The sequence below is a fragment of the Psychrobacter sp. CAL346-MNA-CIBAN-0220 genome (assembly GCF_040309805.1).
Classification (GTDB): domain Bacteria; phylum Pseudomonadota; class Gammaproteobacteria; order Pseudomonadales; family Moraxellaceae; genus Psychrobacter.
In genome coordinates this window covers 57,672-115,342 of sequence record NZ_JBEOPF010000004.1, presented here as the reverse complement: position 1 = coordinate 115,342, position 57,671 = coordinate 57,672, and the positions used below count along the sequence as shown (strand labels likewise).

Annotated in this window: 47 protein-coding genes (1 of these 47 only partly in view); 33 read left to right on the top strand and 14 right to left on the bottom strand. The window is 42.4% G+C overall.

Annotation, left to right across the window (positions count from 1 at the left end):
• Window positions 1-185: 185 nt before the first annotated feature.
• The 8 genes from erpA to AAEY88_RS09395 all read left to right on the top strand — a co-directional run bounded on the left by erpA (window position 186) and on the right by AAEY88_RS09395 (window position 8,906).
• Window positions 186-566: an iron-sulfur cluster insertion protein ErpA gene (gene erpA, locus AAEY88_RS09430; RefSeq protein WP_350561758.1), complete on the top strand. Its 381-nt coding sequence runs from the start codon at window positions 186-188 to the stop codon at window positions 564-566.
• A 548-nt stretch (window positions 567-1,114) separates the two neighbouring features.
• Window positions 1,115-2,689, top strand: a complete 1,575-nt coding sequence (gene gshA, locus AAEY88_RS09425; RefSeq protein WP_350561756.1) for a glutamate--cysteine ligase — start codon at window positions 1,115-1,117, stop codon at window positions 2,687-2,689.
• A 56-nt stretch (window positions 2,690-2,745) separates the two neighbouring features.
• Entirely contained in the window at window positions 2,746-3,258 is a 513-nt protein-coding gene (locus tag AAEY88_RS09420) for a disulfide bond formation protein B (protein ID WP_350561754.1), read from the top strand.
• 411 nt (window positions 3,259-3,669) lie between these two features.
• Window positions 3,670-4,263, top strand: coding sequence for a copper resistance protein NlpE N-terminal domain-containing protein (locus tag AAEY88_RS09415; protein ID WP_350561752.1), 594 nt, complete (start codon window positions 3,670-3,672; stop codon window positions 4,261-4,263).
• 248 nt (window positions 4,264-4,511) lie between these two features.
• Window positions 4,512-6,050, top strand: coding sequence for a UDP-N-acetylmuramate:L-alanyl-gamma-D-glutamyl-meso-diaminopimelate ligase (mpl, locus tag AAEY88_RS09410; protein ID WP_350561750.1), 1,539 nt, complete (start codon window positions 4,512-4,514; stop codon window positions 6,048-6,050).
• Between the two features lie 406 nt (window positions 6,051-6,456).
• Complete coding sequence (locus tag AAEY88_RS09405) at window positions 6,457-6,711, top strand: GlsB/YeaQ/YmgE family stress response membrane protein (RefSeq protein ID WP_350561748.1); 255 nt, start codon at window positions 6,457-6,459, stop codon at window positions 6,709-6,711.
• Window positions 6,712-7,089: 378 nt separating this feature from the next.
• On the top strand, window positions 7,090-7,632 hold the full coding sequence (gene def, locus AAEY88_RS09400) for a peptide deformylase (RefSeq protein WP_350561746.1): 543 nt from the start codon (window positions 7,090-7,092) through the stop codon (window positions 7,630-7,632).
• Between the two features lie 98 nt (window positions 7,633-7,730).
• The gene (locus AAEY88_RS09395) at window positions 7,731-8,906 is read left to right on the top strand and encodes a type III PLP-dependent enzyme (RefSeq protein ID WP_350562059.1); all 1,176 of its coding nucleotides are present in this window, start codon (window positions 7,731-7,733) and stop codon (window positions 8,904-8,906) included.
• A 454-nt stretch (window positions 8,907-9,360) separates the two neighbouring features.
• On the opposite strand, the gene dapB is transcribed toward AAEY88_RS09395, so the two are convergent.
• Together dapB and dnaJ are read right to left on the bottom strand one after the other, a co-directional pair.
• A complete protein-coding gene (gene dapB, locus AAEY88_RS09390; protein WP_350561744.1) occupies window positions 9,361-10,191 on the bottom strand; it encodes a 4-hydroxy-tetrahydrodipicolinate reductase in 831 nt (276 codons plus the stop codon).
• A 302-nt stretch (window positions 10,192-10,493) separates the two neighbouring features.
• Entirely contained in the window at window positions 10,494-11,633 is a 1,140-nt protein-coding gene (gene dnaJ, locus AAEY88_RS09385) for a molecular chaperone DnaJ (RefSeq protein ID WP_350561742.1), read from the bottom strand.
• A gap of 519 nt (window positions 11,634-12,152) precedes the next feature.
• Here dnaJ and AAEY88_RS09380 point away from each other — a divergent pair.
• Window positions 12,153-12,812 (top strand): DUF2939 domain-containing protein, encoded by a 660-nt coding sequence (locus AAEY88_RS09380; protein WP_350561740.1) that lies wholly within the window; start codon window positions 12,153-12,155, stop codon window positions 12,810-12,812.
• Between the two features lie 246 nt (window positions 12,813-13,058).
• Here AAEY88_RS09380 and AAEY88_RS09375 read toward each other — a convergent pair whose 3' ends face one another.
• Together AAEY88_RS09375 and AAEY88_RS09370 are read right to left on the bottom strand one after the other, a co-directional pair.
• Window positions 13,059-14,138, bottom strand: a complete 1,080-nt coding sequence (locus AAEY88_RS09375; protein ID WP_350561738.1) for a disulfide isomerase DsbC N-terminal domain-containing protein — start codon at window positions 14,136-14,138, stop codon at window positions 13,059-13,061.
• A 290-nt stretch (window positions 14,139-14,428) separates the two neighbouring features.
• Entirely contained in the window at window positions 14,429-15,133 is a 705-nt protein-coding gene (locus tag AAEY88_RS09370) for a 16S rRNA pseudouridine(516) synthase (protein ID WP_350561736.1), read from the bottom strand.
• Window positions 15,134-15,378: 245 nt separating this feature from the next.
• Between AAEY88_RS09370 and AAEY88_RS09365 the strand changes: the two genes are divergently transcribed.
• The 4 genes from AAEY88_RS09365 (at window position 15,379) to AAEY88_RS09350 (ending at window position 18,415) form a co-directional block, all read left to right on the top strand.
• Window positions 15,379-15,978: a YigZ family protein gene (locus AAEY88_RS09365; protein ID WP_350561734.1), complete on the top strand. Its 600-nt coding sequence runs from the start codon at window positions 15,379-15,381 to the stop codon at window positions 15,976-15,978.
• Between the two features lie 287 nt (window positions 15,979-16,265).
• Window positions 16,266-17,240, top strand: coding sequence for an alpha/beta fold hydrolase (locus tag AAEY88_RS09360; RefSeq protein ID WP_350561732.1), 975 nt, complete (start codon window positions 16,266-16,268; stop codon window positions 17,238-17,240).
• Window positions 17,241-17,330: 90 nt separating this feature from the next.
• On the top strand, window positions 17,331-17,873 hold the full coding sequence (locus tag AAEY88_RS09355) for an acyl-CoA thioesterase (protein WP_350561730.1): 543 nt from the start codon (window positions 17,331-17,333) through the stop codon (window positions 17,871-17,873).
• 167 nt (window positions 17,874-18,040) lie between these two features.
• Window positions 18,041-18,415, top strand: a complete 375-nt coding sequence (locus AAEY88_RS09350) for a DsrE family protein (RefSeq protein ID WP_350561728.1) — start codon at window positions 18,041-18,043, stop codon at window positions 18,413-18,415.
• A 139-nt stretch (window positions 18,416-18,554) separates the two neighbouring features.
• On the opposite strand, the gene AAEY88_RS09345 is transcribed toward AAEY88_RS09350, so the two are convergent.
• Window positions 18,555-19,502 carry an alpha/beta hydrolase gene (locus AAEY88_RS09345; RefSeq protein WP_350561726.1) on the bottom strand — a complete coding sequence of 316 codons (948 nt, stop codon included), beginning with the start codon at window positions 19,500-19,502 and terminating at the stop codon, window positions 18,555-18,557.
• A 243-nt stretch (window positions 19,503-19,745) separates the two neighbouring features.
• Here AAEY88_RS09345 and AAEY88_RS09340 point away from each other — a divergent pair, with 243 nt between their 5' ends.
• Complete coding sequence (locus tag AAEY88_RS09340) at window positions 19,746-20,792, top strand: nitronate monooxygenase (protein WP_350561724.1); 1,047 nt, start codon at window positions 19,746-19,748, stop codon at window positions 20,790-20,792.
• 30 nt (window positions 20,793-20,822) lie between these two features.
• Here the strand turns inward: AAEY88_RS09340 and AAEY88_RS09335 are convergent, their stop codons facing one another.
• Complete coding sequence (locus tag AAEY88_RS09335; RefSeq protein WP_350561722.1) at window positions 20,823-21,548, bottom strand: aspartate/glutamate racemase family protein; 726 nt, start codon at window positions 21,546-21,548, stop codon at window positions 20,823-20,825.
• Window positions 21,549-21,587: 39 nt separating this feature from the next.
• Between AAEY88_RS09335 and AAEY88_RS09330 the strand changes: the two genes are divergently transcribed.
• The 7 genes from AAEY88_RS09330 to AAEY88_RS09300 all read left to right on the top strand — a co-directional run bounded on the left by AAEY88_RS09330 (window position 21,588) and on the right by AAEY88_RS09300 (window position 28,448).
• Entirely contained in the window at window positions 21,588-21,935 is a 348-nt protein-coding gene (locus tag AAEY88_RS09330; RefSeq protein WP_350561720.1) for a DUF2798 domain-containing protein, read from the top strand.
• 183 nt (window positions 21,936-22,118) lie between these two features.
• The gene (locus AAEY88_RS09325) at window positions 22,119-23,189 is read left to right on the top strand and encodes a DUF2157 domain-containing protein (RefSeq protein WP_350561718.1); all 1,071 of its coding nucleotides are present in this window, start codon (window positions 22,119-22,121) and stop codon (window positions 23,187-23,189) included.
• Window positions 23,182-24,387 carry a DUF4401 domain-containing protein gene (locus AAEY88_RS09320; RefSeq protein ID WP_350561716.1) on the top strand — a complete coding sequence of 402 codons (1,206 nt, stop codon included), beginning with the start codon at window positions 23,182-23,184 and terminating at the stop codon, window positions 24,385-24,387. Before AAEY88_RS09325 ends, AAEY88_RS09320 begins: the two co-directional genes overlap by 8 nt.
• Window positions 24,384-25,091, top strand: coding sequence for a GDYXXLXY domain-containing protein (locus AAEY88_RS09315; protein WP_350561714.1), 708 nt, complete (start codon window positions 24,384-24,386; stop codon window positions 25,089-25,091). Before AAEY88_RS09320 ends, AAEY88_RS09315 begins: the two co-directional genes overlap by 4 nt.
• Window positions 25,092-25,300: 209 nt before the next feature.
• Window positions 25,301-26,278, top strand: coding sequence for a zinc-binding dehydrogenase (locus tag AAEY88_RS09310; protein WP_350561712.1), 978 nt, complete (start codon window positions 25,301-25,303; stop codon window positions 26,276-26,278).
• Window positions 26,279-26,387: 109 nt separating this feature from the next.
• On the top strand, window positions 26,388-27,392 hold the full coding sequence (locus tag AAEY88_RS09305; protein WP_350561710.1) for an oxidoreductase: 1,005 nt from the start codon (window positions 26,388-26,390) through the stop codon (window positions 27,390-27,392).
• Between the two features lie 282 nt (window positions 27,393-27,674).
• Window positions 27,675-28,448 carry a hypothetical protein gene (locus AAEY88_RS09300; RefSeq protein WP_350561708.1) on the top strand — a complete coding sequence of 258 codons (774 nt, stop codon included), beginning with the start codon at window positions 27,675-27,677 and terminating at the stop codon, window positions 28,446-28,448.
• 241 nt (window positions 28,449-28,689) lie between these two features.
• Here AAEY88_RS09300 and guaA read toward each other — a convergent pair whose 3' ends face one another.
• From guaA to AAEY88_RS09285, 3 genes are all read right to left on the bottom strand, one after another.
• The gene (gene guaA, locus AAEY88_RS09295) at window positions 28,690-30,297 is read right to left on the bottom strand and encodes a glutamine-hydrolyzing GMP synthase (protein ID WP_350561706.1); all 1,608 of its coding nucleotides are present in this window, start codon (window positions 30,295-30,297) and stop codon (window positions 28,690-28,692) included.
• A gap of 189 nt (window positions 30,298-30,486) precedes the next feature.
• Window positions 30,487-33,186 (bottom strand): cation-translocating P-type ATPase, encoded by a 2,700-nt coding sequence (locus tag AAEY88_RS09290; RefSeq protein WP_350561704.1) that lies wholly within the window; start codon window positions 33,184-33,186, stop codon window positions 30,487-30,489.
• Between the two features lie 203 nt (window positions 33,187-33,389).
• Window positions 33,390-34,178, bottom strand: a complete 789-nt coding sequence (locus AAEY88_RS09285) for a crotonase/enoyl-CoA hydratase family protein (protein WP_350561702.1) — start codon at window positions 34,176-34,178, stop codon at window positions 33,390-33,392.
• A gap of 204 nt (window positions 34,179-34,382) precedes the next feature.
• On the opposite strand from AAEY88_RS09285, the gene rlmF reads away from it, so the two are divergent.
• Window positions 34,383-35,414, top strand: coding sequence for a 23S rRNA (adenine(1618)-N(6))-methyltransferase RlmF (gene rlmF / locus AAEY88_RS09280; protein WP_350561700.1), 1,032 nt, complete (start codon window positions 34,383-34,385; stop codon window positions 35,412-35,414).
• 115 nt (window positions 35,415-35,529) lie between these two features.
• Here rlmF and gyrB read toward each other — a convergent pair whose 3' ends face one another.
• From gyrB to dnaA, 4 genes are all read right to left on the bottom strand, one after another.
• Entirely contained in the window at window positions 35,530-38,151 is a 2,622-nt protein-coding gene (gyrB, locus tag AAEY88_RS09275; RefSeq protein WP_407074449.1) for a DNA topoisomerase (ATP-hydrolyzing) subunit B, read from the bottom strand.
• Window positions 38,152-38,824: 673 nt separating this feature from the next.
• Window positions 38,825-40,123 (bottom strand): DNA replication/repair protein RecF, encoded by a 1,299-nt coding sequence (gene recF, locus AAEY88_RS09270; RefSeq protein WP_350561696.1) that lies wholly within the window; start codon window positions 40,121-40,123, stop codon window positions 38,825-38,827.
• 165 nt (window positions 40,124-40,288) lie between these two features.
• Window positions 40,289-41,464, bottom strand: a complete 1,176-nt coding sequence (gene dnaN / locus AAEY88_RS09265) for a DNA polymerase III subunit beta (protein WP_350561694.1) — start codon at window positions 41,462-41,464, stop codon at window positions 40,289-40,291.
• A 278-nt stretch (window positions 41,465-41,742) separates the two neighbouring features.
• Window positions 41,743-43,212 (bottom strand): chromosomal replication initiator protein DnaA, encoded by a 1,470-nt coding sequence (dnaA, locus tag AAEY88_RS09260; RefSeq protein ID WP_350561692.1) that lies wholly within the window; start codon window positions 43,210-43,212, stop codon window positions 41,743-41,745.
• Window positions 43,213-43,841: 629 nt separating this feature from the next.
• Here dnaA and rpmH point away from each other — a divergent pair.
• From rpmH to AAEY88_RS09220, 8 genes are all read left to right on the top strand, one after another.
• Entirely contained in the window at window positions 43,842-43,976 is a 135-nt protein-coding gene (gene rpmH / locus AAEY88_RS09255) for a 50S ribosomal protein L34 (protein ID WP_007394757.1), read from the top strand.
• Window positions 43,977-44,196: 220 nt separating this feature from the next.
• On the top strand, window positions 44,197-44,559 hold the full coding sequence (gene rnpA, locus AAEY88_RS09250; RefSeq protein ID WP_350561690.1) for a ribonuclease P protein component: 363 nt from the start codon (window positions 44,197-44,199) through the stop codon (window positions 44,557-44,559).
• Between the two features lies 1 nt (window position 44,560).
• Window positions 44,561-44,935, top strand: coding sequence for a membrane protein insertion efficiency factor YidD (gene yidD, locus AAEY88_RS09245; protein ID WP_350561688.1), 375 nt, complete (start codon window positions 44,561-44,563; stop codon window positions 44,933-44,935).
• A gap of 189 nt (window positions 44,936-45,124) precedes the next feature.
• Window positions 45,125-46,816, top strand: a complete 1,692-nt coding sequence (yidC, locus tag AAEY88_RS09240) for a membrane protein insertase YidC (RefSeq protein ID WP_350561685.1) — start codon at window positions 45,125-45,127, stop codon at window positions 46,814-46,816.
• Window positions 46,817-47,026: 210 nt separating this feature from the next.
• The gene (mnmE, locus tag AAEY88_RS09235; protein ID WP_350562057.1) at window positions 47,027-48,460 is read left to right on the top strand and encodes a tRNA uridine-5-carboxymethylaminomethyl(34) synthesis GTPase MnmE; all 1,434 of its coding nucleotides are present in this window, start codon (window positions 47,027-47,029) and stop codon (window positions 48,458-48,460) included.
• An 86-nt stretch (window positions 48,461-48,546) separates the two neighbouring features.
• A complete protein-coding gene (gene nrdR / locus AAEY88_RS09230) occupies window positions 48,547-49,011 on the top strand; it encodes a transcriptional regulator NrdR (protein ID WP_350561683.1) in 465 nt (154 codons plus the stop codon).
• Window positions 49,012-49,120: 109 nt separating this feature from the next.
• The gene (gene ribD / locus AAEY88_RS09225) at window positions 49,121-50,176 is read left to right on the top strand and encodes a bifunctional diaminohydroxyphosphoribosylaminopyrimidine deaminase/5-amino-6-(5-phosphoribosylamino)uracil reductase RibD (protein ID WP_350561681.1); all 1,056 of its coding nucleotides are present in this window, start codon (window positions 49,121-49,123) and stop codon (window positions 50,174-50,176) included.
• A 588-nt stretch (window positions 50,177-50,764) separates the two neighbouring features.
• On the top strand, window positions 50,765-51,448 hold the full coding sequence (locus AAEY88_RS09220; protein ID WP_350561679.1) for a riboflavin synthase: 684 nt from the start codon (window positions 50,765-50,767) through the stop codon (window positions 51,446-51,448).
• Between the two features lie 60 nt (window positions 51,449-51,508).
• Here AAEY88_RS09220 and AAEY88_RS09215 read toward each other — a convergent pair whose 3' ends face one another.
• Window positions 51,509-54,394 carry a response regulator gene (locus tag AAEY88_RS09215; RefSeq protein WP_350561677.1) on the bottom strand — a complete coding sequence of 962 codons (2,886 nt, stop codon included), beginning with the start codon at window positions 54,392-54,394 and terminating at the stop codon, window positions 51,509-51,511.
• A gap of 431 nt (window positions 54,395-54,825) precedes the next feature.
• On the opposite strand from AAEY88_RS09215, the gene fmt reads away from it, so the two are divergent.
• The 3 genes in view from fmt to thrC are tightly spaced (at most 57 nt apart) and all read left to right on the top strand, a layout consistent with a single transcriptional unit that may run on beyond the window.
• Entirely contained in the window at window positions 54,826-55,917 is a 1,092-nt protein-coding gene (fmt, locus tag AAEY88_RS09210; RefSeq protein ID WP_350561675.1) for a methionyl-tRNA formyltransferase, read from the top strand.
• Window positions 55,918-55,974: 57 nt separating this feature from the next.
• Complete coding sequence (locus AAEY88_RS09205) at window positions 55,975-57,570, top strand: transcription antitermination factor NusB (protein ID WP_350561673.1); 1,596 nt, start codon at window positions 55,975-55,977, stop codon at window positions 57,568-57,570.
• A gap of 57 nt (window positions 57,571-57,627) precedes the next feature.
• Window positions 57,628-57,671 carry the start of a threonine synthase gene (gene thrC / locus AAEY88_RS09200; RefSeq protein WP_350561671.1) on the top strand. The gene runs 1,378 nt beyond the window's last position, so only the first 44 of its 1,422 coding nucleotides appear in the window; its start codon is at window positions 57,628-57,630; the stop codon falls past the right edge of the window.

The following is a 57,671-nucleotide window of genomic DNA, read 5'->3' as shown; positions in this document are numbered from 1 at the left end:
TGTCAAGATACTATTGACATCAGGCAGTTAAGCGCTAGCAGCCTTAGTCTTAGCCTAACTGTCTTACCATAATGACGACCGTCCCCAATCAAATCAACCACGCCGCCATGTCCTACTATCTAATATAACGCCCGTCAGGCATCGGTAGACAACGACAGTATTTGATTTTAGCAACTGAGGTAGATATGACCGACACAACCAATCAATACAATCCAAGTGCCAGCCAACCTGTAGATCCCACTATCTTAAATCTTACCGATAGTGCGGCCCAAAAGGTACGCAGACTACGTGAAGAAGAAGGGGATAGCAATCTTATGCTGCGCGTTTATGTGACTGGCGGCGGCTGCTCAGGCTTCTCGTATGGCTTTAACTTTGCCAATGAACTCAATGAAGATGATGCCAACTTTGACAATGGCGATGTGACTTTAGTTATTGACTCGCTTAGCTATCAATATTTGCAAGGCTCTACCGTTGACTATACTGAAGGGCTTGAGGGTGCGCGTTTTGTGGTAACCAACCCCAATGCCACCACGACTTGTGGCTGTGGCTCATCGTTTTCTATTTAAGCTGAGGTTACTGATAAGACAGCTGTCGTTCAAGCATTAACTAATTTATTCTTATAATGTACAATCCGCTATGAATAATAAATTAATTGCAGGTCTGTATTATTTGGTATCACAAGCGCATCACAAGATAGAAAGTAAGAGACAGTTCAATATTCAAGATTCAGTTTGATACCGATAAATTAGCTAAAAAATGGGCTGCTGATACTCTTATATATTGTTTATAGATAAAAAGGTATCTACCTGCTGAGTGGATACCTTTTTTGGTTTAAACTTATAGTGTGATTGGTATAATATTACAAGGGCAGACCGTTTTTTATGGCTTTAAAAATGGCTGTTATTAATATTCTTGGTGTCGGCGCTACTAATTATAGTTAACTATGTAAGTAACCCAAACCATTAAGCTGGACTTAAGAAAAGGTTACTGAATTTGTAATCGTACATAGTTTTTAATACCGCTTTGGGCTAAACTGACCTCATTATTGACCCCAATTTTAAGCAGCCGCCGCTAGGCTTTCCTCTGCAATAATAAATAACAATAGATGACTAATATGAGTAATTTTGCAAGTAGCTTTGTCGATTTTAACACCCCAAGCTGGTTTGACAGTCAGCATTTGACAGGCATGTTACGTGGTATTGAAAAAGAAGGTTTGCGAGTCAAGGCTGATGGTTATTTAGCACAGACGCCACATCCAGAGAAACTTGGGTCGAAATTGACGCATCCCTTTATCACCACTGACTACTCAGAGAGCTTACTTGAGCTGATCACCGATCCAAAAAGCACACCGAAAGATACGCTTGGAATGTTACGCCAGCTGCATGTTTTAGTCTACAAAGCGCTTCCTGAAGAAGAGCTAATGTGGCCACTGTCGATGCCATGTATGCTCTCATCTGATGATGCGGATATCCCACTGGCAGATTATGGTAGCTCCAACACCGGTAAGCTAAAAACTCTTTATCGTAGCGGCCTTGGTATACGTTATGGGCGGCGGATGCAGACCATTGCAGGCTTGCATTACAATTTATCATTTGGTGATGGGCTTTTTGAATCATGGCAAGCCCAAATGCCCCAAAATCAGGCGCAAACACTGACAGAGTTTAAGAATGATAAATACCTGGGCCTCATTCGCAACTTTAAGCGTCTGACCAGTCTGGTTCTATACTTACTGGGAGCCAGTCCCAGTGTTTGCCCTTGCTTTTTAGCAGGACGTGAGCATGACTTGGAGCTGCTCAACGACTCGACCTATTATAAACCTGCCGCGACCAGCTTACGTATGGGCAAGCTTGGCTACACCAATAGTGTCCAAGAACATCTCGATATTCGTTATAACAATCTTCCTGAATATGTTGAAGGCTTACGCCGTGCGATTCAAACCCCGCATGAAAGCTTTCAGAAATTAGGCCTAAACGATGCTGATGGCAACCCCATTCAAATCAATGATCATATTCTACAAATAGAAAATGAATATTACAGCCCTATCCGCCCCAAACAAATCGCCGCACGCGGTGAAACCCCAACGGAAGCACTTGAACGCCGTGGTATTGCCTATGTCGAGTTCCGCGCTATTGATTTAGATCCTTATAGTGATATTGGGATTCGGCTGTCGAGCGCCTGTTTCTTAGAAGTGATGGCGCTATATTGTTTACTCAATGATTCCCCTGAGCTGATGCCAGAAGAAGAAGAAGAGCTGGCTATCAACCTTGAGCGCGTGGTCAATGAAGGTCGCCGTGATAATTTACATATCGTCAATAATGGTGTGGAGCAATCGCTAGAGAGCTGGATGCTTACTCACTTAAATAGTATGCGCCCATTAGCAGCGTTACTGGATGCTCATTATGGTGGCAATGACTACCGCGCCGCTGTGGCATTGATGCAAGGTAAAGCGGGACATTCTGAATCGACCATATCTGCACAAGTGAACGCGGACAGCAAGCGTCTCGGTAGTTTATGGCAACTGGGCTTTACCTTAGCTCAGCAGCACCGTGCGTCTTTATTACAACAGACTTTAAGTCCCAATAATCAAGCTAAATATGAAGTACTGGCCGAGAAGTCAATATTACAACAGGCTGAAATTGAAGAGATAGAAACTGAAGACTTTATGGAGTTCCTTCAGCAGTATCGCTAATACCTTGCTGATCATTGCCGTTCATAGATAAACTATTCCATAAGAGTAACTGCCAGATGCAACGACTGACTACTTACCGCAATCTACAAGTGCTTTTAGTACTAATGACCGTCATAGGCATGAGTTTTGCGCTGTTTTTTTTACAACGTTATATGGGTTTTTCACCTTGTCCGCTGTGTATTTTTCAGCGTATTGGACTGATGTTAATGGGTGGCTTTGCACTAATTGCGGCCTTATTTAACCCCAAGTCAATGATTATCAAGCTATTATTATGGTTTGGTAGTCTGGTAGGTATTGTCTGGGCAACTGGCGTGGCGGCGCGTCATGTCTGGCTCCAGCATCTACCAGCGGATCAAGTGCCTTCATGCGGCCCTGGCCTCGATTATTGGTTAGATACTCTACCGATGCAGCAAGTATTAAATGAGGTATTGGCGGGCTCTGGTGAATGCGCCTCTGTTGAATGGCGGTTTTTGGGATTGAGTATCCCTGAGCAGTCATTAATATTCTTTAGCGTGCTGTTATTAGTCCAAGTTCTAGTGTTATGGCGTATCTTGCGACCTAAACTATAAGTGTTCACAGCGTAGTGGTTGATCAAGGCTATATATAACCATCCTCCTTTAAGTCCTGTTGGGTACTTTTTAGCTGCTGTCAGTAAGTCATGTGATAGGCCATATCACCCTTGTATTTCCATCTCATTATGACTGCCTTTTTTACTGCAGACGACTGTTCTCATAACAAAAAGTCCACATAAGCATTGATAAGCTTTGTTATCTTAGAACAGCTTATTAGACTTATCGGCATGTGGACTTACCTTATTCATCTGCCGACCTAAATACTACCGATCATTCGAGTTATAACCTTAGTCATTAATACTGGGTAGCTCTTTTAATGTTCAAAGTTAAATATCCTCTAAAGTCTAATATATAAAGCCACTATTTAAAAAACGTTTGCTTGTTGTTGGTATGATTATGATATATTTTGTGTCTATTTTGCCCTCTATTATTACCGTTACAAACCATTTTAGACGCGTACTATTAGCATTGCCTGTTGTTATGTTGATGGGTTGTAATAATCAGTCCTCTCCAGCTGCTAGCGTTGATACTATGCAAGTTGCGCCTGCTAGCGCTATGCAAAATACTGATCAGCAAGATCTAGATAAATCTTTGGATGCTAGTAATAAAGATCATCTGGGCGACCTCAAGGAAGGTCAATCAGAGGATGGAACCCGAATACAACATACGCCGATGATCTCAGAGATGAGCGGTGATAGCACCTTACAGGCAACGTTGATGGGGGATTATGGCGGTAATCTCGCCTGCTCATTTTGCGCAGGTATTGGTATTACGCTTAACTTATTCGCTGATGGATCGGTGCTTAAGACCAGTGTCTACAACAATCCAAAGACCCCGCATGTGCCGCTAATTGAATCCGGTATTTATCGTCAAGATAACAATACCATTACCATTGTTTATGATAAAAAGAAGATCGAAATTTTTCGCATCCAAGACAATCATTTAGTCATGCTGGATGAAAATAAAAAACTTAATGACGATTATGTCTTGTCACGCAAATAACTGATTGCGTAAAGCTTATCGTGCAGAAAAATGATTTTATAACTTATTTTATTTATGAAAAACTATTTATACTGGCTCATAGCCTATATTAATAATGCTATTAAATAAGTCAAATTGATGAGCTGATTTGCGCCTACTTGTTAGGCGTTTTTTATTGGTCATCTACCCGTGTTTACTTTACAATGAACGCGACTTATTTTTACTTTACATCTCTCTTTTACTTAGCTCTTATCTGGCACGGAACGTCTATGCATATTCATATCCTTGGTATTTGTGGCACTTTTATGGGTTCGCTGGCCTTGCTGGCACGAGCGCTGGGACATACGGTAACCGGCTCAGATAGCAATGTTTATCCACCGATGTCCACCCAACTTGAGCATGCTGGCGTCACTATTCAAGAAGGCTATTTGGTGCAGCATTTGCAACCTACACCAGATTTGGTGGTGGTCGGTAATGCGATGAAACGCGGTATGCCTGTGGTTGAATATATGTTGGATCAGGGTTTACCTTATACCTCAGGACCACAGTTTTTATCTGAGCAAGTATTACAGTCGCGGCATGTGCTAGCAGTTGCTGGTACTCATGGTAAGACGACCACCACCACTATGCTGGCTTGGATACTGCATTATGCGGGTATCGATGCTGGATTTTTAATTGGTGGCGTCCCCTTAGTGAATACCAGTGATGAGCATTTAAAACAAATCTTTTCCCATAGCAGCTATTTAGGCGCAGATAAAACAGAAAGCGATATGGCAGGGTCACTAATTTCCGGTTATTTTGTGATTGAAGCCGATGAATACGATTCCGCATTTTTTGATAAGCGCTCAAAGTTCGTTCATTACCGTCCGCGTACCGCAATCTTAAACAATCTTGAATTCGATCATGCTGATATTTTTGCAGATCTTGATGCCATTCAAACCCAGTTTCATCATATGGTGCGTATGATTCCCAGTACCGGTAAGATTATTATGCCAGCCGCGACTATTAGTTTAGAAGATACTTTAGCTAAAGGAGTCTGGACACCCATTTGGCGTACGGCGGTGACTGATACTCAATTAGCTCAACAACACTCTATTAGCGATCAATCATCTAATGAAAAAGAAGGTATTAAAAAGACCAATAGTAGTGACTGGCAAGCTGAATTGATCACAGAAGATGGTGGTCAGTTTAAAGTCAGATTTAATGAAGATACTGATGCTAATAATAGTACTGAGGCGACAGCAACTGTCGACTGGTCTATGAGCGGTATTCATAATGTCAATAATGCCCTAGTAGCAGTCGCTGCTGCTTATAACATAGGTGTCACTGTCGATATTGCCTGCGCGGCGCTATCCACCTTTGCGGGTATTAAACGGCGGATGGAGCTTATTGGTGATGTTAATGATATTTTAGTGTTTGATGACTTTGCCCACCATCCTACTGCCATCACCACTACTTTAGATGGCGCCAAAAAGAAACTGGCAGGCAGACGTCTATGGGCCATTATTGAACCGCGTAGTAATACCATGAAGATGGGAGTTCATCAAGACAGCTTAGCTCAGTCAGCAGCACTGGCCGACTATACATTATGGTATGAGCCTGCTGGTCTTGAATGGGGCCTAAAAGAAGTCATTGACCGTGCCAATGCGACCAACAGCCATATCGGTAATCAGAAAGTCATTCCTAGCGTCGATGCTATTATTGAGCACATTAGCACTCATGCACAGGCAGGCGACGCCATTATTATCATGTCTAATGGTGGATTTGAAGGTATTCATGAACGCTTGCTTACTGCCCTAAGTAAGTAACAAACAACAGATTAAGTTTATACGCAATTAACATCTGTTACCAATCGAATATTTCACTATAAATAGCGCCTTCTTTTAATGATAGAACGGCGCTATTTTTATAGCTCGATGTTATATCGCAAGGCCTTAAATACTCTATTCAAGACTCGCTGTAATAGAAAAAATATTTTAAGTTGTCCTCCTGACTACTTCTGTAACCTTTCATTTACCTGAGTTACCTGCACAATAGCAAATGAACATTTTTCCTCACATAGCCCCTACACTAGTAACATTTTGCGCTTACTTTTCATGCCAGCGAGTGTTTACAATGTGGTTGTCAACATTAGCTAGACGCAGTTTTAGAAAAACCCCATTAGAAATATATTATTATTAATAATATCGAATATAATAATTTAGGAGAGTAACAATGAGCTTTATTTGGATGATTATCGTAGGTTTAGTCGCTGGTCTGTTAGCACGTGCTATTAAACCAGGAACCGATTCGATGGGTTGGATTATGACCATCGTACTGGGTATTGTCGGTGCAATGTTAGGCGGTTTTGTTGCCGGTTTGGTTGGTATCAATGCAGACGGCGGCTTTACAGGTCTAATATTCTCAGTAATCGGTGCGATTATCTTATTATTCTTATATGAGATGATTGTGAACAAACGCCGTGTATAACTGGCTTGAATACTACTTCTTGTTAAGAAATAATGTTTTTTATCGATTAAAGTAGTATCTAACAATAGACATAAACTTATTAGATCAAGCAAACTAATTGACTGACTCTTGCTATAGATAGAGTATTGAACAGAAGAGGCTTTACGCGATGTAAAGTCTTTTTTATTTGCTATATTAACAGTTTTATAATGAATGGCGCTTAATCGAGAGTCGTAAAAGTATCCGCACTGATAGTGCGCCTTTATTAGTAGCATTTATGGTAATGTGACATGCTAGTACATTAATTTGCATTGATTCGTATTGATTAATGTCACTTCTGCCCTCATTTAATTTATAATAAACCGCCAATTCTAACCGCTATTATCGAGGTGAGCCGCAATGGCATTACTCCCTATCTTAAGCTATCCTGATCCACGCTTGCGCACGATTGCCAAGCCAATAAAAGAGGTCAATGATAAGATTCAAACCTTAATCACTGATATGATTGAGACTATGTATGATGCTGAAGGTATTGGGCTTGCAGCCTCACAAGTCGACCAGCATATTCAGCTGATTGTCATGGATTTATCCGAAAATAAAGACACGCCTATGGTGTTTATTAATCCAAAAGTAACGCCTCTGGTAGAAGAAAAGCAACCATATGAGGAAGGCTGTCTGTCTGTCCCTGATGTCTACGATAAGGTTGAGCGTCCTAATAAAGTGCGTATCGAGGCCCTAGACCAAGAGGGTGAAGTCATTGATAAAGAAGTAGAAGGCCTACTGGCAGTGTGTATTCAACATGAAATGGATCACTTGAACGGCATTATTTTTGTGGATTATTTATCGCACCTTAAACAGACCCGTGCGCGTGATAAAGTCCGTAAAGTACTTAAAATACGTGAAAAACAAGCAGAAAAAGAGCCTCAGCCTACTAACGCTTAACGCTTTTATTGCTTACGTTACGGTTATTCACTATGTTATTTTCATTCATTTTTTAGATAATTTATTGTCCTCCTTATTAAGGGTTTCTTACCATGACTATGATCAAAATCGACCAATACTTTGACCAGGCCAGCTGGCAGAAGTTTACTCATGTTGCTGAAGGTCGCGAGACCCCTTTTTTGGTGGTTGATCTGAGCCGTATCAAAACCAAATATCATGAAATGGTTGGACTATTTCCCAACGCTAATATTCACTATGCTATGAAAGCCAGCCCTGCCGTTGAAGTGATTAATATACTAGCAGAGCTGGGTTCAAACTTTGATTGTGCCTCCATTTATGAGCTCGATCGGGTATTAGACTGCGGCGTCGATGCCTCTCGTATCTCGTATGGTAATACCATCAAAAAAGCCAGAGATGTCAAATATGCTTATGAGAAAGGCGTGCACCTATATGCTACCGATTCAGAAGCCGATCTAAAAAATATCGCTAAGCACGCGCCAGGCTCAAAGATATTTGTACGTATTTTAGTGCAAGGGTCAGAGACTGCAGAGTGGCCCCTATCACGCAAATTTGGCTGCCATCCTAATATGGCCATCGATTTACTGGTCCAAGCGCGTGATTTAGGCTTAGTACCTTATGGCATCTCTTTTCATGTGGGCAGTCAGCAAAAAGATGTGGCAGCGTGGGATGACGCCTTGGCTAAAGTTAAATATATGTTTGACTGGATGCAAAATGAAGAGAACCTTAAACTACAAATGATTAACTTAGGTGGCGGCTTTCCGACTAACTATATTAGTGAAGTCAACCCGCTACAGGTCTATGCTGAAGAAATCAAACGCTATCTAAGCGATGATTATAGCGATGAAGACATGCCAGAGATCATCTTGGAACCTGGGCGCTCATTGGTTGGCGGTTCTGGAGTCCTGGTTAGTGATGTGGTGCTGATCTCACGTAAGTCGCATACTGATTTGACGCGCTGGGTCTATACCGATGTAGGACTATTTCAAGGGCTTATTGAGACTTTAGGCGAAGCGATTAAGTATCCGGTTTATACGCCAAAAATGGAAAATTCAATCAGCGAAGGTACGGTCGTGTTAGCTGGTCCAACGTGTGATTCGACCGATATCATGTACGAAGAAGCAGGATATAAGTTGCCAGAAGAGTTGGAGATTGGTGACAAAATATTCTGGCTAACGACAGGTGCTTATACCAACTCTTATTCGTCGGTAGAATTTAACGGTTTCCCACCATTAGAAGTCGTTTATATTGATTAGTTTTTAGTGGTTACGGACCATTCAATACCAGCTAATGACAATTAATGTCATCAGTATGATAGTAAAAAAGCGCAATACTGTGATTAGCAGTGTTGCGCTTTTTGGTGGCGCTAATATACTTTATTACGCCTAAAATTATATAAAAAACAGCCCTAAAGTTTATGCGATGATGCTTATGAGAATGAAGCAAAGAGCGCTTGGCCCCATAGTTAGTAAACTATCAAAGTCACTGGTTTGTCGTTATCCAAGATCCCATTACCCTACTGATGCTAATATTAAATAGCTGATGATTAAGGCTACTGCCCTAAAAGCCAGATAGAAAGGTTATTATTGCTATCGTTCGTGTTCCTACTACCGAAATCTGAGATTCGACTCTGAGCAGGTAGGTACCAACAGTGGTAATATAACGATACTTAAATCATATGCTCTTTATAACAATTAATAATTATTGTGATCAGCCACTTAAACCTAGGACATCTTGCATATTATATTGTCCAGCCGATTGCTGAATGACCCAAGTAGCCGCACGGACGGCACCAGCGGCAAAGGTCATTCGTGCCCGCGCCCGATGGGTAATTTCAATCACCTCACCATCAGCGATAAACATTACCGTATGATCGCCAACAATTTCACCACCGCGAATCGCATGAATACCGATGGTACCGGCTTCGCGCTCACCGGTCTGCCCTTCACGGCCATAGTTCACCACATCTTTTAGGTTTTGACCCCGCGCCTCGGCTACTGCTTCTGCCATCATATACGCCGTGCCGGATGGTGCATCAATTTTGTGCTTATGATGCGCTTCAATAATTTCTACATCGGCGTCGGTACCAAAAGCTTTAGCGGCCATTTGTAGTAGCTTTAATGATAAGTTAACGCCAGTGGAATAGTTACCTGCATAGACAACAGCAATGTTTTTGCTTACCGCCGCCAAGGCTTTTTCTTGCCGCTCATTAAAGCCGGTAGTGCCAATGACCATCGCTACCTTATGCTCAGCACAGACTTGCATATTCTGCTCAGTAGCATCGGGTAAGCTAAAATCAATGAGCACGTCAATGTCATTAATCACCGCTACTAAATCATCGACTATGTGTACGTTTAAGCATCCTATAGCTGCCACTTCACCAGCATCAGCACCGATGAGGCTTGAGCCTTGTCGTTCAATCGCTGCACTCAATATTGTCTTTGGATTGTCTTGTACGGCTTCAATTAACATGCGTCCCATGCGGCCGCCTGCACCGATAATGCCAATATTAATCATATTATCGTTTATTTGTTGATTCATGTTGGTATCCTAAAAATTTTATTATTTAAATTCTGATTTTGTCAGGAGATATAGTTGGTTTATTTTGAAACAGCTACCGGGTGGCTGGGAGAAATCTTTACCGGTCGCACGTAACTGTTAGCCTATCCATTTTATTGGGTATTAAAGGTAGCGGTTGATAAACGCTTGGAATATCATAGCATGAATTGATTTTTGCACCTTATTGGCGGCCCTAAAAAAAGTCCAGAAGTTTCACGTGAAACTTCTGGACTTAGACTGAGCGTTTTCATTCTATAATAATAGATTACTAAAAATAAGTGCTATCAGTCAAACAATTCACCAAACTTCTTAAAGAACGACTTTTTATGGGGTGACTGCTGATGATGGCTATCATCATCGAGCGTGTCCTGGAACTGACGCAGTAAGTCTTTTTGCTCACGGTTAAGGTTCACTGGAGTTTCAATAACCACCCGGCAAATCAAATCTCCTTTCATAGTAGTACGCACTGGCGTCACGCCTCTACCACGAACACGTAGCAGCTTGCCACTTTGTGTCCCTTCTGCAACCTTGACTTTAACTTTACCATCTAAGGTTGGTATTTCAACCTCTTTACCGAGCGCGGCATCAGTGATACTCACCGGCACGTCCATGTAGAGATCCGCTCCTTGGCGGGTAAACACATTGTGCGCTTTAACCCGAACTTCGACGTATAAGTCGCCATTTTGGACCCCTGCGCCGCCTGCTTCACCTTCGCCTGATAAGCGTACGCGGTCGCCATCATCGACACCCGCTGGGATAGAGACTTCCAAATTACGCGACTTATCTTTGACACCATTACCATGACAATCAGGGCATGGATTTTTGATTTGTTTACCTGTACCGCCGCACTGAGGACACGCTTGTTGTACCTGAAAAAAACCTTGCTGCATGCGTACTTGACCTTGACCATGACACAACTGGCAAGTCACTACATCCGAAGCATTTTTTGCGCCTTTACCATCACAAGTGTCACAAGGGGCTGGCGCGGTAAAGCTAATCTCTTTTTCGCAACCACGTACTGCCTCATCAAGAGTTAACTCAATGACATAACGCAAGTCTGAACCACGGCGCGAACGTCCGCCACCACCACCTCCTCGCGATTGGCCAAAAATATCACCAAAGTTGCCAAAGATATCGCCAAAGATATCTTGGAAATTACCCGCGCCTGCACCACCAAAACCGCCGCCACCCATACCGTTTTCAAAGGCAGCATGACCCATACGATCGTAGGCTGAACGCTTATCATCGTCACTAAGGACTTCATAAGCCATAGAGGCTTCTTTAAACTTATCTTCAGCATCAGGATCATCAGAATTACGATCCGGATGATATTTCATCGCCAGCTTACGGTAAGATCGTTTAATTTCTTTACTATCTGCAGTTTTACTGACACCTAATATCTCATAAAAATCGCGCTTACTCATGGGCTCTCCTATCGTCATCACAGTGCCACCAGCTGGCAGGGTTATCAACCACTTCGTCAACTTTCACAATGGTCTTTTTATACTTAACCCGATACCACTGTTTCACATGAAACATGGCGGTTAATGACGTAAAAAAGATGATAAATGAATGGACGTTGCAAGCTAAAACGGTGGGATGCTGTTTAACTAAATCAATTAATAAAAGTTTGCGCTATTAATGGTGATGATAAGTTGATTTATCAAGCGCCAAGCTAATGAAATTCTTAGTTAAGCTATTAAAGGGCAGCTAAGTTTTGTAAAAATCCTGTTTAGAGGACTCTAAAAGTCAGGGCTATAATAACTGGCTATCCATAATGAATGCTAGTCCGTCTATAGGATCATGACAAACTGACGTAACATTTTCATACCTTATATTCCATACCTTTAGAGTAGTCAGTCGTGCTAGTATTTATCGCCCTGATTATGATTTAACAATCTCAATAAACACGCAGGACAAACCCTGTAAAGGTAACGATATCTATGAAAAAGCTGACCACATTACTCCTGTTGCTGGTCGTCATCGCCGTGGCAATCTATGCCGGCTCACCTTATTACAGCGCTTATCAGCTCAAAAATGCCTATGATGCTAAGGACGGTGCCACCATCGCTGCCGCTATTGATTATGAGCAAGTGCGCCCTAGCGTTCAAACTCAGTTGACCAGTCAGTTTGCTAATACCATAACGCTGTATCCAATGGTTGCTGAGCTTGGTGGTAAACCGCTTATTCAAGCAGCAAATGGCTTTATTGCCCAGGCAGTAGAAGGGGCTATCACCCCACAAAATATAGAAAAATTAATTAATACTCAAGGGCAAGCTAATACTGCCACCAAAGAGTTGGCCGCCGCTTGGGCAATCTCCAATAATCAGGTCGACCTAAAAAACCTTATCCAAGATATGATCATTCAGCGTGGGGATATCGATGCGGTAGTCAAAAGCCAAATGCAGCAGGTAATGAGTAAACAAGCTGACCAACTGGAGCAGCAAGTCGCACAAGGGACGGATAGCGACAAACCAGTACTAAGCTACTGCGGTATCAATTGCTTTACTATCAGTGGTCAGGTTAAAGGTTATCCGCTCACTATAATGATGGAACGTGAAGGGTTTATTGGATGGAAAATCGTTGATATCGTCTTGCCTTAAGGTTTAGCTCTGGTTAAATTTAAATAGAATAGACACACTGATACTTAAGTGTGGCTGGTAAAATTTGCTTGCAGGGCGGCTATAACATTTTTCAATGCTGCAAAAATTTCTCTCAGCCTCGCCATATATATTTTATATCAAATACACAGCATCAAAAAACCGCCGCATCACTTAACAGGTTATGCGGCGGTTTGAGTGATAGTGGCTTAATTTACCAACCACTTTATCCTAGTAGGTTTACAGCTGTTACTGCAATCCTAAAAACTCTAAAAATTCCGGACTCTCAAAGCTCGCTTGAAACAGTACGCCATCTTCACGATAAATAGCGGGCGTAGCAAAGACTGCAAGTCCAGCCGCTTTTTCACGATTGGGTGCAATATAATCAGTGCTGCAACCTGCCGGCGCAGGGGTCATCTCACCTTTTAGCATGGCTTTATCTAACGCCTTACGACGACTGCTCTCATCAACTTGGCACCAGATACCACGCATTTGCTCTGGTGACTGCTCATAAATAGGATAGCCAATCGTTTTAACGGTCACGCCTTTTTTGTTGAGCATATCCAGCTGCTTATGCAGCATACGACAATAAGGACAATTGACGTCGGTTGCCACATAGATAACTGCTTTCTCAGGGCCAGTCGCTGGATAGGTAATCAGTTGCAACTCATCCAAGGCACTAAATACCGATTGATTTTTACGCTTCTCAAAATCCTCATCAAGCCCAGTAAATTGACCATTTTTGATTACTGATATTTCACCATCAGTAATATATTGGCCATCATCTGATACTAAGAACGGCACACCCTCAAGGGTTGCGCCCCAAATCACTCCCGCTACGGCAGTATAATAAAACGGGGTCTTGGCGGTCATGTTTTTGAGTGCGCCCATATTGGCAAGCATGGCAGATTTGACGGCAGCACTCACCGGCATGCCCGCTTGCGCACTCGTGCTACGTGTTGGGGTTTTGGTCACCAAACGCTTACTGGGGTTCTTTTGAAGCTCACCTTGGATAACGTATTGTCCATCCACAGTCATATGTAATGGTGGCTGACCTTCAAGGCTGATTTGATACATATTAGGCAGGTTAGAGGGTGTGATAGCAGTGATTGTTGTTTTAATGCCAGCTTGGGTGAGCACTTGCCGCAGATGACTATCGACAGTAGCGTTTACTTTGTCAGCTGCTGACGGACTTTGAACACTTTGGCTGCTGTTGCTACTACGGTTGTTTTCGCTTGTAGAATTAGTAGCGGTAGGCTGAGCGCAAGCGGTGGTAGCCAATAGTATGGCGGCAATAATACTGGTAGATTTGAATACAGGTCGTTTCACAAGGTAAGTCCTATCAGAATTTATACAAGATTATTAATAATACTATGTAAAAAAGTAGATTAATAAAATCTGCTGAGACTGTAGCACATTGGCTGATTTTTATAAGGGCAGGATAAGGGCTGAATGGTTTATTTTGCAAAACTGCTACCCAGCTTTAAGAGACAGGCAACATCGACAGCCAGCTCGCTTTATTAGGTGGCTGCTGCCGATGGTTTTTTTTGAAAGGTAACCTCTTTGAAAATAATTGCAAAACTGTTTTTAATAAATGGATAGCATGTAAAAAATCTTCCCTAAAATTGTGCCACTTCTTCCTTAGTCAAAAAGCGGCTGTCACCTTTTTCCAGGCCTTCTAAAGTGATATGGCCGATACTAGCACGGTGCAACTCCGTGACTCTATTACCAAAATAACCCATCATTCTTTTGACCTGATGGTATTTGCCTTGCTCTAAAGTTAGGCGCGCGTGAGTATCATCGATGAACTCAAGAATGGCAGGTTTGGTCTCTTCATGGTCCCCTTCTAATAAAATACCATCTGCGACTTCTTGCACGGCATTGGTCTGCGCATCGCTATCCATAGGATCAGCCAAGGTCAGCTCGTATATTTTGGCATGTTCGTGCTTCGGGCTGGTAACACGGTGTAACCATTTGCCATCATCGCTGATAATCAGTGCGCCAGTGGTATCAACATCGAGGCGGCCAGCAATACGCAAGCTGCCCGATTCTGGTACGGCGATTAGCTCAGTAACGATAGGATATTCTTTCACTTTCAAAGTACATTCAAAGCCTTCAGGCTTATGCAATAAAATATAACGATTGCCTGCCGCAACCGATAACGGCTCGCCGCCCCAAATCACGTCATCATTTAAAATATCAACGTGTACACCAGGATCTTTGATGACTTTATCATTGACAGTGACTTCACCGGCATGCAGGATTCTTTTGGATTCTTTGCGAGACAGCTCGGTGGCTTTACTAATAAATTTATCTAAACGCATGCTATTTGCTACCATCAGTTGCTATATAGTCAAACCTATATAAACCCGCTCCAGCGTCACCCTCGTTTGATGTGCCTGCTTTGATAAACGCGCCACTATCTGTGCTCGGCTTTCTGGTATCGGAATTATTTAGTTTAGTCTATAGTAGGGAATAAAATGAACACTGTGCCAAATATGGACAGCAGTGATAATATTGCAAGTTTAGCATATTCAACCTATACCTAGGGTGTGTCATCAATGAGATTATGAGCTATCAAACGTTACAGCGCGCGGTTACTGCTCGTCTTGAGATTAAAAAATCTCAGTTTATCGCTTACGCTTATCCAGTGACCTCACGGGAACAAGCTATGTTTCACGTGGAACAACTGCGTATAAAGTATGCCGATGCCCGCCACTTCTGCTGGGCATATATTATTGGCGACCCTAATAATACTACTAGCGCTGGCTTCGATGATGATGGCGAGCCCAACGGTACCGCAGGACGACCGATATTAAATGTCCTTCAGCATAAAGCGATTGGCAACATTATCATTGTCGTCGTGCGTTACTTTGGCGGCATTAAGCTGGGTGCTGGTGGCCTAACTCGCGCTTATGCAGGCTCCGCCCAAGCAACCGTTGATGAGATGACATTAAGCCCTTATGTGCCCATGACTCAAGTACAGATACAAGCTGGGTTTGCTACTGAAGCGCAGTGTCGCTATGTGGTCGACAATTTACACGGTAGCATTGACGACGTCGCTTACAGTAAGCAGGTAATGTTAACCGTTACTATCGCTGAACGTGATATTGAGGCGTTAAAAACAGAGCTAGCGATGGCGGGCAAAGTATTAGAGACTACTGATTGAGCACCTTATTAATAATTGTTACTTCAATGGTTATTATTTCAGTGGCTATGTGTTCACTGAACCGTTCACTAAAAAATATTGGAACTAAACCCATAGCTTAGTATGATAGATAGCAAAAGAAAAGTCGGCTCATTGCATCTGTTTTATTAAAAACTTCATGATAATAACTTTCATAACAATAGTTACTTCTGTTTCACGTGAAACTTTATTGTTTAGAGCTTAAATAAGATTATCAATCTACCCTCCTACGTTTCTTTCCTTTTTTTAATCACACCTGATACTATTTTATGACTACTTTTACCTATAATGAATTTAAGCCACCGTTCTGGTTGGCGAATGCCCACTTGCAAACTATCTTGCCCCGTTTCATTGCGCCCAATGTGCCTATATATCGTCGTGAATTGATCAAGGACTCGCTAGATGAAAGCGAAGTAGCTTATGACTTTTATGATACCAACGATATTATATTATCCGATGACAAATATCATAAGCCATTAGTTGTATTATTTCATGGGATGGAAGGCAGTAGCGACAGCCATTATGCGCGTACTTTAGCGTATGCGGCGCACAATCAAGGCTGGCATTTTGTGGTCGCCCATTTCCGTAGCTGTGGCGGTGTGCCAGTAAAAGGCACTGTATTTTATGATGCGGGCGACACCGCTGAGCTTGAGCATGCGCTGCAATATTTAGCACGTAAATACAGCACCATTTATGGCGTTGGGGTTTCATTAGGTGGCAATGCATTGGCTAAATATATGAGCGACTATGGGCAGCAAGCAATTTGCACAGCGGCAGTAGTGGCCTCGGCACCAGTTGACCTAATATCATCGTCATTGGCCATGGAACGCTTCGTCGGTCGGCGCATTTATACGCCTTATCTACTAAGTCCTATTATCCAAAAGGCTATTGATAATAACCTAACAGAAGAGGAAATCAGAGCGGTCAAAGCCACCAACCTGATCAGTGAGTTTGATAATATCTTTACCGCCCCTCGTCATGGCTATCGCTCGAAGAACGACTATTATCATAAAGCCTCTGCCCTACCACATCTGATTCATATTGCTAAGCCTACTCTAATGATTAGTGCCAAAGACGATCCATTTTTAGGGGCGACCGCTACTATGGGCGACGTTTCCAAAAGTGTCACTTTGCTTAATACTCAACATGGTGGTCATATTGGCTTTTTGGATTATCAAAATCGTAAGTTTAATTTGGATTGGTTACCTGAGACCGCAATGCGTTTCTTTAAAGATGTCGGCTAAGCTGTTTAACAATAGCAATACCTGAATTTTTATAACATCTAAAAATATAAACCTAAGCCATTTATTGTATCTATAAAAAAGAGTGTTGCTATGTATCCGTTTATTCGTTATGCCACCACTATTGCGCACGCTGCGTTACAAGTAAAAAAAGGCCATACGCTTCAGCTTAGTGATGTCAGTGAGATTACCTTGCGTTGTCGCTTGACGGATATTGACAACTTTTTAGAGATGAATAACGGACGCGTACTGACGCTATATGATTTAGGGCGTACAGACTTTGCGGTACGTACCGGACTTGGCATGCAATTGCTCAAGCAGCGTTGGGGGTTAGTGGTAGCTGGTAGTACGATTCAATACCGTAAGCGTATTCGCGCCTTTCAAAAAGTCACCCTAAAAACGCAAATAGTGGGCTTTGATGAACGCTGGATTTATATTGAACAATCTATGTGGGTTAAAGGCAAACCGTGCTCATCCGCACTGCTACGAACTGGCGTTACTGAAGGTGGTAAAGTGGTAGCAACTGAGCGTGTGCTTGCTGCTTTAGGGCAAGCTGATTTAAATATGCCACCAGAGAAATGGGTACAAGATTGGATTGATGGTGATAAAGCTCACCGTTGGCCACCAATGGATTAACTTTATTCAGAGGTCTCTTCGATAATTTGTCATAATCAACTAACCTTAAGGTTACTATTTTATAACAATACATTATATAAATAAGTATATTAAATGGTAGGATACTAGAGAGTTTATTATTTAATTAGATGTTATTTAATTAAATACCATCTTACGAGGAGAATAATATGGTTACTACTACAGATTATGTCGGTACATTATTTGATAACGAAAGCAATCCAAACAAAATTACTGTCGCGTTTACGATGGCAGTCACCGCTTTAGAGAAAGATCATTCCGCATCGGTTATCTTGATGGTGGATGCGGTGCATTTAGCGCTACCTAAAGCGTTAGATAGCATTGATATTGGTGCTCCTTTCAAACCTGCAAACGAGTTACTAGAAGCGTTTATGGAGAAAGGTGGGCAAGTATTGGTCTGCAAAGCATGCATGGTTCATAATAATGTTGATGAGTCAGCAATTGACCCTCGCTTCGGTGTTATAAGCGCTGATGATGTGGTTGAGCTGCTGATGAGTGCGAAAGGCTCGTTGCAACTGAACTAATAAATAAGCAGTTAAAGGCAGGTTACTTTTTATCTTAGGCTTAATAAAACCAACCCACCCTACCCAATAAAAAAGAAACACTAGATATCCTGATGTTTCTTTTTTTTTATTTAAGAGCAAAATTTTCAACCTACCAATATTACTTTTCCTTAAGCCCCACCCGAAAAGCCTTATAATCATTCGCCGTACTTTTCACTGCCTCTATCATCGGTATATGACCAACCTCATCCATCATAATCACTTGCGCTTGTGGCATTAACTCAGACATTAATTTAGCGGTCTCAGTCTTTATCACTTTGTCCTCAGCGCCCCAAACAATCAGCGTGGGAATATTATGTTTTGCGACGACTTTGGCGCGCTCCTCGACATTATCTTCAATAATCTGTTCAATAATTTTAGCTTGTAAATCGCGATTGGCGATACTCTCCTGTGCAAAGACGGCCTGTACGGTTTTAGGAATATAAGGCGGCTTGTACATCACTAGTTTATACAAGGCAAAATATTCCTTAGTAGTATCAATCACCAGTGGATTATTATCAGGGGTCGCTTCCAGAAATTCTTCCCGCAAACCTGCTGACCAAAAGCCACCACTGTCCAATAGCCACAAGCTTTTGACATTGTTTGGATACATTGCCGCATAGGCAACACTGATGCCACCGCCCATCGAATTGCCGCCAACATGAATGGCCGAGGCCAACCCTTTGAATTGTAGTAGCTCATGCAAGCGCTGTGCTTGCGCGTCGGCGCGATAGTCTGCCGTCATTGGCTTACTAGAATCGCCAAAGCCTAACAAGTCTGGGATAATCAGATGATAGCCTTCTAACTTATCCGCAATGCGAGTAAAGTTGTCTTTATTACCACCGAAGCCGTGGATTAGTAATAAGGGCGCGCCAGCCAAATTGCCGCCTTCGAGATAAGCCATTTTATCACCGGACGCCAGCATAAATGCTTTGGTCTTAAGGTTTGATTTAACCCGTTCATGATTTATGAGTTTTTGGGTGGTGGCAACCGTTAAGGTGTTGGGCGTCGTACAACCCACGATAGAAAGAGTCAGCAGGGCTGCAAGACTTGTGCGCGCTAATGTCATCAAAATGTCTCTACTAATAACAGGCAAAAAGTAATTTGAGGACGCAATCTTAGCACAAGCTGATTTATTGCAACCTGATTTGTGACAAGCATATTTTACATGAGGTATTATTTCAGCGGCTACCGTTAGGAGTATGCTGCTTTATCGCGTTAAGCTTAACTAATAATAGCAATTGCCCTGCTTGCAAAGCTCCGCTACCGTCAGTTATGGAAAACTAAATACCACTAACAGGAAGTACAACCTATGTCATTACTAGACCAGATTGGAATAACTCATCCCATCATCCAAGCCCCAATGGCAGGTGGCGCTACTACGCCTGAATTAATTGCTACTGTCAGTAACTTCGGTGGACTTGGCTCATTAGGAGGGGGTGCGACCGCGCCAGCTGTTTTAAATAAACAAATCAATGAAATCAAAACGCTCACTGATCATCCATTTATGATTAATTTAATGGTGTTATCAGAGCAGGATGCCAGTACTTTTGATACGTCTATGCCAGATTGGCTTAACCAATATTATCAAGAGCAGCAGATTGCGGCAGAGTTGCCTGAGCGCCCCGCACATAGCTTCACTGAGCAGCTACAAGTACTGTATGACAATCCAGTACCCGTTGCTAGCTTTACCTTTGGTATTATCAGCGCCGAGCAAGTTCAGCGCTTGCAGCAATTAGGTACTTGCGTCATTGGTACGGCCAACCATCCATTAGAAGCGCAAGCTTGGGCAGATATCGGAGCAGATGCGGTGTGTGTGCAAGGGGTTGAAGCAGGCGGACACCGTGGTGGTTGGTTGCCACAAAGCGCAGCTGACCCACTAGGTTTACTAACCCTAATTAGCCAAACGCGCGCTGGTACTGATATTCCGTTAATAGCTGCTGGCGGCATCATGACCGGACAGGATATCAAAGCGGTACAAATGGCGGGCGCACAAATGGCTCAGCTTGGTACCGCGTTTTTAACCACAGACGAATCTGGTATTAGTGACATTTATAAACAAGCACTACTCGATGCCAGTCATGGCACGCGCAGTACTGAAACGCGTTTGACCCGTCTATTTTCAGGGAAACAGGCACGTGGTTTGCTGAATGATTATTTAACTGACTTCGCCAATTTCGATAATGCTGATAGCTTGCCGCCTTATCCGCAATTAAATGCCATGACCAAATTTATGCGTGCCAATGCTGGGAGCAATGGCGACGTGGAACATTTATCATTATGGGCAGGTCAAGGCGTGGCACTAGTCAGGCAAGAACGCACTATTGAGTTATTAGCGCGACTGGTGCAAGATTTATAAGCGCTGGTTTTAATACCCTGTTATCCTTCTTTACCCTTCTTTTAATAAAAAATCCACCGCTGCTGCCGCATGAATGGCAGCGGTATCAAATACTGGAATCGGGCTGTCGTCTTGACTAATGAGCAGTCCAATTTCAGTACAACCTAATATCACTCCCTCAGCGCCTTGTGCTGCCAATTGCTTAATGACTTCAACATAATATTGTCGTGAGCTATCCTGAAATTGCCCTAGGCACAGCTCCTGCTTGATAATACGATGCACTTCTTGCTGCGCTACGGTATCTGGTATTAACACCTTTAAGCCAGCGTTAACAAGGCGCTGCTTATAAAAGTCTTCAGTCATGGTGAACTGTGTACCCAGTAACGCGACTGTCTTGAGCCCTTGTGTATTAATGGCTTGCGCCGTCACCTCTGCGATATGAATGATAGGTAAACCAGTGGCTGCCTGCAATTTGTCGACTACTTTATGCATGGTATTAGTGGCAAGCAGTAAACCTTGCGCGCCCGCAGCTTGTAGGCGTGTGCCGCTACTCGTCATTATCACACCCAACGCTTCCCACTCGCCTTGCTCTTGTAGCTCGTTAATCTGTGCAAAGTCAACGCTGTGAATCAGTAAGTCTGCTGAATGCAAACCGCCTAGTTTTTCTTTGACGCCTTGATTAATCAGTCGGTAATAGCTTTGAGTACTTTCCCAGCTCATACCGCCGATAATGCCTAATGTTCGTTGCTGAAGGGTTTGCTGCTGATAAAGGGACATACTGACGCCTTATTTATTGATTATAATATTGAGAACCTTATGATTGATAATAACTGTTTTACCAATGGGTTATCACGCTATATGATGGTTGCCAATAAATGTCATCATTATTATGTAGGACTCAGCAAACCCATGACCCAACTGCCCACCCTTAGAATACGAACTCGTCGCAAATACTATCGGCTTATTTTTACCGGTCTAATGGCGATGATGATGTCGTTCATTATTTCAGCTGCCCTACTTTTGATAAAAGTAGGACTGATTGATGGGTTCTTTATGGCGTTGATACACTCTTGGGGATTGGCCTTTATCGTGGCGTGGCCGAGCGCTTATATTTGCGCGTATTTAATACAAGAGCACGTTCTGAGCCGTATCGAATTTTATTGAGATAGATAGTGATATCGGCGAGACCGATTTATTGATGCTGATTGCTGATGTTTGATATGTAGACACTGTCTTTAAAATAGTTAGACATCAGACAACCCCTTTAAAATATCATAACTTTCATACAACCTGACCTCATAAAAACAGATAAGATAAGCTACAAAATATTTTTATCTAGAGGGCGCTATGAGTCAACCACGGCGTACTATTGAGCATTTGCTCCAGCAAGGTACTCTCCCTTTCAAGCATGCAAACACGGCAGCCTCTCATCTAGAAGTATTCCCTACTAAGCGAGCTTGGCTGGCGTTCTTTGATAAGGCTTTACTGATTATCGGTGCAATCGCGCTGGTATTATCATTGGTATTTTTCATCGCCTATAATTGGCTCAATATGGGCAAAATGGGTAAATTTGCCTTAGTTGAAGGCGCACTGGTTCTCACCATAGCGTTCTACGTCTCGCTATCATTCAGACGCAAATTCCAGCTAGCACGGCAGCTTTTATTGCTTGTTGCCAGTATCATCACAGGTAGTTTATTAGCCTTATTTGGACAGGTTTACCAAACAGGCGCAGATACGTGGCAGCTGTTTTTTAGTTGGGCGTTATTAATTACTCCATGGGTATTAATTGCCCGTTTTCCCGCGCTCTGGCTATTGTGGCTAGGGTTAATCCATGCCTGCCTGATACTTTATATCGATGTCTCCGCCTTTTTTATCACGGATTACAGTTATCAAGATATTTCCCGCGTGGCAATGCTTACGGTTATCAATTTTATAGCATTTAACTTATGGTTATTATTTTTTGAACGTAAACGCACGTTTAATATCAACGCTTCTGAAGCAGACACTCAAACCAAATCAAGCTTGCACTGGAGCACTTATGTTGTCGGTCTGCTAAGCACCTATTTTATAACCCGCCTCGCTATTATTTATGTCATCAATGACGCTAATACTGCCACATCTTTGATTGCTTTATTAGTCTGGGTAGGCTGGTGCGGCTTTATGGTTTGGCGCTTTTATCAACGTAGGATTAATTTATTGATGCTGACTTACCTGTGTGTCTCGGTGATTACAGTCATTATGTTTTGGGCAGGCAAATGGTTATTAGATGATTGGGAAGCAGGTGGATTTTTATTGTTAGCATTATTATTGATTGCCATGAGTTCGGCAGCGGTAGTTTGGTTGCGAAAAGTAGCACGTTTAGACCACACAAGAACTGTAGCCCATTTGACTATACAATCAGGGGCTGACTATGAATAATAGCGACCGGAATCACACGCTTAAGGAATTACAACAGTTGGGCTTGCTAGATGCTAATGCGATGACTGCTGCAGTTAATAGCGATATCACTGATCAAAATAATAACACTGTCCAAAATAATGCCAGTGACACGCCTTGGTTTATACACTTATTTTTTGGCTTTAGTGGCGTCTTGGCGAGCTTATTATTCATTGGATTTTTAACCTTAATATTGTTTGAAACTGATGTCTTTGACAGCGCTATTGGGATGTTTATTATTGGCATCTTACTAAGTGGCGCAGGTTTAGCATTATTTAAAAATAAGTACACGCGCCGCAGTAATTTTTGGAACAGCTTGGCCTTTGCTATTAGCGCCGCAGGACAGCTATATGTTGTGTTTGCGCTATTTAATAGCGATATAGAGCAACCGCTAAGTATCTGGCTATTTGTGCTGATTCAAATTTTTATGACCCTAGTTATGCCAAACTTCGTTTACCGTTTAGTAAGTAGTACGGTAGCGCTGGGCGGTGTGGTCTATCTGCTCAGCTATTATCAGCTGTCCGAAGTCAGTCTGGGATTATTAGCATTCATCACTATTGTGGCCAACCTACAACGTTATGAGCTATTGCAGCATGTAGCTATAAAATGGCGTTCGGGTGCTTTTGATATCAGTAAAGCACTCAGTTATGCCAGTGCTTTTATACTCCTTATCTTCTCAGTCTATATCGTCGTGGGCGAATACGATCACGACTTTGTGAATAACGATGAAGTTTTCAGCCATAACTATTTCTTAGCACAAGGACTACTGGTACTTGCCAGCTTATACGCGCTCTACCTTATTCTCAAACGTTACGATATCAAGTTACTATCAAAATCTGGTGTTATTATCATCTGCGCTACAAGCATTCTGGGAATAACGTCGATTTATGTTTCAGGATTACTAGCAACCAGCTTGATTGTCGTCATCGCTATAGCCAATAGCCAGCGCATACTATTAGGCGTCGGGATTTTTGCTTTGGTCTGCTACGTGTTTTGGTACTACTATCAACTCGATACCTCCTTACTAGTTAAGTCCGGCTCAATGCTAGTTATTGGCATCGTTATGTTGCTAATGCGTTGGCTGCTGGTCAGTCGCTACTTTGCTCACGACTTATCTTCTTCCGCTACGCTCATTAATAATGAAGCCAGCCAAACCGATAGCGAGGAGCGTTTATCATGACTGATTCTAACCCTGTATCGAAAATGTTGGTTTCGAAAGTATCGGTCTCAAAAGCGTCGTCCGATAAAAATACTGGCTTAAGCAAAACATTAAAACCGCCAGTATCATGGTGGCAAAAGCGAGCCGTTACTATCAGTGTTGCCATGCTCGGTTTGCTATGTATTTTGATTGTTATGAGCATTAATGTCGTGAAATACGAAACCCACCTTGCCACTGGTAAACCAGTATTACTACAACTTGCCCCTGTCGATCCGCGCGGCTTTATGCAAGGGGATTATATGGCGCTCAGCTATGCGTTAGAGCGTGACGTATTGGATGCTTTATCACCAAAACCCCATACTTCGGATTCCGAATTTAATAATTCCGAGCCAAATCCAGATATTTATGAACCCAGCGAAGGCTATGTAATAGTCGCATTAGATGAGCATAATGTTGGACAGTTTGTGCGCTTAGCCGATAGTAGCAATCGCGATGGACTGGCTGCCAATGAAATACCTATTCACTATCGCATTCGCAATGGCAGCGTGCAACTTGCTACCAATGCTTTCTTCTTTCAAGAAGGACATGCTGAGGCATTTGAGGCCGCAAAATACGGTTTATTTCGCGTCAATAATAAAGGCGATCCGCTCCTGACCGACATGGTGAATGGAGAGTTTGAAGTAATTGTGGGTAAAAGTAGCCTAGATGATAAAACGTCGAATTAAATGTTTAAGACTGTAGGTATCATATTCATCATTATCGGCAAGACATGGACAAGCAATAACGTTCCTTAACTAAAGTAACACTGAGGGTTATAGGACAAACTTGTTACTGTTGATAGCTGATGTCTAATGACTGGCTTGGAATGATTAGCGGCTATTAGACATAACCAATTATTCACATTCAATCAAAAAAATTAATAAAGGAATTTATTATGCGTAGCGCAACTTATGACCATTTTGGTAAACCTGCTGAAGTCCTCAGTCTCGGTGACCGCCCTACCCCAGAACCCAAAGCCAATGAAGTCCGGGTCAAAACCATCTTAGCCTCTATTCATAACCATGACTTGTTAACCATTCGCGGACAATACGGCTTTAAGCCTGAACTGCCCGCTATCGGTGGCAGCGAAGCGGTTGGCATAATCGATGCGGTAGGCAAAGATGTCAAAGACTTAAAAGTGGGTCAGCGTGTTTCGGCAGCCAGTGTCCAAGCAACTTGGGCAGAATTCTTCACTGCCTCAGCCGATATGGTATTTCCCATGCCAGACAGCTTAGACCATCAAATGGCAGCCCAGTTAATCGCTATGCCGCTCAGCGCGTTGATGTTGATTGAGTTCTTAGACATGCAAAGTGGTCAATGGGTCATTCATAATGCGGCGAATGGAGCGGTTGGCAAGTCACTCGCTATGCTAGCAGCGGCGCGCGGTGTAAAGACTATCAATCTAGTACGTAATGAAGATGCAATACATGAATTAGAAGCGCTGGATATTAAAAACAGTATCAATACTTCAGATGATGACTGGAAGGATCAAGTAAAGTCGATTATCGGTGATGATAAAATCAGCGCTGCCGTCGATTCTGTTGGCGGTCAAGCCAGTGGCGATTTATTATCATTACTGGGTCATGGCGGGACGTTTGCAGTATTTGGCGCGATGTCAGGCAAGCCAATGATGCTTAATCCTACGGATATAATTTTTAAACAAGCGACTCTAAAAGGATTCTGGGGCAGTAAGCTCAGTCAAGAGATGAGCGTAAAGAACAAGCAGCGCCTAGTTGCAGAGCTTATTGATAGAGCAGTTAGCGGTAAATTACAACTGCCCGTTGAAGCGACTTTTGATCTCGCTGATATTACTAAGGCGGTCGCCGGAGACGTACAGTCAGGTAAAAAAGGTAAAGTATTGTTGAAGCCTTAATTTATCGAAATCGAATAAAAAAAGCTCATGGTTTCATGGGCTTTTTTATTTTAATGATACGAGTAAGCGGTTACTGACAACTCAAAAAAATCTAATAAGGAATATAACTATGTCTAACAACAAAACTTTCAAAGCCTTGGTCGTCGAAGAAACCAGCGACGGTCAATTTAATAAAAGCATCCAAACACGTAACGTCAGCGATTTACCCGAAAACGATTTATTAATCGAAGTGCATTATTCATCATTAAATTTCAAAGATGCCATGTCAGCAGCGGGCAATAAAAGAATTACTAAAAACTACCCGCACACTCCTGGTATCGATGCAGCAGGCGTCGTGATCAGTGATAAATCTGGTACTTTTAAAGCAGGTCAAGAGGTTGTGGTATTTGGCTATGATTTGGGCATGGATACCGATGGTGGCTTGAGTCAAATGATTTCTATTCCAACCGATTGGGCGCTGCCCTGCCCGTCGTCGCTGACGTTAAAAGAAGCGATGATCTACGGTACAGGCGGTCTCACCGCAGCGTTAAGTGTGCAAAAGTTAGAAAAAATGGGCGCAAAACCAAGCGATGGACCAGTCGCTGTCACTGGCGCAACTGGCGGCGTGGGTAGCATCAGTATCGCTATCTTAAAACAGTTAGGCTACGAGGTTATTGCCTTTTCTGGTAAACCTGAGCAAAGCGAGCACTTGAAAGAATTGGGTGCGAGCGAAGTGCGTCATCGCGATACCATCAATGACATCGGTAACAAACCTATTGGTCGTGAACTATGGGCAAATGCTATCGATACGATAGGCGGCGACTATTTGGCAAACTTACTCAAACAAACCAAAGCGGGTGGCGCGGTTACCAGTTGTGGCTTAGCGGGCGGCGCTGAGCTTTCGATGACGGTCATGCCTTTTATTACTAGAGCAGTTTCTTTATTAGGCATCGATTCGGTCTATATTCCACTGGCTGATAAAAAGGCTATTTGGGAGCGCGTCGCAACCGATATGAAACTGACCAATCTTGAGAGTTATGGTGAAGAGATTACTTTAGAGCAAACGCCTGAATACTTAGATCGATTTATAGATAGTAAAACGGTTGGTCGTTATGTGGTCAATGTTCGGGGTTAGGTTTTTAGTTTAGGAATTAGATTTTGTCAGAAATGGCAGTGCTTCTTTTTGGGGTGCTGCCTTTCTCTTATTAAGATTTTATAGATAAAATTTGCGTTCATTTGCGTTCATTTGCGTTCATTTGCGTTCATTTGCGTTCATTTGCGTTCGCAAAATAAATTTTATTGGTAACCTTGTATACATTTAATTCACTTAAAATGTATTTTATAGAACCTTAGTAACTGTTATTTGCTTCTTAGCAGGGAACTAGCGTCCATTACACATCACCTTGGAAGTCACAACATGTCAGGTTCAGTTCGTATGTTCAATTACAGATTTATCGACAGAAAACTTTCTGATTGGGAACTACAAGCTCTGTGCTGGGCTATTGTTCATAACACTCTATTTGATCCGTTACCTAAAACAAGGCAGCTCATTAAGCCCATACCTGAAAAGCGATTTAAACTTGGTACCGTTCCACAAGAATCTATAATCAAACTTGGCAAGAAAGAGTACATTGACTCATTTTTTGAGAGCGGCATGCTTCAGCTTGGATCTTATTCCTATTACAACAAATTTAATCATTCTGAGATCGGTGATAGCAAAGAAGGCATCGTTACATTGTTAGCCAAAACACCATCTGGTGTCATTGGCGGCACGTATGGGTCAGGATACAACCAACATATATTCTGTGCATCTTTGGGAAATCCAGACCGAAAAACCATGGAAAGGTTTGGTTATGATTCTGGCTTTGTTGTTAATGACCCGATAGGATTTTCTAATGCTATTGCTGAATCCATCGGGGCAGTTTCACATACTTTTAGCAGATGCTTATATCGTCCTCATAAAGCCGTTCTAGGGTTTCCAAGGAAAACTATAAACCCCCATATAATCTCGCATCAATCCGCAGAAATCGTTAATGCGGCAAAGCACTTCATTAAGCCAGAGCGTTACTCACACCAAAAAGAGTTTAGATTTTTGTGGGAAATGCCATCAGACCTCAGCGGATCAGAAGTTATTGACTGTTCTTCGGCAATACAATACTGCTCTCCATTATCACTAAATGACCTCAGTTAACCTCTTAATTGTTCATAACTAATCTTTTATAGTATATTTTCAAGTAAACACGTTTAAATATTTTCAACCAAAAAAGCACCCAACAAGTTGAGTGCTTTTTTATCGCTATATTGAACTAATCTAATTATCGGTTAATCGTATATCAATTCGAAAGATTTGAGTAGCGAAGAAAACGAGTAATAGCGCTACATCAAGTAGGCTAAACGAGTTTGACAACGCTAATCAGATTTTTAGTTTGATATTATTCCCACTCAATCGTCGCTGGTGGCTTGCTCGACACATCATAAGTCACCCGTGACACTTCTACGATCTCATTCATAATACGATTAGACACCGTTTCAATCAAGTCATACGGCAGATGCGCAAAGCGCGCGGTCATAAAGTCCACAGTCTCAACGGCACGTAGCGCAATCACCCACGCATAGCGGCGACCATCACCGACCACGCCGACCGATTTAATCGGTTGGAATACCGCAAACGCTTGCGCCGTCTTCTCATACCAGCCTGACTTTTCTAACTCTTCCATAAAGATAGCGTCAGCTGCACGTAAAATATCAGCAAATTCTTTAGTCACTTCACCCAAAATGCGCACGCCCAAACCAGGTCCTGGGAACGGATGACGATTAATCATCTTCGCAGGTAATCCAAGTGTAAGACCCAGTTTGCGAACTTCATCTTTAAACAAATCACGTAACGGTTCAACCAATTCAAAGGCCAAATCATCTGGCAAACCACCAACGTTATGATGGCTCTTAATCACATGCGCTTTACCTTGATGTGACTTCGCTGATTCAATCACGTCAGGATAAATTGTACCTTGCGCTAAGAACTCAACGACTTTGCCATCGCCCTGCTCGCTCACTTGACGGGCGCTCTCAGCGAAGACATCAATAAAGGTCTTACCAATAATTTTACGTTTGGCTTCAGGGTCAGACTCGCCAGCCAATGCGGTTAAGAATAGCTCTTCGGCATCAACACGAATAACTTTAACGCCCATATTCTCAGCGAATACTTGCATCACTTGGTCGCCTTCATGCAGACGGAGCAGACCAGTATCGACAAACACGCAAGTCAGCTGATCGCCAATGGCTTTATGCAATAGTGCCGCGACGACTGAACTATCGACACCGCCTGATAAACCTAGCAATACTTGCTTATCACCGATTTGCTTTTGCAATTGTTCAATACGCATATCGATAATATTGTCAGACGTCCAGCTACCAGCGCAGCCAGCAATATCATGGACAAAACGACCAAGCAACGCAGAACCTTGCGCGGTATGAGTGACTTCAGGATGGAACTGGAGACCATAATAATGGCGCGACTCATCAGCCATAATCGCAATCGGACAGCTTGGGGTACTGGCAACGACATCGAAGCCTTGTGGCAAATCAATGACTTTATCACCATGACTCATCCAAACATTGAGCTTACCAGCGGCATCTTCGATACCGTCTGTCAGCTCAGATTTGCTATCGATATTAATAGTCGATGCGCCAAACTCATGGATGTCGCTAGCGTGAACTTTGCCACCGAAGCGCTCTGCCATCGCTTGCATACCGTAGCAAATACCTAATACCGGTACGCCTAAGTCAAACACGGCATCGTTAATGCGTGGGCTGTTTTCGGCGTGTACGCTCTCAGGGCCACCCGATAGGATGATGCCTTTTGCGCCAAAATCAATAATGCGTTGAGTGTCGATATCATAGGGGAACATCTCACAGAATACGCCAGAATCGCGTACACGGCGGGCGATGAGCTGGCTGTACTGAGAGCCAAAATCGAGGATTAAGATGCGGTCTTCTTTGATAGTAGGCGTGGCAGCATTGGGCGTAGTGGCGGTTGTCATGAATAGGTGTCCATCAAGAAATAATTTGGTAGTCTATTTTAACAAGTTTAGGCAGGATAATGGCGGTTAGATGTTCAATTATCATGGTTATTTTAGTTGAACAAAGAATTATGGGTAGAATGGACAGAACAGTTGTAGCGCTTACTCTAACGCCAGTTATACCCTTTAACATCAGTTATATTAATTATCCTACATCTTGTCATAAGAAATAAATAACTTGGACAACTCCTTGAGCACAAACGGAATAAGCGATAGCCCGAGCACAATTAGCCAATCTTGTATGCTTAAGGGCTGAACCTTAAAAGCATTCGCCAACAATGGCACACTAATGATAACTATTTGCAGGGCCAAGCCAAATATCACCGCAGCAACTAGATAAGGATTTGAGAACAGTCCTATTTTAAAAATAGACTTAGACCCATGGCGCATCGCAAAAGAGTAAAACAACTGCGAGCTCGCCAGCACCAAAAAAGTCATGGTTCTAGCATGAGTTAATGCACTTTCAGGAATGTTATCTTGACCTAAATGATAACCCTCTTCACTCAGCCCAATATAAAAAGCTACTAACGCCAAAGCCCCAATCAACAACCCACCTATAACCACTCTGAATCCCGCACCACCAGCAAAAAAGCTCTCTTTTGAGTCACGTGGTTTTTCATTCATGACATCCTTGTCTGACTTATCAACGCCCAGGGCAATGGCAGGGAATGTATCAGTAATTAAATTAATCCATAAAATTTGGGTAGCTAAAAGTGGTAGCGGCCAAGCGAATATAATGGCGGCTAAAATAGTAATGACTTCGCCAAGGTTACAAGACAAAAGATAGAGGACGGACTTTTTAATATTTTTATAAATATTTCGTCCTTCTTCAATAGCATGAACGATAGTGGTAAAGTTATCATCGGTCAAAATCATGTCACTGGCACCCTTGGACACATCAGTGCCAGTAATGCCCATCGCCACCCCAATATCCGCGGCCTTTAGCGCAGGCGCGTCATTCACCCCATCGCCAGTCATCGATACGATATTGCCATGCGACTGTAATGCTTTAACAATGCGCACTTTATGCTCAGGGCTGACCCGAGCAAATACTCGGTAGTTAAGAATGTCTTTGTTAAAGGTCTCATCAGACATTTGGTCGATATCAGAGCCCGAGATGGCTTGCTGTCTCTCTGATGCCATGTCCAATTGCTTAGCAATCGCAAAGGCAGTATCGGCATGGTCACCGGTAATCATAATGGCGGTAATGCCCGCTTTTTTGGCCTTAGCAATAGAGTCCTTAACCTCTACTCGCGGCGGGTCCATCATCCCGACAATCCCCATGAAAACTAAATTGGTCTCCATCGCCTCGGTATCGATAACGTCATCAACATTTTTATAAGCCGCTGCGAGCACTCGTAACGCCTTTTCTCCCATCACTGTTGCTGCTTGAAGAAACACCTCTTTGTGGGCATCGGTAATTGCCACTTCCTTGCCATTATCCAAAACATAGGTACAAAGTGGCAAAAGCTGGTCAATTGCTCCTTTTACATGCACTCTGTATCCGTTGCCCCTCTGATTTAAAGTAGACATCAGCTTACGCTCAGAATCAAATGGGCACTCTTCGATACGCGGGTACTGCTCTTCCTCTTTTGGTTTGATTAAGCCCGCTTTTTTTGCATAAGTGATTAGCGCAATTTCGGTTGGGTCACCAATCTCCTCTTCCCCCTCAATCGACGCGTCATTACATAGTAAAAAACTATAAGCCATCAATTGCTCATCGCTATTCAACTCAACCGCCGCCGTATTTCCAGATGACTCATTTTCTACAGATGTTTCGGTTGTTTCAGCTTTATCAACAGCTACTTTATGACCCGTTAAAGTGAAATGCTCAATCACACTCATACGGTTTTGGGTGAGCGTTCCTGTTTTATCCGAGCAAATAATATTGACCGACCCCAGTGTCTCTACCGCCGGTAGTTTTTTGATAATGGCGTTAATTTTTGACATCCGAGTCACGCCAATCGCCAGAACGATCGCCACAATGGCAGCCAGCCCCTCTGGAATCGCCGCGACCGCCAAACTAATTGCAATTAAAAACATATCGAACGGGTCTCTACCCTGAAACCAACTGATGAGCAAAACAACAACCGACACCCCAATCGCCATCAAGCCAAGCACTTTCCCTAGCTCATCCAAGCGTTTTTGCAATGGCGTTTTAGTGTCAGGCTCATTGTCTAAAATGCTGGCAATCCTGCCCATTGCAGTTTGCATGCCAGTGGCGATAACCACTCCTTCCCCGCGACCATAAGTGGCCGTGGTTGAACGAAATGCCATATTGCGACGGTCACCAATATTCGCCCGCTCATCCTCAATAACTGCGCGCGCTTCTTTATGGGTAGGCACTGACTCGCCCGTTAGTGCAGATTCCTCAATTTGTAGGTTGGATGACTCCGTTAAACGTAGGTCAGCAGGAATAAAACGTCCCGCATCAATGATGACCACATCGCCTAGTACCAGCGCTTCAGAATCAATCTCTTGATCTATCCCCTCTCGTCTAACGATAGTTTTTGGATTGGACATTTTTTGCAATGCTGCAATGGCTTGCTCGGCTTTGTATTCTTGTACCACACCAATAATGGCGTTGATCAATACCACTGACAAAATAATGATACTGTCTGCATATTCACCAATAATAAAGGTAATAACCGTCGCCGCTAGTAACACATAAATCAAGGCGTCTTTTAATTGAGCAAAAAACGTTACCACGAGGCTTTTCTTTTTCTTACCCTCAATTTTGTTTTTGCCATATTCCTTTAGGCGTTCCGCAGCTTGCTGATAGCTCAGTCCAGAGGATAGGGTAACGTCCAGCTCATCTACCACTTGCTCCTTAGTTTTGTTATGCCACATGGTTGCCTCACCCATCTTTGCTACTGTCTGTTGATCGCTATTTTATGTTAAAAACCATCTTTAACAGGCTGCTCTCTTATAATACTAGATAAAAGTAGAATATATTCAAGAAGAAGATAAGTTTTTGATTCCAAAATCTCAGTCAGATATTAATAATGGTAACCCTTATTTTAAACTCCAAATTTTTCAAAACTTAGAGTTTTCTAATTACCTTTAAACTGAGCCTCACGCCTCTCAACCATCGCCATCACACCTTCTTTCGCATCTTCTGAATAAAATAGCGGTGGTAGATAGCTATGAATGTTAGCCAATGCAGAAGCAGCGCCATTACGACTGGCATCTTGTGCTGAGGACAGTAATGCTTGTACGCCAAGCGGTGCCGACTGGCAAATCTCTTGCGCTATAGTCAGCGCACGCTCGTATTCTTCGCCATTTTCGACCACTTCACTCACTAGATTCAGTCTCTCAGCAGTCTGTGCATCGAATGCTTTGCCTGTTAATAGATATGGCATGGCTTTTTGCCAACCAGCGGCAGCGACAAAGCGTACCGTCGCCCCACCAAACGGCATGATACCGCGCTGTACTTCCATTTGTGCAAAGTTGCAATTGTCACTAGCGATGACGACATCGCTGTTTAACATCAGCTCAATCCCAGCGGTAAAACAAGTGCCTTTTACCGCAACGACGATAGGTTTAGAGCGCAATTTACCACTAATGCCCCACGGATCGATTTGACTGTCATCAAACTCAAACGCGCCTTTATCCCATTTATCCTGTAGCTCCATCAAGTCCAGCCCAGCAGTGAAGTGTTCGCCGTGAGCGAAGATTAGCGCACAGCGTAGATTGGCATCATTATCATAACGAGTAAGTGCTTCGGAGAGCTGCGCAATCATATGGCTGTCAAAAGCATTACGTTTGTCCGCGCGATTAAAACCAATTAGGCAAATGTGGTCTTGGATTTCATAAGTGATACGGTCATTAGTAGTGGTCATAGCGTTATCCTTTTGGGTTTATTATTGTTATATAGCGAGTTGCTCTAAAGTCAGCTCTCTTTCAATATAGACACCCATCTGCCACAACGCAAGCAAGTTGGTTGCCTTTATTACTTAGCCTTTATAATCCAACAATATCCGAATGGCATGACGCTAAATCTGCTACACTTACCTGTTATATCCACACATCGTAAGCCCCACACTATGACAAGTAAGCCCATGACCAGCAGACCTACTACCAGTAATCATAAAAACAGATCTCCAGCGTCAATTAAAAAATTAGGAAAGCTACATCCGCGCAATCCGCATCAAGGTCGCTACGACTTTGCCGTATTGACTCGCGCATTGCCTGAACTTGCGGAGCATACCATTACCAATCCTAATGGCGAGCCAACCATTAATTTCTCTGACCATCAAGCCGTCCGTGTGCTCAATCAGGCGCTGTTGGCTCATTATTATGGCGTTAAGTTTTGGGATATTCCAGCAGGCTACCTGTGCCCACCGATTCCAGGACGCGCTGATTACATTCATTATATTGCTGAGTTGCTCGCACAAACGACGCACGTTAATGAAGACAACACGCCGCCAACGGGTAAGCAAATTCATGCCCTTGATATTGGTACTGGTGCCAGTGCAATTTACCCGATTGTCGGCAGTCAAAGTTATGGTTGGCGTTTTACAGCTACCGATATTGACCCGATTTCAGTGAATACCGCAGCGCTTATTTGTGAAGCCAATCCCAAGTTAAAAAGTGCGGTTAAAGTAAAGTTGCAGCCCAATCCTAAGCATATCTTTACTAATATTATCGGTCGCCAAGATTATTTTGATGTGGTCGTTTGCAACCCTCCATTTCACGCTTCACTTGAAGAAGCGATGGAAGCCAACAGCCGTAAGCAAAACAATCTACAAAAGCACCGTGCTAAGAATGACAAAGTGAATCAAAGCTCGTCCAAATCTGGTGATGCCACGCAAAATCTAAATTTCGGTGGCCAGCATAAAGAATTGTGGAGTGAGGGCGGAGAGATTGCCTTTTTGACTAAGATGGCAAAAGAGAGTCAAAATTTTGCAGAGCACGTTGGCTGGTTTACTACTCTAGTATCAAAATCTGAAAATATTAAGCCGTTACAGCTATTATTAAAGCAACTTGATGTCGCACAAATGCGCATCATTGAGATGAGTCAGGGTCAAAAAAATACCCGCATATTGGCATGGCGTTTTGATACTGACGAAGAATAGTAACCGCAGTTATGAATAGTCAAAGTTTCACGTGAAACAAAAATACCGCCTTGGAATCCAAGACGGTATTTTTTATAACTAATTAGAAACTATCACTTAAAATTATCGTAGAAAGCTAGATATCTAAATTAGATACCGTTAGCGCGTTTTCTTCGATAAAGATACGACGAGGTTCGACATGATCACCCATTAGGCAAGTAAACATATGGTCAGCGGCGATAGCATCTTCAATCGTGACCCGTAGCATGCGGCGATTTTCGGGATCCATAGTGGTGTCCCAAAGCTGATCCGCGTTCATCTCACCCAGCCCTTTATAGCGCTGAACCGAGAGACCACGACGCGCCTCTAACATCATTTGTTGCCATAAATAGTCAAAATCGCGTACCGGAATATCTTTATTAATACCGCCACTGCTCTCACGGCGGATAAAGGCACTGTCATCTAACAAGGTATTCCACTCGCTCGATAAGCGCAATAGACGCGAATATTCACCCGAGTTGATAAAGCTGGCATCGAGTAAATAATGATGTGCCAACTGATGCACATAGACAGTCACGCGTGGTAACCATTGTGCTTTAGTCGATAGCATATCGCTATTTTCAGTCTCGTTTTCAGTTCCTGTTTCAGTATTAATATCAGTATCAAGTTCAGCTTCTACTGGTTGCGGCTTCATACCCAGCAAGTCTGCGGTTACGGCATCAATAACTTTAGGCGTAGGTGCATGGATATTAATCAGTTCAATCTCAGGATATAAATCACTACCGAAGTGATCCAGCTGGGTCTGTAGGGTGTCTTTCCATGCTTGCATCTCAGATAGATCGTAAGTCATATCTGTCGTAAGCTTCGGCGTATGGGTCAACGCATCTAACAACACCGCAGGATAACGAATTTGCAAACGCGATTTGATCAGCTGAGTTTGGTTATAATCGTTGAGCAGCGTCTCTAACGCTTGTCCGGTAATCGCAGGCGCATCAGCACTGATATGTAGCTTGGTATTATCAATGGTGGAGGATAATAAATAGGCTTTTAGTGCTTCATCGTCTTTTAAATACAGCTCTTGACGACCTTTTTTCACTTTATATAGCGGCGGCTGAGCGATATAAATATAACCACGCTCAATCAACTCAGGCGTTTGGCGGAAGAAAAAAGTCAATAGCAAGGTTCTAATATGCGAACCATCAACGTCCGCATCAGTCATGATGATGATTTTATGATAGCGTACTTTATCAGGGTTGTATTCATCAGGACCAATGCCACAGCCAAGGGCAGTAATCAAATTACCGACTTCTGCTGAAGACAACATCTTGTCAAAGCGCGCACGCTCAACGTTAAGAATCTTACCTTTTAGCGGCAAAATTGCTTGAGTTTTACGGCTACGACCTTGCTTAGCTGAACCGCCAGCAGAGTCCCCTTCCACGATATAAAGCTCTGATAATGCCGGATCTTTTTCTTGGCAATCTGCAAGCTTACCCGGTAAACCCGCGATGTCTAATGTGGTCTTACGACGGGTCATCTCACGCGCTTTACGCGCCGCATCTCGTGCTCGTGCTGCATCAATAATCTTGCCAGCAATAGCTTTACCAGCGCTTGGGTTCTCTTGCAGATAGTCGTTAAACTTATTGTGCATTGCCGATTCGACAGCCGGTTTTACTTCACTTGATACCAGCTTGTCTTTGGTTTGGCTAGAGAATTTTGGATCAGGTACTTTAACGGAGACAATCGCCGTTAAACCTTCTCGCGCATCATCACCCGTCGCGACGACTTTCTCTTTTTTGAATAAATTTTCGCGGTCCATATAAGTATTTAGACAACGCGTTAACGCGGAGCGAAAGCCGGATAAATGAGCCCCACCATCACGCTGCGGAATATTATTGGTAAAGCACAGCACTTTTTCGTTATAAGTATCTGTCCACTGTAGCGCCACTTCTACGCTAATACCGTCATCTTGATTACTGATGAAATGGAACACCTCATTGACGCTATCTTTGCCCGCATTAATGTAGCTGACAAACTCTGATAAGCCTCCTTTGTGCTCAAACTCGTGACGCTTATCAATACGCTCATCAGTTAAAACAATGCGTACACCGGAGTTTAGAAACGACAGCTCACGCAAGCGTTTGGCCAAAATATCATATTCAAAGATAGTCCCTGTGAATACATCAGTACTCGGATAAAAGCGTATTTGGGTACCGGTTTTATCGGTCGCTTCCATCTGCTGAATGTCACCATCAGGCACGCCATCAGTATAGGTTTGCTGATAATGATGGCCTTCGCGCCAGATGTTCATCTCTAGCTTTTTAGACAAGGCATTGACCACTGAGACACCCACACCATGCAGACCGCCTGAGACTTTATAGCTGTTGTCATCAAACTTACCGCCAGCATGTAGTACCGTCATGATAACTTGCGCGGCGGATACACCTTCTTCTGGATGGATATCTACAGGGATACCGCGGCCGTTATCCATGACGCTTACCGATTCATCATCATGGATAACGATATCAATCTGGTCACAATGATTGGCGAGCGCCTCATCGATAGAGTTATCCACCACCTCAAACACCATATGATGCAGACCGGTACCATCGTCAGTATCACCAATATACATCCCAGGACGCACGCGTACCGCCTCCAATCCGCGCAAGACGCGAATATCTTTGGAGCTATAATCGGACTGGTTATTTTCAGGGGCAATCGTCTGAGCCGTGCTGTCTACTGCCAGCTGCTCGTTGTCGATAGGTAATGACTCACTCATGTGCATTCCTTAATCTAGCCATAATCAGCTATTTATCACGAGCACACCACTACGGCGCGACATCATGACGTTATCCTAAACTTAACGCATTAACGTTAAACTCTTTAATTGAAATATAGTGGGAACGTATAAAAAATGAAAGTCACTGAATTATTTAGTCTAACCACAGGCTTCGTTTTGTTGTAAACATTATTGAAGGGACTGTTATCAAATAAAACGATGATTTATCAACCACTTAGCGCTTTATAGATATTAAATACTAGGTCTATAAAGCCATAAGATAACTTGCTGAAAATAGGACAAAAACAAAGCCTTATTTTAGCATTTTTTTGCTTCTAAGTCACTGTTTACTGGACTATTTATAAAGAATTGCACAGTCATTTACAATAGTAAAAGTAGCAGTCAAATAACAAGAGGCGCAAGATTGAATGATGTGAGGTAAAGGTGATAGAAGTTCGATAATCAATAGGATTTGGCTAGAATAGTACAAGAAATATATAGTCAGATTTCATTAAAAGAGTTACGTACATGATTGGATAAAGACAAACGAGCGACTTTGGAAGCGTACGAAAAATGGAGTCGAAAAATTTTTATCAAACAGCCTCTTTAGCAGATAATTATAGGAGTTGTGTGCCCGTTTATTTTTAGGTTCACTTTATGAATAAGGCGCAAGTGCACCATGTTTCATGTGAAACATCTTTGCTGTTGACCAGTATTTATTTACCAACGGTACAATATCATCGGTCAGACTGGTCATAAATACCTGACAAGGCAGCGTTGCTAACGTTGATAATAATATCTCTATCGCTCTGTCATCAAGCTCGGCGGTGATATCATCTAGTAGCACTACTGGTGTGGTTCTCGTCTCAGTAGTAGATGCAAGTTCAGGCAATATTGAATAAGTAGCTGTCGCATCCGAAACCGTCGCCTGTACAGTTTCACGCTGTTTGTCTATATCAAGCTGTGGTTTATTAATAAGTTCAGAGTTAAGGAGTAGAGGCAGCTGTGATAGGCGTAGCGCAGTAATTAACAGCTTTTTTTCTCCACGCGACAGGACGTTAGCGGCTTGCTCTTTTAATGCCGGTAGTTTTACATGAGTATCAACCGGCGGTGCTATATTAGAATCTATAGCATTTATATTACTGACGCTGCTAGCACTTTCAGAACGCCAATGGACATGGATATCAGCGCGATGACTACCGATACGAGTATAGCCCAACTGCAAATCTTGGGTTAAGCGCTCCTCTAGCTGCACATCAAGAGGAATATTGGCGTCATAGCCAGGGCTGTAGCTTAAGCTTAGCTGCTGGACATAAGAGGGCAATAACTGCATGATACTTTGAGCAAAATAAGGCTGCCAAGCTTCAAAAATACGCTCGCGATAATGATGGATCAAGGCGGCATGACTGGCCAAGCCTTTATCCCATGCTTTTAGCTCAGCATGTTGGACGCGAGTTAAATGTTTGGTTTGCTTGAGTAAACTATTACGCTGCTTTAATAAGCGTTGATAAGCGACCCATTGCGGATGAAAGCCTTGTTTCATGTGAAACACCAACCAATCTAATAACTGGCGACGACTGGCACTACCCTGCTCTAACATATCCATAGTAGATGGGTCGATAAGTAACGTTGGCAGTTGTTCCGTTAGAATGCTTTGATTATAAACGGTGGATTGATCTAGGCGTAGAACGGTAGTGGCATCCGCTTGCTTTTGGATTGCTAAAGTAGTGGCGTCTGTAAGCTGAGCATGTACCGTGACCGCTGGTTGATGGTGCTGGATGTAGCGTTTGGGTTGACTGTGCCGGAAACTTTTACCGCGCGATAACAGAAATATTGCCTCTAACAATGAGGTTTTGCCACTACCATTTGCACCAATAATGACATTACAGGCTGCAGCTTGCATACTAACTTGGCTCAGGTTGCGCAGATGCGAGACTTGCAGACGTTCAATCATAATACTTACAGCAGCCCGTTAGATATCGTCTAGCGCCGCATGAATAAATAAATGCGACCCACCATATGATTAGAATATTAGAAAGGTAAGCACAAACAATAGCTATGTTGTCAAAGTAAATACAGCTGTCTTATTTGATAACAAAGTCCATTTATATAGGTTTGACTAGATACGCATCGGCATGATGACATACTGATGCAAATCATCATTCAGCTGATTTACCAATACTGAGGCATTGGACTGGCTCATATGCATTTGTAAATCGCCTTGAATGACACCAAGCACGTCTTGTAGATAAGCGGCATTAAATGACAGCTCCATCGGCTCACCTTGGTACTTAGCTTGTAACATCTCAACCGCTTCATCTTGCTCAGCATTATTGGCACGTATTTCTACCATACCATCGCTGGCAAAATTAAATACCACGCCGCGAGATTTTTCATTACTTAAGATAGCTACTCGGCGTAGCACATCAGTCATTTTTTCTTGATTGAATAACGCGAGCTTATCGGTACTACTTGGCATCACGCGACGATAATCAGGGAATTTACCATCGATAAGACGCGCAGTAAAAGTCACCATTAAGTCTTGGCTGACCTGCCCTGTGCTATCAACGCCACCAAAGGGTAAGCTCACTTGCAAAAACTCACGTCCAAAGCTCAACGTCACTGCGTTATCTTGCTCACCAAGCATTTTACCTAGCTCAGACGTTAAACGCTCAAGCTCAATAACCGCTTTACGCGGTAAAATGGCCTGCATATTCAGATCCGTACTGACATCAATAACACTGCGTGCTAGGGCAAGTCGATGTCCATCAGTAGCAACCGTAGTCAGCTGCTGCTGCGAGACATCAAATAGCATGCCAGTCAGGTAATAGCGTACATCCTGAATCGCCATCGCAAACTGAGTCTTATGTATTAAGTCAGTCAAACGGTTTCGGCTAATAGTCAAGGGCGTAATATTTTCAGGATTACCCAAGCTTGGATAGTCCTCGCTTGGTAACGTTCCTAAGGTGAAACGACTCTTGCCACTGGTCAGTAAACAGCGTTCATTTTCTTGAGTGGCGAGGTTAACCTGTGCTTGAGCAGGTAATGATTTGCAAATATCTTTCAGCTTCATCGCCGGCAAAGTAGTTGCACCTACTTCAATACAAGCACCAGCAGGTAATTTAAGAGTCGAGGTCAGCTCTACTTCTAAATCAGAGGCTGTTAAAATCAGCGCCGACTCAGATAGCTGTAGCTTAATATTGCCTAAAATCACCATATTATGACGTTTATCCGCCGCCTTGGCGATCAAATTAATGGCCTTTAGTAACGACTCTCGATTAATCGATAATTGCATACTGGATTTCTCTTATTTAATTAATTCTTATTTAAAAGACTTTTATGATAATGGCTTAACTGCTAATGAGCAAAATCTGTAATGATAAATTTTTATAATCATGGCTTCTTATAATTATTTCTAATATTTTATTATTACTGCTACTGTAAGGTATCAGTATAAGAATACATAATATATGGCTGATATCCGTAGTAGCACAATATCAACCGCTAACTAAATAAATGATAAACCATTATAAACCATATTTATTAGCTAAAGCATAAAGGTACCACTTTCCCCTACCCGGCTTGTAGCATCATCGCTAACACCTTGTAATCCTTATCAAACGCCGGATCTGCCGCACGCAGTTGCGCGACTTTATCACAGCCATGCATTACTGTTGTATGATCACGACCACCAAAGGACTGTCCAATATCTGGAAAACTGTCACCAGTCAACTCACGCGACAATGCCATTGCTACTTGTCTAGGCCTTGCGATACTACGCGTACGCTTACGTCCCATTAAATCTTTGACCGTTATATCATAATATTCTGCAACAACTTTACGGATATTATCCATATTGACCGCTTGTACACGCATGGCAACGATGTCCTTTAACGCGTATTGCACCATTTCAAGCGTAATCGGCGCACCCGTTAAATTGGCATTAGCAAACACTTGGTTTAAAGCACCTTCTAAACGCCTAACATTGGACACGACATTTTGAGCGATAAATAGAGCACATTCTTTGGGTAATACCATCCCAAAAGACGTGGCTTTTTTCTGTAAAATTTGTACACGAGTATCAATCTCAGGTGGTTCAACAGCAACGGTCAAACCCCAAGAAAAACGTGAGCGAAAGCGCTCATCGAATTCAGTCATCTGTGAGGGATGACGATCAGACGCTAAAATAAGTTGTTTATCACCACTGGTAAAATCAGCAAATAGGGTTAAAAACTCATTGCTACTTTTAGTTTTGCCTGCCAACACATGAATATCATCTACAATCAATAAATCAACTTTCTTTATTTTCTTTTTGAAGTCTTCTATTTTATTATTTCTTAATGAATATACTAATTGGTTAATAAATTTTTCGGAAGTAAAATAATAAAAACTTCTATTATTTTTTACATAGCGACTTGCTACAGAGTGCATTAAATGCGTTTTTCCCAAACCTGAAGGACCGTATATAAATAATGGATTATGACGATTTTTTGATTGGCGTTTACTTAGCTCAAAGCAAGCCTTGTAGGCCAGATTATTGGACTTACCAGTGACAAAGGTCTCAAAGGTAAAATCTGGATTAAGGTAGCTTAAAGACTTGGCATCAGCAGCATCAACCAAAGCAGCATGCTGCATATTGGCATCGATATTTGTACTAACGCTACCGTTTTTAATAATTTGAGATGCTGGGGTAGGGGAGAGACCTTCTTTTGTAAAGGCGGCCTCTCCAAATAAAGAATCTGACTTCTGAGCATCGTTATCTATTGCGATGTCATCTGTATGAGCACTATGACTGGCATTGTCAACGCGGACAATAACTTCTTCGATGCTACCCTGACTATGCTTCGCTATCAGTTGCTGGATATCATCTAAATGATTTTTTTTAATGTAAGAAACAAAATAATCATTGGGGGCACGCACAATAAGCGTCTGCGCTTCTTGATGTGCAGATAACGGTCTTAACCACATGGTAAAAACGTTGTCTTTAACGCTATAGCGCAAGTCGTCTAAGCATTTGTCCCAAAGCGTGGCAGTATCTATCATGAAAAATGCTAACCTCATAACCTAAAGTGATTAATCTATCGTAACGCTTATACCTAAGCGCTAAACAGAAGGTCTAAATTCTGCTTTTTCTACAAACATCAATAAGATAAAACAGTCTTTTAAACTGGGCGCTAATCTAACACAAATGGCCTGTGGATAACATCCTATTTTTTGTGGATAACCTTGTGGATAGATTTGTGGATAAGTTTAGATATAAAGTTATCCATATTTCGTCCACAGGTTATCCACAGGGTTACCCATAGTCTAATTATTTGATTTAACTATTAAAAAGTGACTTAACCACAGATATTATGCCTCCCAATAACAACAATATCTATATATATATAAATCATTATTATTATTAAATACACTAATTTCTGTGGATAACTTTGTAAAATACAGCAGATACGAAACTTGTTTTTAGCAAGAGTATCTAGGGGAACTGAGTATTCTAAGCTTGAATACTTTACTAAAAAATCATGTTGTTAACCAATCCTATGATCCTTTTAATAATATCCCCTAGTCCTCAACAAAGAATTGAACACTAAATTAGTTTATTGACCAAAATCAGTTACAGTGATATAATCCTGCGTTATTACGAATTTAGTCCATTATTTGATAGGTGAGTTATGAAACGTACATTCCAACCAAGCGTTATCAAACGCAAGCGTACTCACGGTTTCCGTGCTCGTATGGCAACTAAAAAAGGCCGTCAGGTCTTAGCACGCCGCCGTGCTAAAGGCCGTCATCGTCTTACCGTATAATTTGATCAATCGGTAGTATACGATGTCCATGGTTGATAGTGAGTAGATGTTAAATATCTATTGTTATTTTTATAAAGTACGATTTATAAACCACGATATTTATTGACCACAGCTTACAGATAACCATATATTAAAAGCGCCCATATCGGCGCTTTTTTTGTCGGTGGATTTTGTTGTGCGTATCCTGTTTCTTCCATAAGCCCTTATTTTAGGTTGTACTATGTCTAACACTCTCCCTACTGCCTGTTTTACTAAAGCACAGCGTCTGCTCACACCAGCGGCCTTTCGTGACGTATTTGACGCCCCTGAACGTAAGTTACATCAGAGTCATCTCATGGCTTTTGTACGTTCCAACACACATGATCAACCTCGTATAGGTATGGCAATAACTAAGCGCAAAGTCCCTACTGCTGTGGCTCGTAACTTGATTAAACGTCAAATACGTGAAAACTTTCGTGTGCAGTCTCATAAATTAGAAAACAAAGATATTGTTTTTATTATTAAAAAATCTATAAAGGATTTAAATAATAAAGATTTGAAAAATCAGATTAATAATATCTTTAAAAAAATAGAAAAAAAATAACATGATTTCTTTTATAAAAGTAGTGAATAATTTTTTTTATAAGTTAATGATTTATTTTATTTTATTTTATCAAAAAATAGTCAGTCCAATAATACCTGCACGCTGTCGATATTATCCAACATGCTCAAATTATGGCAGACAAGCATTGGAATGGCATGGTGTTTGGGTGGGCAGCTGGTTATTACTAAAACGTATTGGACGTTGTCAACCATGGGGCGGACATGGTATTGATTTTGTACCTCTGCCTTTAGCATCTTATACCTACCAGTATTTGCCAACTCCTGAACTAGCTATTATCAAAGATAAGGGTAAAAGTGTTTATCGCGATAATGAGAGTTACGTTAGCCGCTTGAACCATTTGATGAAGTCACCATAAACATATCTATTTATCACTACTGTAAGTTACCCACAGGTTATCCACACTGTTGGTATCATTTGATGTGATTCTTTAGTAAAATGATGCACATTTTATGTAAATGATTGCTGATGCTGTAGCTGGTTATACTGAGAGCTGCGGTCTTGTAGTCATGACACACGCCCAAATTTTTCACTCTAGGATAGGTTTATGCAAAAGATATTTCGGGTGATGATCATCATTGCGATGCTAATCACCGCTTATCTGCTGATTTTGGCATGGCGAGATGATTATGCTGATGCGCCCGCTGTAGATCCAATAGCAAAGACGGCAACCTCAGCAGGTATCGATATTCCATCTACTACTGGTGCAGCAGGCGATGTTCCGGTACAGACGCTACCTACTGATGCTGGTTTGGCTGTAACCGCTCCGACTGCGTCGGCTAAAAATGCTGGCCTAATCACGGTAACGACCAATCGCTATGATATCAAAATCAATCCAGAAGGCGGCGATATCGTTTATGCTGCTCTTAAGCAGTACGACGCAACGCTCAATAGTGATGAGCCCTTCGTATTGCTAGAGAATGATAGCAATCGTGTTTATGTGGCTCAGTCTGGTTTAATTGGTAAAGACGGTATTGATACTGCGGAAGGTCGCGCCAAATACAGTCATGCTACCAGTAGCTATGTCATGAAAGAAGGTCAGCAAACGTTATCAGTACCGCTCACTTATAAAAAAGATGGCGTTACGATTACTAAGACCTTTACTTTTACCAATGATAAATATCCTATTGATGTCAGCTATCAAATTCAGAACGCGTCTACGCAGCCATGGCAAGGACAGTTATTTGCGCAATTAAAGCGTGATGATAGTAAAGATCCTGGTATGTCTGACAAAGGCGCGCTGAGCATGGCGACCTATTTAGGCGGCGCTTGGGGTACACCTGATGATCCTTATAATAAGCTGAAATTTTCTGACTTTAGCGATGGTGAGTTAAACGTCACCAGTGATAAAGGTTGGGTCGGTATCGTGCAGCATTACTTTGTATCGGCATGGACACCCGACAACTTTACGGGTAAATTCTTTAGCCGTGAGACTGGTGACGACTATTTTATTGGCTTTAATAGTCAGCCTATTAATGTTGCAATGAATAAGCAAGCGACGTTAAGCGCGACGCTATACGCAGGGCCAAAAGTACAATCTGAGCTTAAAGATGTCGCGGTTGGTCTGAATAAGACGGTCGATTATGGTTTATTATGGCCAATCTCAAAAATATTATTTGCGATACTGGATGGTATTCATAACATCATCGGCAACTGGGGCTGGTCAATCATCTTTTTAACGGTCTTCGTTAAGATTGCTTTGATGTGGTTCTCTAATAAGAGTTACTACTCAATGGCGAAGATGCGTGCTATCGCACCACGTCTAGCAGCGCTCAAAGAAGAGCACGGCAGCGATCGGATGAAAATGTCGCAAGAGATGATGGGCATCTATAAAGAAGAAAAAGTCAATCCAATGGCCGGTTGTTTGCCAATATTGATGCAGATGCCTATCTTTTTAGCCTTGTACTGGGTACTGGTTGAAAGTGTCGAATTGCGCCATGCCCCATGGATCTTATGGATTCAGGATTTATCAGCGATGGATCCTTGGTTCATTCTACCGCTATTGATGGGTGCATCGATGTTTGTACAGCAGCAGCTAAATCCGCAGCCAACTGATCCGATGCAAGCAAAAGTGATGAAGTTTTTACCGATTATCTTTACCGCTTTCATGCTGTTCTTCCCTGCAGGTCTAGTATTATACTGGACGGTGAATAACTTATTCAGCATGTCGCATCAGTATATTGTCAATAAAAAAGTGCAAGAAGAGCAGAAAACTCGCACGGTAAAAGTATTGGACTAACCATTCATCGAACGTCCAGTCAATATTTGCAACCCAATAAAAAACCATCGCTATAGCGATGGTTTTTTATTGGTAGTTTATATTTAACCGAGCTAATAATAATACTCAAATATAGTGATTTAAAGTTTGTTTTGTTAGTCTGGGCATAGCCGTCTATAATGGGGTTTTTAGCTATTGAGAGTAAGTGTGGATTCTGTCGTAAAGTCGGTGATGCCAAATGATTCGTCTGAGCTAAATGAGTTATCAGGATTAACCACGATTGCTGCGATCGCAACACCACTTGGGCGTGGCGGCGTAGGTATCATTCGGCTGTCAGGAGCAAAGGCTCACGCTATTGCCTGCCAGCTAACAGAGAAATCTGCGTTTACGCCGCGTCTAGCCAGCTTTTGCCGTTTCTATCAAGCGGATGGTACGGTTATTGATGAAGGGTTGGTACTGTATTTTAAAACACCGCATTCGTTCACTGGAGAAGATGTGATCGAGCTGCAAGGTCATGGTGGCCTGATATTACAGAACCAGCTATTAGCACGGGTGTTTGAGCTGGGAGCACGGCAAGCAAGCGCCGGTGAGTTCTCTTATCGCGCTTTTGATAATGATAAATTAGACTTAGTACAAGCTGAAGCAATTGCCGATGCTATTGATGCCACTAGTGCCGCTGCTGCTAGCAGTGCCATACGCTCTCTCAGTGGTGAGTTTTCGCAAAAGATTAACCACTTATTAGAACAGCTGATTCACTTACGTTTACACGTCGAGGCAGCGATTGATTTTCCGGATGAAGAAGACGTTGATTTCTTATCCGATGGGGTTATTCAAAGTAAGCTTGAGCAAACCCAAGCGCAGATACAGCAAGTATTGGCAACGGCCAAACAAGGTCAGCTACTGCGCGATGGCATCCATGTGGTATTGGCAGGCAGACCCAATGCTGGCAAATCTAGCCTCCTTAATCGTCTGGCAGGGCAAGAGCGCGCTATTGTCACCGAAGTGGCAGGTACGACGCGTGATACATTGCATGAAACCGTTGTTCTTAATGGTTTGACGTTACATTTGACCGATACCGCAGGTCTGCGTGATACTGAGGATATGGTAGAGCGGATCGGTATTGAGCGAGCCCGTACCGCTATTAAACAGGCCGATATATTGCTAATGGTCTATGACGTCACTCGTGATATCGAGGATAACGGCACGCCGCTACAACTGGCAGAACAGTTATTTGGTGAGCTTCCTGATACCAAGCGCTTATTGATCATTGCTAATAAAAGCGACTTACTCAATGATACGACGAGCTTAAGCACGATGTCAGGCGATAGTAAGATGACTGCCATGCAACAAGCAGGCTATGAACAAGTTAATGTTTCATGTGAAACAGGTACAGGTATTGAGACTTTAGTAGAAGTCTTATGTGCTAAAGTAGGCTTTCATCCCCCTGAAAACAGCCTAATTGCGCGTACCCGTCATTTAGATGCATTGAGACGTACTGCTAATTATTTAGCAGAGGCACACGATCAATTGACCGTCTTTCAAGCAGGAGAGCTGGTTGCCGAAAGCTTACGCCAAGCACAGCTTAGTTTGAGTGAGATTACCGGCGCGTTCAGTGCTGATGATTTATTGGGTAAGATTTTTGGCAGTTTTTGCATTGGTAAGTGATACAAGACCTCAAGTCGTTAGTCGATTGATTACATGGTTATAGCTATCAGAATTACCACCATTAGGATCAAGAAAAGGAAGAGAGTATGCACTGTCCTTATTGTAATGCCTCAGAGACCAAGGTGATTGACTCGCGTTTGGCTGCTGAAGGCGCGCAAGTGCGTCGGCGCAGAGTCTGTAGTGGTTGCCAAGAACGCTTTACTACCTTTGAGATGGTAGAAGTAGTAATGCCACGCATTATAAAATCCAGTAGTAAGATTGAGCCGTATGATAATGAAAAACTACGGCGCTCTATTCAGTTGCCGCTACAAAAGCGTCCGATTACTATCGATGAACAAGAAGCGATGATTAGCCGAGTGGAGAAGCGGGTTAGACAAATGGGTGAGCGCGAAATCAGTAGCAAAGTCTTAGGTGAGATTATCATGAGCGAGCTTAAAACTCTTGATGATGTTGCTTATGTGCGCTTTGCTAGCGTCTATCGTGACTTTCAAGATATCGATGCCTTTCATCAAGAAATCGCTAATATTCGTCCAGCAGATAAAAATGATTGACAACCATCATTGATAGCTATTTTTATGCATAATTTTTTGTCACATCTACTCAATCTGATAATTCAGTCTAACAATAGCAACGGTCCATTATTTATTAAGTGTGCTTTTTATGCCAATCCCAAATCACGTTCAAGACGCTCAAGACTGCTATTTTATGATGCTCGCTATTGAGCAAGCCAAGCGTGGACAGTATACTGCCCGACCCAATCCGGCCGTTGGTTGTATCTTAGTACAAGCAGGAGAGGTGGTTGGGCAAGGGTTTCATCCACAAGCAGGACAGCCGCATGCTGAAGTCTTCGCGCTTAGAGATGCGGGCGTGCGAGCGGCAGGAGCCACAGCTTATGTCACTTTGGAGCCTTGTAGTCATACCGGACGCACACCGCCTTGTGCTCGAGCGCTCATCGATGCAGGTATTAAGCGCATAGTGATTGCGGGTCTTGACCCTAATCCACAAGTAGCTGGCCGTGGAGTGTCCCTATTAGAGCAGGCTAGTATTGACGTTACGGTTGGGATATTAAACACCCAAGCCGAAGCACTTAATCAAGGTTTCTTAAAGGCCATGCGCACCCAAATGCCCTATGTACGCCTAAAGATAGCCACTAGCCTTGATGGTCGTACCGCTATGGCCTCAGGTGAATCAAAATGGATTACCTCGGCAGCAGCACGCGCGGATGTACAAACACTACGTGCGCAAAGTGGCACCATTATTACCGGCAGTGCAACCGTTATTGCAGACAATCCACAGTTAAATGTTCGCTCTACACAGTTAGGTATACCTCCTGAGCAAATTCCTACCCCTGTGGTTGTGGTGCTTGATAGACGCGCCCGCTTAGCACATGATCTGCAGTCAGATTATCACCTCTGTCGCCGTACCGATACGATCTATTGGCGAGAGGATAACTTGCTTATGCTGCTAAAAACTTTAGTGCGCGAATATCAATGTTACGACGTATTGGTAGAAGCGGGTGCTAGTGTTGCCGGTAGTTTCTTAAGCCAGCAGCTGGTTGATGAGTTGATTGTTTATCAAGCGCCTTGCCTATTGGGATCACAAGCGCGAGCGATGGTAGATTTCAATCCGCTATCGTTAGCGCAACAGCTACGTTTTGATTATCATAGTCACGAACAAATCGGACCCGATATTAAGTTGACTTTACTACCTCTTTAAAATGTCCAATAAAAATTCCTTAAGCACCAGTCATCTGTGTATAAGTGTCCAGTTATCCACAGAAGTGTTTTATTACGCGCTAAGTGGGGATAAGTAACCTACTTTAAATTAGGTTTCACATGAAACTGTGTATAACTATATTTAATTAGGTTTCACATGAAACCTAAAAATGAATTACAAATATACTTTATCTAGAATAAATCCTTATTAATCAGTAGTTTATATAAATGAATAGATGATATTCTATATAAGAACCAATGAGTGTTCATGTTGTGGATAACTTTATGATATGCAAGGTTTTTAGAGTGGTTTGATATAAATAACGCTTAGTTATCCACAACTTATCCTCTTTATAATCCTCATTAATGGCTAAGCATATTGACGTTCAGATTAAGCAATCTAAGTTACCTAGATAAAGTAATTATTTAACAGCGATGTTTAGCAACGATTCCTAGCAATAGTCACTTATTTGCTAATAACAGAGTGATAGGATAACCAATATTAATCATTGATAGATTTTGTTATCCATACATCAATGTGGTGCTATGCTAATCAGCAGTTATCATTAAATAATGAAGAGAGAATATTATGTTTACTGGAATTATTGAGAGCGTGGGCACAGTTAAGGCCATGCAGCCTATCGGTGGTGATATTCGCTTAGTCATAGAATCAAACGATTTAGATTTTAGTGATGTGTCATTAGGTGACTCAATTGCTTCTAATGGCATTTGTTTAACCGTGGTGGATTTTGGTAGCAATTATTACGCTGTTGATGTTTCACGTGAAACTATCGCCCGTACAGCTTTGGAAGCTTTAAAAGCAGGCTATGTGGTCAATTTAGAAAAAGCCATGCTACCAACCACGCGCTTTGGGGGTCATATCGTCGCTGGACACGTTGATGGGGTTGGTATCGTACGCAAATTACAACAAGATGCACGCTCCATCTATATTGAAATTGAGATTCCGCAAGAGCTTGCGCACTATGCAGCGACTAAAGGCTCGATCACCCTTGATGGCATCAGCTTGACCACCAATTTGGTACGTGACAATATCGTCTGTCTAAATATCATTCCACATACTGCGCAAGTCACCAATATTGCCAAGCATTGGCTGGTAGGTGATAAGGTCAATGTTGAAGTGGATCTTGTAGCACGTTACTTAGAGCGCCTTTTAAATAAGACTCAGACAGGCACGATGAACGCGGACAATATGGTAAGCCCGCAAAGTAAACTTACTGAAGAATTCTTAGCAGATAATGGTTTTATGAAGTAGCGAATGATTCGCTAGTCTTCAACGCTTAGCCTATTCTCTAACGCTTAAAAACGAGAATAATTAAGTATTTATGAATTGTTGCAAAATCGCTAGTAGCTTGTCTTTACTGATAGGCTTGGCTAGAAACTCATTCATTCCTACAGCGAAACAAGCGTCACGGTCCTCTTCAGTATTGTTTGCAGTGAGTGCGACGATAGGAACATCGTCCCCCTGCGCCCGAATAGCTTGGGTGGCTTGCAGACCATCCATGACGGGCATTCGACAGTCCATCAAAATTAGAGCAATCTCCGATCGCTGTAATTTTAGCCGATCCAAAGCTTGTTGGCCATCATCTGCCACCATGCTACGATAGCCAAGCCTGCTTAACAGCTTGCAGGTAATTTTTTGGTTGGTAATATTATCATCGACTACTAAGATTAGCGGCGTTACTAATACTTTGTCGGGACTGCTTTCTTTAGTTGTCTCTTCTTCTTTAGCTAAGCTTGTTTCTTTAGTTGGCTCTGCCTTGTCACCACTATCTTTGGTGACATTTTCTTGTTGTTTGGCTTTTAATATTGGCTGAGTTAAACGTATTAGCTCAGATAACAATAGCGAGATGTCTAAAGGCTTATTTAAAAATCCATCAAAATGGTCTAATAGTGTAGAAGGCATACTGCGTTCGGGCTTCATACTTAATAAGATTTTTGGCAAAGAGGCGTTATTTAATAAGTCATCGATAACATTATTGTTTTCAATCCCATTGGCTGTTTCCTCACTTTTTATTGCAGGCTTACCAGTCAGTGCTAATTTATCAGTTAATGCTACATGGTTAGCCTCATAGTACTCATAATCTAACAACAGTACCGGTGTCAGCTTTTGTGCATCTTGTTTTAATTGAGCATGTAATTGCTGAGAGGCCGAACTATCTAAGCAGGTATAAACACTGAGAGGTAACGATAAATGTGAGCATATACGTTGTATACAGGTGGCACACAGCTCTTGATTAACAATAACGATGAGCCGAATATGAGCTAAACTGCTATGAAAGTGGTAGACCGGCTGATAAGTGGGCGCAATGCATGGTAAATAAAGAGCAAAGGTACTGCCTGAGTGGCCATCGCTATCGAGTTGAATAAAGCCGCCTAATAACTGCGCAAAACTGTTAGATATGGCAAGGCCAAGTCCTGTACCCCCATAGTTTTGACTGATTTGCTCATTGGCTTGGTTAAAATATGAAAATAGCTTGTGCTGCTCAGCTTTTGCAACGCCGATGCCGGTATCTTTGACACTAAAGCGAATCCAATGATGCTGAGTAGCTGTTTTAATATTATTCATTCTACCTTTATCGATATTTATATGCTGAGCTCGGGCAGTACTGGTTAAATTCCGTTTGTCTGTACGTTTACTACGCTGCATCTGCTCGTGGGTGACCGGCTCAATAAGCAGCGCCACGGAGCCTGACGGGGTGAATTTAATACCATTGTCTAATAAGTTGAGCAAGATTTGGCGCACACGGCTACTGTCTGTAGTGATATAGCGTGGGCAGTCAGGAGCAAAAAAATACAGTAGACTGATTTCTTGCCGGCGCGCGCTACCGACCATCAAATCACTGATATGCTGTCCAAGTTTAAATATATCGGTAGGCTCAGTCACGATATCAGCTTTACCTGCTTTTATTTTTGCCATATCCAGCATGTCGTTTAGCATCGCTAACATCGATTGGCTAGACTGTATGAGCGTGGTCAATACTTCTTGCTGTCTTGCTGATAATTTATACGCCTCTATCAAATCTAGTGTACCAATAATGGCATTTAATGGTGTTCGTAATTCATGACCAATGATAGATCGAAGCTTAATAAACTCTTTTATTTGCAGCTGTAGTTGGTGGTTCTCTAGTTGTAAACTCTCAGTTTGGCTGACCAGATTATCAACATTATTAAGTAATACTGTAAACCCATGCATCTGGCCATGACCTCCAAACCATGGCGTTATATGTAGCTGATAAGCCTGTTTGTCATCTATTCCGTAGACCAGTAAAGTGCGTGTGACTCGCTGCGTTGACAATTTTTGTAACAGCTTTTGAGTCTCCTCATCACTACCAATCACAAAGTCTATTAAGCTATAGTGAGTATCACGCACAAAAGGAGGGTTAAAGATTTGTGCAAAGCGCTGATTAAAAAAACTGATTTGACCTTGGCGCTTGATCATCAGCATCGGTAGCGGCGCTTGATCAACCAAACGTTCTAGGCGATTACTCAGCGTTTTGATACGTCGATGATTATCGTGCAACTGATAACTGACTCGGCCAAGCGCATGACCTAAGTATAAAAACTCAAAGGTTGACTCCTCTTTAATAAAGGGTGGCGGGGTATAGGCCTTTTTAGACGTTGTTATTAGCGCTTCTATATAATGCATCAACCGTACCCAATCGCCACGGCGTTTGAACATGTAAAGTAATGCGAGAATGAATAGCATAATAGCCGTCATCAACGGTAACCAATATTGATAGGATACCCAGTTAATCTTAATGGGCTGATGGCGCAATACGATGTATATCTGATGATTGCTTTCAAGCTTAATCTTACCCATTAACGTTTGACTGTTTAATTGGTATGAGCTACTACTAATAGGCTGGGAAGTGGATCTAGGAAAGGTAAAGGTAGTAAATTTATATTCACGAGGTCGCGTATGACTATGAATGTATGTCTGCCCAGAAGGCAGCATTAAAATCAGCTGATAACTGATGTCTTGAAAAAAAGGCTTAGTCAATATTTTTTTAATGTCATCATCTGTTGGGATGACATGCTCATTAATTTCATGCTGTAGTGAATCAAAAACCATTTGGCTATGATGCTGACTATTGGTTTGGAGGGTCAAGAACATCATGGCATAATATAAAGCCAGCATAATCAGTAAGGTCAAGGTATAAAAGATAAGCAGGCGTTTTAAAGACTGAAACTGTTGCATGGAAGCTTGATCCTATACCGGTATGACTATGTGGCGATGTAATATAGCGGTAAGAAGTGATAGTTTTATAATGGACATATACTTTGGCATTTAATACAGACAGCTGTTAAGTAGAGAAACTCTTCAGTAATCATTACTTGGGCTTTGGTATCGATGTTTATATTTTAGTCTTATAATAGCAAATTTGTGACTCTTACATTACTGTAATCTCATTAGCTAATTACGGTGCCATAGATTTTAGATCAAATAAACGGTATTTCTTTAAGCGAAAACTTTGCATGTTATAGGAATAGCCTTAATTAATATATGAGTTTACCAAATATTTAACCTCATTAATAAAGCCTCTTTGCGACCTATACTACAAGCATGGCACAACGCCGTAAACTCACCTATAATATGACGACTAATAACCTGATATATAGTATGGCGCCATGACCACAATTAATTCTACCTCCTCCGACTCTTCTTCTAGTGATTCTATCGCTGAAATATCAGCATCTAATGATAAGCTGCGTCCATTACGAGTGGTATTTGCAGGCACGCCTGAGTTTGCAGCTATCAGCCTTGAGGCTTTAATCAGCCAGCAAGAGGCGCTCAATATAAATATTGTGGCGGTATATAGTCAGCCGGATCGTAAAGCAGGTCGTGGGCAAAAATTGGCTACTTCCGCTGTTAAGCAAGTGGCATTAGCGCATGATATTCCGGTTGAGCAGCCCGCTACCTTTAAAAAATCAGTTGCCGAAGGTATTGCCGCTAGAGAAACCTTACGTATTTATCAAGCGGATGTGATGATTGTCGCCGCCTATGGGCTTATTTTGCCTATTGGGGTGTTAACCATTCCTACTTACGGCTGCCTTAATATTCATGGCTCGCTGTTGCCACGCTGGCGCGGTGCGGCACCTATTCATCGAGCGCTATTAGCTGGAGATAGTGAAACTGGCATCACTATTATGCAGATGGATAAAGGTTTGGATACTGGCGATATGTTGTATAAAGTCAGTTGTGCTATTGAAGCCGACGACAGCGCTGCCAGCCTCCATGATAAGCTAGCAGATCTAGGCGCAACTGCTATTAGCACTGTGTTACAAGATTTGGCCAGTTACCAAGCCCAAGCTAGCGCGCAAGATGACAACGCTGCTAATTATGCCGAAAAATTAATCAAAACTGAAGGTGCTATTGATTGGGTGCAACCTGCTGTTGTTATTGAAAGACAAATTCGCGGGCTGACCCCTTGGCCAGGTGCTTATACCTTTTTAGACGGTCAACGGGTTAAGATTTTAGCCAGTCTGCCAGTTAATACGACCCAGCAAACTGAACAGCCTGCCGGTACGGTAATCAGTGTTGGCCGTAAAGCTATTCTGGTAGCCTGTGGTAAAAACGACATTATAGAAAGCACAGACTCAGCCAGTACTTTATCGATAACCAAATTACAATTTGCCGGTAGTAAACCTGTCAGCGCCGAGCAAATTTGTCATGGCAATCAGCTTAACGATGGCGACTTATTCACCACTGAACTAAACTAATACTTCAAATTAATCAGCTAACGCAGACGCCATAACAGGCACAGGAAATTAAGTAATATGAGACAACCCGCAACCGCGTCCAACAGTCCTAGAAACAATAAGAACAAGCCATCAAGCAACCTTAAGATGGTTGGTAGCGTACGTGTGCGCGTTATCCGTACCTTGCTTGCGATTCAAAATGGCCAGTCACTCTCCAGCGTTCTTGACCCCTTATTAAACAGTCTACACGAAGGCGATAAAGGCTTTGCGCATGCGCTATTATTGACTACCTTGCGCCAGTGGTATGCTCTTGAGCGCTTACTGGATAGCTTAGCAGATAATACGATTGATGAGATTGAGGTGCGCACTACCATCCAAGTGGGATTAACTCAGCTATTATACTTGGAAGTTGCTGACCACGCGGCAATTCATGAAACGGTCGAGGCCGTGAAAGAGATTGATTTTGCCCATGCCTCTGGCCTGGTTAATGCTATTTTGCGTAAAGTCGTTAAGAACACCCACAAATTTCGTAAGAAATGCGATAAAAACCACAGCTTGCCTAATTGGCTCGCCTATCAGCTCAAGCAAGATTGGAGTGAGGAATACTCGGTATTAACTCAAGGATTGCGTCAGCCTGCACCGATGTTTTTACGAGTAAACACTACTATCAATTCAGTAGACGCCTATCAACAAGTGCTAGAACAAGCAGATGTCGCAGCTGAATTGGTCGAAGTGATTAGTGGTTTACAACTGCCAAATCTGACCGATAAAACCGATACAACTATAACAACCCAAGCGTTACGTTTAGAGCAAACTACTGCCGTTAGTGGTTTACCGGCATTTGCGGAAGGTGCTGCTAGTGTGCAAGACATGCATGCCCAGCTTGCTGCGCCGTTAATTAATCAAGCACTTATCAATAAGATAAGTATAGATAGTGACACTACTGAATTACATATTCTGGATGCCTGTGCGGCCCCTGGTGGTAAGCTTGCTCATTGGTTAGAGCTGTTAAATGCAGACAAACAATCATCATTGTTTCATGTGAAACCTAGTGATAAAAGTGATGACAATAACGAAAGTAATGATGAAAATGATGATGCTAATAAGGCGACGGATAGTCGTGCGATTAAGTTAACCGCTATTGATAATGAAGCACCGCGTATTAATCGTATTCATGAAAATCTAGAGCGTCTACATTTAGAGCACTCTGAGCAGATTAAACTTAATGTCGTCTGCGCTGATGCGACAAGATGGCAAGGAACTCACCAATCTAAAAAGCAAAAAGCAGATAAAAATGAAGCCATATTTGATGCCATATTATTAGATTCACCGTGTACTGCTACAGGGGTCATTCGTCGCCATCCTGATATCAGTCTTTTACGCGCCGAAGAAGACGTAAATCAAACGGCATCATTACAAGAAGAGATATTGGATAATTTATGGCCACAATTAAAAGTTGGTGGCTATTTGCTTTACGTAACCTGCTCGATATTAAAGCAAGAAAATGTAGAGCAGATGCAAGCCTTTTTAAACCATCACACAGATGCTACGGCTATTGAATTTACTGAAGCGTGCAACTGGGGTATCGCTCAAGAAGTCGGTCGTCAATGTTTACCGATAGATAGTACGAATGGTGATGGTTTTTATTATGCGTTGCTGCATAAGACGGCTTAATTAGTAGATTCAAACGTAGAAATATTAAAATAAAATCATTGTAGGTAGGGAAGCGCTATGAAATATATCAGTACCCGTGGTCAAACTGAGCCGATGGATTT

What these genes read in the sequence shown, in the direction of transcription:
- gshA (WP_350561756.1), top strand. Translation starts at nt 1,115, where the DNA reads ATGAGTAATTTTGCAAGTAGCTTTGTCGATTTTAACACCCCAAGCTGG.
- AAEY88_RS09205 (WP_350561673.1), top strand. Translation starts at nt 55,975, where the DNA reads ATGAGACAACCCGCAACCGCGTCCAACAGTCCTAGAAACAATAAGAAC.
- dnaJ (WP_350561742.1), bottom strand. Translation starts at nt 11,633, where the DNA reads ATGAGTAAGCGCGATTTTTATGAGATATTAGGTGTCAGTAAAACTGCA.
- rpmH (WP_007394757.1), top strand. Translation starts at nt 43,842, where the DNA reads ATGAAACGTACATTCCAACCAAGCGTTATCAAACGCAAGCGTACTCAC.
- AAEY88_RS09340 (WP_350561724.1), top strand. Translation starts at nt 19,746, where the DNA reads ATGTCATTACTAGACCAGATTGGAATAACTCATCCCATCATCCAAGCC.
- AAEY88_RS09380 (WP_350561740.1), top strand. Translation starts at nt 12,153, where the DNA reads ATGAAAAAGCTGACCACATTACTCCTGTTGCTGGTCGTCATCGCCGTG.
- AAEY88_RS09315 (WP_350561714.1), top strand. Translation starts at nt 24,384, where the DNA reads ATGACTGATTCTAACCCTGTATCGAAAATGTTGGTTTCGAAAGTATCG.
- AAEY88_RS09405 (WP_350561748.1), top strand. Translation starts at nt 6,457, where the DNA reads ATGAGCTTTATTTGGATGATTATCGTAGGTTTAGTCGCTGGTCTGTTA.
- AAEY88_RS09330 (WP_350561720.1), top strand. Translation starts at nt 21,588, where the DNA reads ATGATTGATAATAACTGTTTTACCAATGGGTTATCACGCTATATGATG.
- AAEY88_RS09370 (WP_350561736.1), bottom strand. Translation starts at nt 15,133, where the DNA reads ATGCGTTTAGATAAATTTATTAGTAAAGCCACCGAGCTGTCTCGCAAA.
- AAEY88_RS09285 (WP_350561702.1), bottom strand. Translation starts at nt 34,178, where the DNA reads ATGACCACTACTAATGACCGTATCACTTATGAAATCCAAGACCACATT.
- AAEY88_RS09360 (WP_350561732.1), top strand. Translation starts at nt 16,266, where the DNA reads ATGACTACTTTTACCTATAATGAATTTAAGCCACCGTTCTGGTTGGCG.
- AAEY88_RS09215 (WP_350561677.1), bottom strand. Translation starts at nt 54,394, where the DNA reads ATGCAACAGTTTCAGTCTTTAAAACGCCTGCTTATCTTTTATACCTTG.
- AAEY88_RS09335 (WP_350561722.1), bottom strand. Translation starts at nt 21,548, where the DNA reads ATGTCCCTTTATCAGCAGCAAACCCTTCAGCAACGAACATTAGGCATT.
- AAEY88_RS09305 (WP_350561710.1), top strand. Translation starts at nt 26,388, where the DNA reads ATGTCTAACAACAAAACTTTCAAAGCCTTGGTCGTCGAAGAAACCAGC.
- AAEY88_RS09420 (WP_350561754.1), top strand. Translation starts at nt 2,746, where the DNA reads ATGCAACGACTGACTACTTACCGCAATCTACAAGTGCTTTTAGTACTA.
- AAEY88_RS09395 (WP_350562059.1), top strand. Translation starts at nt 7,731, where the DNA reads ATGATCAAAATCGACCAATACTTTGACCAGGCCAGCTGGCAGAAGTTT.
- AAEY88_RS09300 (WP_350561708.1), top strand. Translation starts at nt 27,675, where the DNA reads ATGTCAGGTTCAGTTCGTATGTTCAATTACAGATTTATCGACAGAAAA.
- AAEY88_RS09365 (WP_350561734.1), top strand. Translation starts at nt 15,379, where the DNA reads ATGAGCTATCAAACGTTACAGCGCGCGGTTACTGCTCGTCTTGAGATT.
- AAEY88_RS09220 (WP_350561679.1), top strand. Translation starts at nt 50,765, where the DNA reads ATGTTTACTGGAATTATTGAGAGCGTGGGCACAGTTAAGGCCATGCAG.
- AAEY88_RS09350 (WP_350561728.1), top strand. Translation starts at nt 18,041, where the DNA reads ATGGTTACTACTACAGATTATGTCGGTACATTATTTGATAACGAAAGC.
- AAEY88_RS09290 (WP_350561704.1), bottom strand. Translation starts at nt 33,186, where the DNA reads ATGTGGCATAACAAAACTAAGGAGCAAGTGGTAGATGAGCTGGACGTT.
- erpA (WP_350561758.1), top strand. Translation starts at nt 186, where the DNA reads ATGACCGACACAACCAATCAATACAATCCAAGTGCCAGCCAACCTGTA.
- mnmE (WP_350562057.1), top strand. Translation starts at nt 47,027, where the DNA reads ATGCCAAATGATTCGTCTGAGCTAAATGAGTTATCAGGATTAACCACG.
- def (WP_350561746.1), top strand. Translation starts at nt 7,090, where the DNA reads ATGGCATTACTCCCTATCTTAAGCTATCCTGATCCACGCTTGCGCACG.
- yidC (WP_350561685.1), top strand. Translation starts at nt 45,125, where the DNA reads ATGCAAAAGATATTTCGGGTGATGATCATCATTGCGATGCTAATCACC.
- fmt (WP_350561675.1), top strand. Translation starts at nt 54,826, where the DNA reads ATGACCACAATTAATTCTACCTCCTCCGACTCTTCTTCTAGTGATTCT.
- ribD (WP_350561681.1), top strand. Translation starts at nt 49,121, where the DNA reads ATGCCAATCCCAAATCACGTTCAAGACGCTCAAGACTGCTATTTTATG.
- mpl (WP_350561750.1), top strand. Translation starts at nt 4,512, where the DNA reads ATGCATATTCATATCCTTGGTATTTGTGGCACTTTTATGGGTTCGCTG.
- AAEY88_RS09320 (WP_350561716.1), top strand. Translation starts at nt 23,182, where the DNA reads ATGAATAATAGCGACCGGAATCACACGCTTAAGGAATTACAACAGTTG.
- AAEY88_RS09355 (WP_350561730.1), top strand. Translation starts at nt 17,331, where the DNA reads ATGTATCCGTTTATTCGTTATGCCACCACTATTGCGCACGCTGCGTTA.
- nrdR (WP_350561683.1), top strand. Translation starts at nt 48,547, where the DNA reads ATGCACTGTCCTTATTGTAATGCCTCAGAGACCAAGGTGATTGACTCG.
- rnpA (WP_350561690.1), top strand. Translation starts at nt 44,197, where the DNA reads ATGTCTAACACTCTCCCTACTGCCTGTTTTACTAAAGCACAGCGTCTG.
- yidD (WP_350561688.1), top strand. Translation starts at nt 44,561, where the DNA reads ATGATTTCTTTTATAAAAGTAGTGAATAATTTTTTTTATAAGTTAATG.
- dnaN (WP_350561694.1), bottom strand. Translation starts at nt 41,464, where the DNA reads ATGCAATTATCGATTAATCGAGAGTCGTTACTAAAGGCCATTAATTTG.
- AAEY88_RS09310 (WP_350561712.1), top strand. Translation starts at nt 25,301, where the DNA reads ATGCGTAGCGCAACTTATGACCATTTTGGTAAACCTGCTGAAGTCCTC.
- rlmF (WP_350561700.1), top strand. Translation starts at nt 34,383, where the DNA reads ATGACAAGTAAGCCCATGACCAGCAGACCTACTACCAGTAATCATAAA.
- recF (WP_350561696.1), bottom strand. Translation starts at nt 40,123, where the DNA reads ATGATTGAACGTCTGCAAGTCTCGCATCTGCGCAACCTGAGCCAAGTT.
- AAEY88_RS09345 (WP_350561726.1), bottom strand. Translation starts at nt 19,502, where the DNA reads ATGACATTAGCGCGCACAAGTCTTGCAGCCCTGCTGACTCTTTCTATC.
- guaA (WP_350561706.1), bottom strand. Translation starts at nt 30,297, where the DNA reads ATGACAACCGCCACTACGCCCAATGCTGCCACGCCTACTATCAAAGAA.
- dnaA (WP_350561692.1), bottom strand. Translation starts at nt 43,212, where the DNA reads ATGATAGATACTGCCACGCTTTGGGACAAATGCTTAGACGACTTGCGC.
- dapB (WP_350561744.1), bottom strand. Translation starts at nt 10,191, where the DNA reads ATGAATCAACAAATAAACGATAATATGATTAATATTGGCATTATCGGT.
- AAEY88_RS09325 (WP_350561718.1), top strand. Translation starts at nt 22,119, where the DNA reads ATGAGTCAACCACGGCGTACTATTGAGCATTTGCTCCAGCAAGGTACT.